The following is a 46875-nucleotide window of genomic DNA, read 5'->3' as shown; positions in this document are numbered from 1 at the left end:
CAATTTTCGAGCTCGACTATTAGCTGGCTTTTCTAATTAGTTTTTATTATCACCTCAAACCCAGAAGACCCAAAAACGGAGATATTAGAGAAAGAATTCTGATCTTATTATTGCTCAATGATGGGAAAACTCAAGCTAAAATTGCTGAATTTTTGGGTTGTTCAGTAAATAAGGTGTCTCATTGGTGTCTGAAGGGAGATCCCGATAATCTAGAAACTCTAACCGATGCAAGGATGAGTGGAAACCATAGAAAAGCCACAGATAAATATATAGAAATATTATTAGAAACTATAGACAAAGAACCTCAAGACTTAGGATACGAATTTGGAAGATGGACAGCACAAAGATTAGCAATATATTTAGAGGAGAGTACCGGAATAAAATTAAGTGGAGCGCAAGTTCGGAGGATATTAAAGCAAAAAAAGTACGTTTACCTTTGGGCAAAATATAGCTTAGAATCTAAAATAAATCCCGACAAAAGAACAGCATTTAAAGAAAAAATATCAAAGTTTTTAAAAATAAAAAAATCAACTCCAGAACGATTGCAGGTATGGTTTTGGGACGAGAGTGGATTCAGTTTGAGAGTAACTAGAAGAAAGAACTGGTGTAAAAAAGGAAGCCGAAAAAAAGTCAGGGGAGACAGAAGAAAAGGAAGAATTAATGTAATGGGAGGTCTGAGGTATTCAGACAAAAAAAGGTTTGTAGAATTTCTAAATAAAGGCAATTCATATAATTTTTATAGAGTGCTAAAAATCTTTTACCAAGAGCTAATTAATGAATGGGTATCAGCAGGTAATCAAGCATCAGAATTTGCTAAAAAGGGAGCAAAAATAGTAATCATCCTTGACAATGCTAGTTTTCACAAAAAAGAAGAGTACCTCGAAAAAATTGAGACAGAATTACCTAACATTCATTTAGAATTCCTCCCGGAATATAGCCCAGACTATAATTTGATTGAATTAGTCTGGCATTCGACAAAAAAATATATTGCAAATCGACTTTTTACATCAATTGAAGAGCTAGAGTATTTATTACATCGCCTCTTAAATGAAGGAGAGTTAATTATTAAATGGGGTCGAAAAATCAAAAACAAGGGGAATGGGTGTATCACAGTTTAAATGTGCAACAGCTTACAATTGGGCAAACGCATAACGGCGTTGCATATATTGATAATGATCGAGGAAAAACAGAGAAATATTTTTGATGCTGGTGCTTGAGATAAAAAACCAACAAACTAATTGAAAGTTGCAACATCTCTTGAGACTTGGAATAACATAAGGTCTTGCGATGTAACCCGCGCCAGATAATGTCTTAATCTCGTGTTGTCTCCTTCCACCCTTGTCATATAAGTCTTGCAAACAATATGGTCTTCAGAGTTGATATATTTTGGGTAAACACAATAGTCCTCAGTGACCCAGAAATAGCAAGACCAATTTTTACTCATCCTCCACAAAGCAACAAAAGTGTCACTGCTGCTATCCCCTAACGTCCAAGCAAGAATGCCTTCAGCAAAATGATTGACTGGTGTCTATACAAGGATCTTGTTGTTTTTGAGCCAACAAATGTCTGGATTTCGTCGATTTCTCCTACTTCTGGTATGGTTTCAACTGCCTCAGTTTCAGGTAATGGTTCCCCTGTTTCTTTGACCCAGTTGATGACACTATTGTGGCTGATAGCATTACAACGCTCAATTTGTCTCGCGCCCCATGCCATTACAGTATATGAGAGGAGCAAATTTGTTTGGCATCCTCGGAATATCCACGCTCACTATAGGTTTCGACAAACTGGCGATTGCATTGCTTACGTCGATAGCACTCTTTTCCGTATCGATGTCCATTTTTAACTACATCTTCACCGTTGCATTTGGGGCATTGCATTTTTTAAGTTTGAACAACTTTGCCTTTATTCTGCCACTTCCTATTTTTAAAGATCGTTATGAATATATGCAACGCCGCATATTTTTCGGTTTGACACTGTGTCCCGAACCAAGAGACAATTAATACCATTTGAGATTTGAGATTTGAGGTTTTAGATGGGAAAGGATTGATGACGGAGTTTAGAGCTGACCGGCAGTTGCATTCTGTTTATAAACTTTTACAAGATGCGCAGCAGTTTCTTCTCAGCTTTGACCCCGCCCAAAAACGGATACCAGTTTCCGACAGGAGTCGCCAGCAGCCCAAAATTTTAGATCTTTGTTCAACCTCCCAGATTCATCTGTGGAGTAAATCTAAAATCTAAAATCTCAAATTTAAAATCGACTGACAGTACCGTCACCACTCTACGGGCCTACCGTTCATCTCAACTTCCCAACACAAGCGCTGCATTGTCAGATTGTCGGGATGGATGTGGCTCATGGCTGTAATGAGCTATTTGGGTTGAAAAACCGGGTTTTTTAGCCAAAATCCTGGGTTGAGTGCGAGGGATTTCGGTGGAAAAATCAAGGTAATGAGCCTCAAGAGTCCGTCGGGGATTGTGTTGGGACGAACTTTTGATTGAATGCGGCCTCGAGCGTGCGCGGGCTTGCTTTGAAAGCTAGCTAAAAAATTTTGATTTCTGGGGAACTATTGACGAAAATCAAAAGTCTGGTCAACTACAGTGTACTGATAAAGTCGCAACTCAGTTCCAGCCCCATTGCGGGCGATCGAACTTCCCGGCGATCGACAGTGCCAAGAAGGGCCCGGTGCGATTTCTCGATCTTGAGAGCATACTCCGATTAAAAATGGTTTATGTGTATTTCCCGGCTATTGTTTTAAAAATGACTAGCCGCATCGAAGCTCAGTATGGTACACTCACAAACGTTTAGTTGAAATATTTTGGTGTTAGAGGAGGGAGGGAGTGGTGGAGTCGAGAGTCCACAGCAGGAAACAACCGATATTTGCTGCTCAAGGAATACAGGATTCAACTTGCGATCCCGACCTCCTTACGGACAATTTAAATTACATGACAACTTATGGCAGCCGGGTCAATTAGGGTCTCAACCAATGTCCGGTTTCGTTGGCTAAAAGCTTCAAAAAAAATAGTTGTACTCATTTGAAAAATAGGGTGCTGCTCCACCCAAATTTACGCCTGTGGACAAGTAGGAGCCGACTCCCTTGGTAGAAGCAGGAAGCAGACCCTCTAGAAACTACTTCTAGTTGAATGGTGGAGCTTAAATAAGCTTAGCCAGGTTTTGTATAGCAGAGAAAAGTGTATTGTAGAAAAATGATTCATCCTTTAGGAGGAGTGTAAATGACACAGGTAACTAATCCAACAACACCAGTATCTTCAAACCCGGGACCGGGCGGTGGCGCTAACATTATCGGCACCCAGGAGAGTAACAGGTTAAACGGCACCGCCCAAGGCGATATCATCCTGACTTTTGGGGCCAACGATGTGGTCGCTGGTGGCGGTGGCAACGACCTGATTATTACCGGCGGCGGCAATGACACTGTCGGCGGCGGCGACGGCAACGATACCATCCTTTCAGGCAGCGGCGCCGATGTGGTAGCTGGTGGCACCGGCGATGACGTGATCTTTGCCGGTAAAGGTGATGACCTCGTAGACGGCGGTGATGGCAATGACCTGGTTTCTGGCGACAGAGGCAACGACACCGTACTCGGCGGCTCTGGGAGCGATACAGTCTATGGCGGCCAAGGCAACGATGTTGTCAGCGGCGGCGACGGCAACGACAGCCTGTTCGGCGGTAAAGATAACGATACTGTCGATGGTGGCTCTGGCAATGACTTTATCTCTGGCGACAGAGGAAGTGATGTCCTGACGGGCGGTGCTGGCAGCGATACGTTCTACTTCTTCTCCAGCGGTGGCGATTATGGCGTAGACACGATCACTGACTTTACCCCAGGCGAAGATAAGATCCGCTTGAAGCAGGGCGGTGTGTTCTCTGGTTTGGGCAGCAGCTTCGATGCCACCGAGTTTGTAGTCGTTTCTGGTTTCAACGCAGCCAGCCCAGGAGCAGGCACGACGAACAAGTTGGTCTACGACCCAACAAGCGGTGCGTTGTACTTCAACGGCAGCAACGGAGTGCTAACTGTTGCTCAGTTGCAGACTGGTCTGACAATTACCTCGAACAGCTTCGAGTTGTTCTAAAACAAGTGGCAGTTGTGGGGCAGCACCAGATAAAATCTGGGGCTGTTCTCACACTACTGAAAGTCTTGGAAGCTTTCAACTTCATTCTGCCTGCGGCGGAGCGAAGTTGAAAGCTTTAATGTAGAGACAGGACTTAGGCACGCGGAATCACAAAGTCGGTTTCTTGGTAAATACTTCGCCCGGAAACCTAAGATACAGCAGCAGATTCCAGGTTAGTTCAGTACACCTCAGAAACCCGGAGGGCAGGCGCTCTTGGCACCGCCCCGGAGCGAAACCAGTTTTTTGTAATTCATTTGCCAGCAAAAGTGTCGTATCTCGTAGAAACGGCGTTTATAAGGCTTGAGTCTCAGAAGCAAAAGAAAGTAGGAAGTAAAACTCGGGGATTGGTGTCAACTTTAACGTCAAACGTAAAAATTTTAACAATTAATTAGTGAAATTAATCGATCGCCCGATCGGGCAAAATATAAATACAAAGTTTTTAAATCAGAATTTCTAAGTTTTACTGAAGCGGTAAAGTAACCGCAACTGCTGGCGATCAATGAACACTCAAGAATATATCCGGCAAGCCCAAGTTTATTTGAACAGGGGGAAGTTAACTGAGGCGATCGAGTTTTGCAAAAGGGCGATCGAACTTCAACCGTTTTCGCCCTCGGCTTACACCACTTTAGGCGAAATTCTGGAAGCTCAAGGCGATCCGACGGCGGCAAGAGACGCTTTTGTGCAAGCTTTGGAGATTTCGCCGCAGTTTTTTCTGGCTCATGCTTATTTGGGTCAACTTTACAGCGAGTATTGGTGGCTGGATGAGGCGGTTTTTCACTACCGGCAATCTCTGGATTTGAAACCAGACTGGCCGGAAGTTCATTATAACTTGGGAAATGTTTTTCACAATCAGGGTAATTTGTTGGGGGCGATCGACTGTTACCGAAAGGCGATCGCTCTTAACCCCAATTATCTACTTGCTTTCTACAATCTGGCTGTAGTTTTAGATGAAAATAATCAGCTCGAAGTGGCAATTGATACCTACCGACAGGTGATTGCTCTGAAGCCGGATTACGTGGAAGCTTACAGCAATTTGGGTGCGATTCTGCTGAAGGACGATCGCGCTGCTGAGGCGATCGAGGTTTTCCAACGGGCGATCGAGATTAAGCCAGATTGGGCGACACTGCACAATAATTTTGGTCAAGCGTTGCTGGACAAAAATCCCGATCGGGCGATCGCATCTTACCTCACAGCTATTGAGTTGGAGCCGGACATGGTTTTGGCTCACTACAATCTGGGGAAAGCTTGGCAAATACAGGGGGAACATTCGGCGGCGGTTGCTTGTTTCGATCGCGCGATCGAGCTGAATCCCGAACATATTTCGGGCTATACAGACGCCGGGTTTTCTTTGATGGTTTTGGGTAAAGTTCCGGAAGCCATGCCTTATTTTCAGCGGGCGATAGCTCTGAAGCCTAATTTTGTTGAGGCTTACTGCCGTTTGGCAAAAAGGCACAGAATAGCTGCTGTAGAAGATGATGAATTGTCAAGAGCGATCGCTGCGTGCGATCGATTTCTGACAGCATTGATGGGAAGTTCGGCAACGGATTGTATAACGGATGTTACGGATGTCACGGATGTCACGGATTTAAGGGATTTAAAAGTAAAGAAAAAAAAGGGTGCGGCTAAATATTTGTCAAGTGCAGAGCGCGAATTGCCTGTTGCTGAAATCTGCGATAATTTAGCCGAAATTTACTTGCATTTGGGAAATGCTTTAACAGAGTACGGCGGACACGAATCAGCCACCGCTTATTATCAAAAAGCTTTGCAAATTCAGCCACAAAATGCAGAGATTTACTGGCGGGTGGGAAATTCCTTAGCCCAGCAACAGCGGTTCAGTGCAGCAATTGCAGTTTACCGCATGGCTTTGACGATTCAACCTGCTTTACCGCAGGTTTATTTTGAGTTGGCAAAACTGCTGGAAAAACAGGGGCGCTGGGAACGGGCGATCGATTATTATCAAAAGGTTTTAGAGTTGCAATTGCACGGGTATGGGGAGCAAAAAGAGTGGACTAAAAAGAGTTTTATCTCGCCCGATAGCAATTCTTTAGAACCTCCTCACGCTATTTATTTATCGAGTTGGGATTGGCTGGTTAATGCTAAGTTGGAGGCGGGTAATTATGTGGAAATAGTTTGGAAATCTGCCCCAGAATCCTGTGCCGCAAGTATTCAAATATCCCAATTTTCGCTAAGAAATTCGCAATTGGGAAATACCGATTGTACAGGTTTAACTTGCGGGCTGTGTTTGCAGAGAATTTCTAAGTGGTTCGATCCGGTGCATTTGGGTTGGGGGGTTTGCCGTTTGTCCAACTTGCAACCGCTACCTGTGGAGTCGCCAAAGACTTTTGTGGCACAGATTCCTAACGGGCGAGTTTGGATTGTTCCGCAGGAAAATTATTGGCTGATTTGCAAAGCGATCGCTGTAATTACTCCAGACAATTATTTATTGGCTGATGTGTCGAGAGATTATCCGGGGTTTTTGCCGGGATGCGAAAAGCATGATGTTAGAAAACACAGCGTTTTTCAGTTAGAATCCTTTCCGCCTTTAAAGCAAATTGACGGTAGCGTGGCGGTGCTTTCTGGTTTGTCGGGAAATGTCTATTTTCACTGGATGGTTGATGTTTTGCCGAGGATAGAATTGCTGCGGCTCAGCGGTAGGGATTTGGCGGAAATTGATTGGTTTTTGGTGAATAGTTGTCAGCACCAATTTCAGCGGGAAAGTCTAAGAATTCTGGGCATTCCTGAAGAGAAAGTCTTGGAGGGCGATCGCTTGCCTCACATTCAAGCAACAGAGTTAATTGTGCCGTCTTTTGCGGGATATTTGGGCTGGCCTTCAGGGTGGGCGATGGATTTTTTGAGGCGCGAGTTTCTCAAGGGAATTATACCTAGTTCCAGCTATCCAAAACGCATTTATATCAGCCGCAGCAAAGCGAGATATCGGCGAGTTTTGAACGAGGAAGATGTGGTTGAGGTTTTGGAGCAATTTGGCTTTGTTTCTATTTTGCCGGAGTCGATGTCTTTGGCAGAGCAAATTGCTCATTTTTACCACGCTGAGGTGATAGTTGCTGCCCACGGCAGCGGCTTGACAAATACGATTTTTTGTCGCCAGGGAACTAAAGTAATTGAGTTGGTGTCGCCTCACTATATCAGCCATTATTACTGGGGAAGCAGTCAATATTTGCAGTTGGAACATTACTTTTTAGCGGGCGAGGCTTTTGAATGCTATCCTATTAGACAGTTGATGTATCAGAATTCGCTGACTGAGGATATTTTGGTGAACTTGAGTTCGCTGAAAAGGATGGTTGAAGTGGTGCGTTTGGGTTAGTTGGCATCTGGAGTAAGTTTAATTATGCCCTCGATTGAGAAGATGGAAAAAGCAGCGGTTGATTTGAGTCGGCAAGCAGAAGTTTATTTAGCCGAAGGAAGGTTAAATGAGGCAGTTGCTGCTTGCGAGTTAGCGTTGAAAATTGAACCGAATTTGTCTACAGCTTGCCAGACGCTGGGAAAGGTGATGCAGGTTCGAGGTGAAATCGAGCAAGCTAAGCAGTGGTATGAAAGGGCGATCGAGCGCAATCCAAATTTGCCGGAAGTTTATGCTAATCTCGGCAGTTTGTATTCTCAGGATAAACAGTGGGAAAAGGCGATCGCAAATTGTGAAAAAGCGATTTCGCTAGCGCCAAATTTTGCTGCGGCTTATCGGCAGTTGGCGAGAGTTTGGACGCAGTTAGAGAAGCGAGAAGAGGCGGCAGACTGTTGGTATCAAGCTTTTAATATCGAGCCGAATTGGGCAACTGCTGACGAGCACGTCACTCTGGGAAATAGTTTTGTTGAACTGGGAAAGTTCGATCGCGCTATTGAATATTATTCGCGGGCAATTGGGTTAAACCCGAAGCTGGCAACAGCTTATCACAATTTGGGGGAAATGCTGGTCCGGGAGAAACGGTGGGATGAGGCGATTGCCAATTACCGACAAGCCCTTGCGATCAATCCAAATTCTTTTGAATCTTACCACTGTTTGGGTAAAACTTGGGCGGAGCGAGGTGAATTAGATCGGGCGATCGCCTGTTACAACAAAAGCCTCGAAATCAATCCCAACTACGCTCGTGCTTACCTTGGTTTGGGCAATGTTTTGATGCAAAAGCGCGATTTTGATGCAGCAATTAAATGTTACCGTCAAACTCTTGAAATTAATGATAATTCCTACTGGGCATACAATTGTTTAGGGGAAGCTTTGGCTCAAAAACAACTGTGGCAGGAAGCTATTAGTTGCTACCGCAAAGCTATTAAAACAAATTCAAATATTCCTTGGTTTTATTGCAATTTGGGAATTGCCTTAACCTGTGAAAAATCCTGGGATGAAGCTGTTAGCGCTTACCTGCACGCGGTTCAGATCGATCCGAATTTGACGGGAATCAATCAGAGGTTGGGATATGTTTTGCGGAAGCGAAGCGAATCGGGTTTAGACAGCACAATCGAAACTTACTGTCAAGCTATTGAGGTACTTGCAAGCGGGAAAAATTACCACAACTTGCTGGGAATTGAGTTAGATGGAGCGGAGTTTTATATAAATTTAGGGAATAGTTTAGCGAAACAGAAGCAGTTGGAAGGTGCGATCGTATTTTATAACATGGCACTGCAAATTGAACCCAATGCTGAGGCAGTTGTCGCCCAACTGCATGATGTTCGGGCGAAACAACAGGAGTTATACGCACAAATTGCCACTTACCGTCGCCAAATTGAAATCGAGCCGAGCAATTCTCAGCCTTACAATGATTTAGGAAATATTTTACCGCAATTAGGGGAATTAGAAGAAGCAATTATTTGCCACCAAAAAGCGAGCGAATTGAGGGGTTGGCATGAGTGTGCAGCGAAAGATTATCAATTTACCCAAGATTGGTTTACCCACAATATTCCTATCTGGAAACGGCATTTGCAGGAATTTACCGGAATTGCGGATTTTCAAGTTGTGGAAATCGGCAGTTTTCAGGGAATGTCTGCTTGCTGGCTGCTGGATAATATTTTAACTCATCCGACGGCAAAGATTACTTGTATTGATTTGTATTTTCAAGAACATTTTAAGGGCAATATTGTAAAAACGGGAGTTGCCGAGAAGGTAATTGAATTGCAGGGTTATTCTCAGGAATTGTTAGTAACTCTGGCTTCTGAATATTACGATATTGCTTATATTGACGGCTGTCACAAACCCACCAGTGCTCTGCAAGATGCGATTTTATCTTGGAGGTTGGTGAAAGTTGGGGGGCTGATGATTTTTGATGATTACGAGTTTACGTTTCCCGACAGCCCGGAGCAAGATACTAAAATTGGGATAGATGTTTTTTGGGAGATGTTTGGAAGTCAGTTAGAAGTAGTACACAAAGGCTATCAACTGATTGTCAAAAAAATCGGCAATCAAAGTTTGGGCGAAGAGCAAACTCTGTTGTCTCTGGGTTGGGAAAAGTTGGGGGATATTGCGGCAAATGCGGGTTATTTGGATGAGGCGAGCGCCCGCTATCAAACAGCTATTAAAATTAAGTCTGGCAACTACTTAACTCACCACAAGTTGGGTAAAACTATGCAAGAGAAAGAAATGTTTGAGGAAGCTCGGGCCGCTTACCAAAAGGCGATCGCACTAAACCCTAATTTTAGTTGGTCTTACTACTTTTTGGGGGAAACTTTGCAGGCGATTGAGGAACAGGGCGAAGCCGCTGCTGCTTACCGCAAAGCTATTGAGTTAAATCCCGATTTTTGTTGGACTTACAACAATTTAGGCGATGTGCTGATGGAGCTTTCTGAGTGGGAGGAAGCTGCTGTTGCTTACCGCAAGTTAGTTGAACTAAATCCCGATTTTTGTTGGTCTTACGATAGATTAGGTAAGGCTTTGGTTGCACTGGAAAATTGGGAGGACGCGGCGGCGGCTTGCCGCAAAGCTATTGAATTAAATCCCGATGATTGTTGGCTATACAATAGTTTGGGAGAAGTTCTGGAATCACAAGAAAATTGGCCCGAAGCAGCAGTGGCTTTTGGTCGTGCTATTGAGCTAGAACCTGAGCATAGTTGGCTGTACAAAAAGTTGGGCGATGCACTGCGGAATCAAGGGGAATTGGAAAGGGCGATCGCAATTTATGAGCAAGGCATAAATCTCGATCCAAAATCCTGTTGGTGTTACGAAGGATTGGGTTTGAGTTTAATGGCTAAACAGCAGTGGGAACCTGCGATCGCTAATTTAGTTCAAGCATTGCAAATTCAACCCGATTTGTTTGAAGCTTACGATAATATAGGTTATGCTCTGGAACAACAAGGAGAAGTCGATGAGAGCGATCGGGCAAAATGCAGTAATCAAAATTTACCCTTAAGTATTCTCGAAAAATACTGTGGGTTTACAGAAGATTTGACCGTTCCTGCAGAATCCAATCCGCACCTCACCTGCATTGACATCCATCCTGCGAGTCAAATCAATTTATCTGATTCCAAAACAATCGACAGCAGCCGCAGATTTTGGGAAGATAAAAGTCATTCCAGAAAAGCTTTTGTTGCCGTATTGCCAAAGGGACGAGCTTGGGCAGATGTTGTGACTACCGCTGTTATTACTTCAGAAAATAAACTTGTTGCTGATATTTCAATGGGTTGTGCTGAATTGGTAATCACTTCCGACAAATTGCCTCCCGCGGAACACGTCGATGGAAATGTGGCTTTTTTATCTGCTCGCTGGGGTGGAGCCGCTTATTTTCATTGGATGTTTGATGTGATTACGCGATTTGACCTTTTACAGCGGAGCGGATTGATAGAAACTATAGATAAGTTTGTTGTCAATGCCAGGGATTCTTCCTATCAAGCAGAAACTTTAGAGACTTTAGGAATTCCTCAAGATAAACTTTTAGAAAGTCGCTGCAGTTTACACATTACAGCCGATAAACTAATAGTTCCGTCAATATCTTATAACGGGTCGGGAGCTGTTTCAAAATGGAAGTGTGAATATCTCAGAAAGACATTTTTAAATGAACAACAGCCACTAAACACAGACTCTTCAGAGCGAATTTATATCAGCCGCCAACAAGCATCCTATCGACGAATTGTCAACGATGAAGAGGTAATTAAATACTTAGAAAAATTGGGGTTCCGCAGTGTCAAGCTGGAAACGATGTCAATAGCGGAACAAGCCTCGTGTTTGGCTGCTGCTAAAGTAGTTGTCGCACCTCACGGAGGGGGATTGACTAATCTAGTTTTTTGCAGTCCAGAAACTAAGGTAATTGAGATTTTTTCTCCCCTTTACGTTCCCTATTGTTATTGGATGATTAGCAATTTGTGCGGTTTGGAACATTACTATTTAATTGGCGATTTGGTTGATGATGGAACTCCGACAAAACCCTTACATAAAGATATGCGGTTGGATTTGAAATCGCTGGAAAAATTAATGAGTCTTGCAGGAGTTTTGCATGGATAATGACTACCATAATTTGGGGAATTCTCTGCAAGAAAGCGGTCGGTTTGATGAGGCTGTTGCTGCGTACAAACAAGCTATTGAATTAAATCCCAAGTTTTCTTGGTCTTATCACAGTTTGGGCGATGTTTTGCTAAAACTTGAAAAATGGGAGGAAGCTGTTGCTGCTTACAAAAAAGCTGTTGAGTTAAATCCCGATTTTTCGTGGTCTTATCACAATCTGGGCGATGCTTTGCTGAAACTTCGGCGATGGGAAGAGGCTGCTGCTGCTTACCGCTGCGAGATTGCACTCAACTCGGATTTTGCTTGGTCTTTTTGCAATTTAGGCGACGCTTTAACTAAACTAAAACAGTGGGATGAAGCTATCGCCACCTATTTAAAAGCTGTTGAAATTGACGGAGATTTGCCGGCAATTTACGAGAAGTTGGGATACGCTCTCGGACAAACAGAGTCTGATTTGAAGTTGGTGTTAGAACAATTTAAATTGCAAATTACACCGGAAAATCGGGAATTTTATTGGCAGTTAGGAAAGAATTTAGCACAGTACGATCGCCCAAAAAGCGCAATTATTATTTACAAATTGCTATTGACAACTATGCCGAGTTGTGCAGAACAGTCAGCAGAATTAGAAGAGTTGTTGCAGCAGCAAGAAAAGTGCGTTAGCGAAGCCCTCGAAGAGGATCGCGCATTAGCCTCATCTCGCGCAACTGTCGCCCAAAAACCCGATGATTGCTGGTCTTATTACAATTTAGGTGCCGTTTTGAGCCACCAAAAATATTGGGAGGAAGCGGCGGAGGCATTTTGCCAAGCAATAAAAATAAATCCCGATCTTCCTTGGTGGTTTTATTACAATTTGTGGGAAGTTTTTGTTAGGCAAAACAAGCTAGATGAAGTTGAGAACTTGTGCCGCGAAGTTGTTGCAGCTAAACCGGAGGCTTTTTGGCCTTATCTGAATTTGGGGGAAGCTTTGACGAGGCAAGGTAAAATTGCCGAGGCGATTGATTTTTATCGAACTGTCAGTTACAAACAAAGTTTTGCATCTCTTATCAGTAAGAGAACAGGCAAGATGCCTGTTCCACAAGAAGAGACAGGCAAGATGCCTGTTCCACAAAATTGGAACTTAAAACCAGTCAAAGTTCCTAACTTTATAATTATTGGTTCTCAGCGGTGCGGCACAACTTCTCTGTATACTTATTTAGCCCAACACCCGCAAATTTTGACTCCCATTAAAAAGGAGATGGATTTTTTCTCGTGGCACTTTGACAGAGGCATTGATTGGTATTTGGCTCATTTTCCGCCCATGCCTCCGGGAGAGGAATTTGTAACTGGTGAAGCAAGTCCGAGCTATTTTGACTCTCGGGAAGCACCGGAACGTCTCTACAGCCTGTTTCCACAGGCGAAACTGATTGTACTTTTGCGAAATCCGGTCGATCGGGCGATTTCTCAATTTTACCGCTTGACTGGCTTAAATTGGGAAGCGCGATCGCTCGATCGAGTAATTAGCGATGAAATTGAACGGCTGAGTCAAAATCCAGAATACATCATCGGCGAGGAACCCGGGAATTATTTAGCTCGCGGTAGGTACATAGAATTTATCAAAAAATGGCGGGCTTTCTTTCCCCGAGAACAGTTGTTAATTTTGAAAAGCGAAGATTTTTATGCAGGTGCGGCGACAACACTCAAGCAAGTTTTAGAATTCTTAGATTTGCCGGAATATCAATTGTCTGAATACCAAAATGCTAATCCCGGTTCTTACCAGCGGGTAAATGAATCGGTTCGCGACAGGTTGAGCGATTATTTCCGACCTTACAATCAGGAATTAGAGGAATATTTGGGGAGGCAGTTTGATTGGGAATAAAGTTGAGCTAAGATTAGAACAACTTCTAAGGAGGTAATACCGATGCTGACGAGCGAGCTAGATACGCTACTTAAGGAACAAGCACTCCAACGCCAAGATCCTGAAGATCGCTACATTACCGATAGCGCCAACTGGGAACAATACGAGACACTGCTGAATCGGATTGGAGATACAGCGGGATATCGAGTTACTTATTTAGATGGAGTTTTGGAAATTATGTCGCCTTCTCGCCGCCATGAAAGTCGCAAAACTGGCATTGGAAATCTGCTAGAAATTTACTTTGTAGAATCTGAAATCGAATATTTTCCTTTTGGGTCTACAACCCTGCGACAAGAGGAAAAAAGTGGCGGTACGGAACCTGATGAAGCTTACTGTATTGGCACAGATAAAGAATTTCCCGATTTGGTAATTGAAGTGATTGTTACCAGTGGCAGCATCAATAAACTAGAACTGTATAGAAGGTTGAATGTGCGAGAGGTTTGGTTCTGGCGAAATGACCAATTTTCTATCTACCATTTGGGAGAAGAAATTCCGGTTGAATTCGTGTCCAACTGCGGTTATGAATTAATCACACAAAGCGAATTGCTACCGGGAATTGATATCGATATGTTGAGAGAATGTGTAAAAAATCCTCACCCGTTAGCAGCAGCCAAGGAATGGAGACAGAATTGCCGACCTACTTAAACAGCAAGTTTTAAATCTGCTAGCTGTCGCAAAGACAATGAACTGAGCTCGCGCGCGCCCAAGTCCGAGGAAAAGACCCGCCTCCTCTTGACAAGTCGTACTCGTTATGAGTACGCTAAAGTAAGCAATTGAACCTAAGTACCTAAGAATTTAAAATCATGCTGACGAACCAAGAAGGTCAAAGAGTACCCAAAGTCACCTTTCGCACTCGCAAAGACAACGAGTGGGTCGATGTCACCACCGATGATATATTTGCAGGTAAAACCGTAGTCGTCTTCTCGCTGCCTGGGGCTTTTACGCCCACTTGTTCGTCAACGCACCTCCCCGGTTACAACGAATGTGCCAAAGTTTTCACAGAAAATGGTGTAGATGAAATCGTTTGTATTTCCGTCAACGACGCTTTTGTGATGAACGAATGGGCAAAAGACCAAGAATCAGACAATGTGACGTTAATTCCCGACGGTAACGGCGAATTTACCGAAGGCATGGGAATGCTGGTAGACAAAACAGACTTAGGCTTTGGCAAGCGGTCTTGGCGTTATTCGATGCTGGTAAAAGATGGCTTGGTTGAAAAAATGTTTATTGAGCCTGATGAACCGGGAGACCCTTTCAAAGTGTCCGATGCCGAGACGATGCTCAACTACATCAACTCCGCAGCAGCCAAGCCGAAGGTCGTTTCGCTGTTTACAAAAATGGGCTGTCCCTTCTGCGCTAAGGCTAAGGCACTGCTGAGTAAAAATGGCTTCGATTATGAAGAAATCGTTTTGGGCCGGGAGATCACAACCCGATCGCTCCGGGCTATGACTGGGGCTACAACTGTGCCGCAAGTATTTATCGACGGCAAGTTGATCGGTGGTTCCGAAGACCTAGAGTCTTATTTGGCTGTTGCTTAGTTAAACACAAATACTTAACCTGCGGGTGCGAAGTGCACGCCTTACTGGTTGTAGGGCGTGCAGTGTGCGTCTTTGCCCTATTTGGCGGTATTTAGCCCCGTCGAGCTTTCGCTTCAAAAGTTCGATCGGTCTATCGATCCATTCTCGTGCCACAATTACTGGGGAAGTAATATTAAAAACGCAAAAAATGGGAGTGAACGATCGTGGATTTGAGTTTAGTCGCGTCAAATATCTTAAATCCACCCATATTAGCTTTTTTCATGGGAATGCTGGCAATTTTTCTCAAATCTGATTTAGAAATTCCAGCGCCCATCCCCAAACTGTTTTCGCTGTACCTGCTGTTTGCGATCGGATTTAAAGGCGGCGTCGAACTGTCCAAAAGCGGAATTGACCAGCAAGTTGCCCTGACAATTTTTGCAGCGATGCTGATGTCAATGCTAGTACCAATTTATACTTTTTTCATCCTGAGGATAAAACTCGACGCCTACAATGCAGCGGCGATCGCAGCCACCTACGGTTCCATCAGCGCCGTCACATTTATTACTGCAACCTCCTTCCTCACAGCACAGGGGATCGACTTTGACGGTTACATGGTAGCCGCGCTAGCATTAATGGAATCCCCGGCAATTATAGTCGGGCTAATCCTCGTGAGTGTATTCGGCGGGGAAGAAGGAAAACGCGAAATAGTTTGGCCAGAAGTGTTGCAAGAAGCATTCCTAAACAGTTCAGTTTTTCTACTGATTGGCAGCCTAATTATGGGCATAATGACAGGAGAACACGGTTGGCAAGTTATGAGTCCGTTTACTCAAGACTTATTTTACGGAGTTTTGACTTTTTTCTTGCTAGACATGGGGCTGGTTGCAGCCAGCAGAATTAAAGATTTGCAAGAAGCAGGAATTTTTCTGATCGGCTTTGCAATCCTAATTCCCATAGTTAACGCCGTAATTGCTTTGGTAATAGCGAAATTAATCGGAATGCCACAGGGAGACACTTTGCTGTTTGCAGTCTTGTGCGCTAGTGCTTCTTATATAGCAGTACCAGCCGCCATGCGCCTAACAGTTCCCGAAGCGAATCCAAGTCTTTACATTTCAACGGCCTTAGCAGTGACCTTTCCATTTAATATCATTGTAGGCATTCCCCTGTATCTATACGGAATCAATATGTTTTGGAGGTGAGATAATGGAGCCAGTCAAAAGGATAGAAATCATAGCCCACTCGGTGGAACTCGGCAAGATTTTAGACGGTTTAGACAAAGCTGGCGTACCCGGTTATTCGGTGATTCGTGATGTGGCGGGAAAAAGCACCAGGGATCACGTTTCCCGCAATTCATCAATGACGGCGCTGGATAACGTTTATGTGGTTGCTTTTTGTTCTCCCGCTCAAATATCAGCAGTTGCAGAAAACATTAGACCTGTGCTCAATAAATTTGGTGGGTCGTGTTTTATTTCAGATGCGGTGGAATTGCTAATTACTAGGTGCGTCGGGTAGTCATTAGTGATTGGTGATTATACCAATTCGGAAAACTAGAGCGACATATAGATTGTACGCCATAGGTGTAGGGACACGGCATTGCTGTGTCCTTGTGCGTATCTGTGACTTTAATGCTAGGCTTCGGACCCCGAAAGCCGCCACTGATGAGAATACCAATCCATTTGGGTTTTTTTATAAGTTTTTTGTTATTACTTTAGCATGATTTAAAAAAGGCTATTTTGAAAATAATTTCTGTCTATTGTAGCACTTTTACAAGTTTACAATCATCAGCCATTAACCATTAGCCAGCGGTAATTTCAGGGTTAATTACCCTTCGCCGCCCCCGAATTCAGAATTCTTAAGAGATAGAAAAGAATCAGTTAAAAAAATCCGTTAGCGTGGTAAATTCTAAGCCACAACAGGCGATCGCCCGATCGACTAGCGAGATTTTCAAGAGGAGTTTAAACATGGCTGCATTAAAAGTTGGCATCAACGGATTTGGTCGCATAGGACGGCTAGTCATGCGTGCCGGCATCAAAAACCCCAACATCGAATTTGTCGGCATTAACGACTTAGTTTCGCCAGAAAACCTGGCTTATCTTTTCAAATACGACTCCACCCACGGCATTTACGACGGCGAAGTTGAAAGCAAACCCGACGGGATTGTCGTTGACGGACTATTTATCCCCTGCACAGCGATTAGAAATCCTGCCGAATTGCCTTGGGGTAAATCCGGCGCAGATTATGTTGTAGAATCTACCGGATTGTTTACAGATTTTGAAGGCGCATCAAAACACTTGACTGCGGGAGCAAAACGAGTAATACTTTCAGCACCGACAAAAGATCCAGAAAAAGTACCAACATATCTAGTAGGCGTCAACCACCACAAATTTGACCAGGCAAAAGATACTGTTGTTTCCAATGCTAGCTGTACAACGAATTGTTTAGCACCAATTGCCAAAGTGATCGACGATAACTTCGGCTTGGAAGAAGGTTTAATGACTACAGTTCACGCCATGACATCTACTCAACCAACTGTAGACGGCCCCAGCCAAAAAGATTGGCGGGGAGGACGCGGTGCGGCTCAAAATATTATTCCATCTTCCACTGGTGCAGCAAAAGCTGTTACTTTGGTGTTGCCGAAATTGAAAGGAAAATTGACGGGAATGGCTTTGCGCGTGCCAACTCCCGACGTGTCTGTAGTTGACCTTACTTTTAAAACGGGGAAGGAAACTAGCTACAAAGAAATTTGTGAAGCCATGAAAAAAGCCTCGGAGGGCGAACTCAAAGGCATTCTCGGATATACTGAAGATGCGGTGGTTTCTACAGATTTTAAGGGCGACGAGCGATCGAGCATTTTCGATGCAGGTGCGGGAATTGAACTTAATTCTAAGTTTTTCAAAGTTGTTTCCTGGTACGACAACGAGTGGGGTTATTCTTGCCGCGTGATTGACTTGATGCTGTCGATGGCGGAGAAAGACGGAATTTTGAATAATTGATTTTTTGTGGGGTGGCATTTTGGGCGGGCTCACGTGCCCTCCCCACAAACAAATTCCTATGAATTTTTGTGGAACGGGCCCGAAAGCCTGTTCCTGAGAATATTACCTAATGTGAGTTAAACTTTTTGTGTTTCCGATTCGCTCGCGCTCATGTCTGAATTACCACCGCTGAATAACGAAACTATTTGGGCTATCCTCAACGAAGAAATCGACGATGCTGCCGTCAATCAGCTAGTTTGGCAGTATCTGGGCTACCGCTGCGATGCGGAGACTGGTAAGTGGAACAGTGCTGATGTTGCTACCGAGTGGCGCCAAGAATACCCGGAACCGCCGGATTTTATCGATTCTAGGCCGGCGACGGTGAAATTGACTCGATCGACTCCTCCAGAAAACAAGCAGTTGCTGAAGGAAAAATTGGGCTTTAAAGGCTATAAAATTGGGGAATTCGGGCCGAGACAAACTCGCAGGGCGACAATGGCTAATTGGTTGATGGGTTTTATGGAAGCTGGGGCTTAGGAGGTATTTGGGATTGCTGTGCGGTTGTTGCCCGCGTTACAGTACAAAGATATTAGATTTTTTGGCAGGAAAACCCCTAAATCCCTATTAAGGATTGAAACCTTATTCAACTGTTCCTTTCTTTCTCTGTGTCCTTTGCGTCCTCTGCGTTTAATTAACAAAAATTAAGCCTTTTGAAAGTCAAAAAACACTAAAATTCGATCGCCAATTCCAACATCCTCACCGCTAACCCTGACATCGGGCTGTTCCGTAAAGTATCCTAGAGTCGGCACAAAACCACTGTGAGGAAACCTTTATGAAAACAACCACCATATCTCGCTTAACCAGCATTTCCCTCGCTACCCTAATGCTAGCGGGCGTTTCAGTCAACGCGACCGCCACGCCAGCCACCACCCAACCCGCAACCCAAATCGCCCAAGCTACTGCCAAAAAACGCCTCGTCGTCATGGACTTCGACTACGGTACCACCAACAGCTATTACACTTCCTACAGGGGAGTCGGGGCCGCTAAAGGCATCAGCGAACTGCTAATCAACGAACTTGTCAACAATGGCACTTATACAGTAGTCGATCGTAGCAAACTCGAACAAGTGCTCAAACAGCAAAATCGCAGCGGTGCGATGGATGCCGGTACAGCAGCAGAAATTGGCAAGGAGTTAGGAGTTGACGCCGTACTCATCGGCACCATTACCAAGTTTAATATTGACAAACAATCAGGCGGCGGCAGTTTCATGGGAATCGGCGGCGGGTCGCAAAAAACCAAAGCTACCGTTCAAATAGACGTGCGGTTAATTGGTACAGCTTCAGGAGATATTCTTGCTACCGCCAAAGCAGTAGGAGAATCCGATCAAAGCGATTCTAGTATTTCTGTCCGAGGTATCAGCAGCAATTCTGGCAGCAGCAATGAAGACTCACTTTTGAGCGCGGCCGTTGACAAAGCTGTATCTCAGATGGTGACTAAACTTGCAGAAGTATCTAAGAAATTAGGTTAGAAATTTTGAAACCTTTTTAGATTTGAGATTGGGAATTATTAAATTCCCAATCTCAAATCTAAAATTATCAGTTCGCCATCGCACGCTACCCAAAGAAACCCGGTTGAGCGTTGTCGCGATCGAGCGTATATGACCAAATTTTGTGAATCAACCGGGTTTTTGCGTCTAGGACTGATTATGTCAGCTACTTGACCAGCGATGGTACCAGTTAATCTTAGTTTTGTTTAGAAATCTGCATTTTTCTTTCTACTAAATTAGAGCAAATTAGCTCAACATACTCAAGCATTAACAGTTTAATTAGCATTGGGATTTGAGTCAGAATTAACAACGCATTTCCCCTGTTGATTCGGGTTTGGAGTCGGGTTAGAGACTACTTTAGAAAGGGCAGCTTGTTCTTGAATCCATCCGATTTCTCCCGCTGGCAGCTTGGCGATTCCTACTTCAACTGTTGGCTTAACGGTCGGGGAAGGCGAGGAAGTTGCCACAGCGGGAGATCGATTCACTGCGGGTTTTGAAACAGTAGAAAAATCTTTATTAGAGTTGGGTTTGGGAGAGTTCGATCGCACAATTTCAGGAATCGAACAAACTTTCAATTCCAACCAATTGCCTTGAGGCGTAAGTTGTTTGTTTGTCACCTGCAAAACGCTGCCGGCAGGGACTGTTCCCTTGACAGTCAACTCACCAATTGCGACGCGCAAATCCAAGCGATCGCCCTCTTTTCCCAATTCCCCACCTGCAGAACTTTTAATCTCTATAAACGAGTCTTTTTCTAAAGATTTCACCGGAGGAGGTACAGATTCAACTATTTTCTGCGGCGTGCTTCCACGATTAATTAAACCGCCTTTCCCGAAAATCGACTCCCCGGCAGTATCGATCGCCCGACCCACCGGAGGAATGAAAAAATAAGCAAATACACCCCCCAACCCTAATAAAAATACAATTTTCAGGAGCAGAGAAAATGAACTTTTGCTTTTTTCCTGCTGTAACAACTGCGTTTTCGCTTGAGAATTACCATCGCCAAGGGTTGTGGAATCATTCAAATCCGTTGGCAACTCGTCGGTGTCGATAATTGGTTCCGCAGGCGTATCTAAAGGTGCGACCGACAATTCTGTCAAAGTATTGCCTTCGTCCCTCAAATGTGCCTGACAGTGAATTAAAGCTACAGTGACGTTATCGTGACCGTTTCTAGTATTAGCAATCTCAATCAGTCGATCGCGCGCCTTGGCCACATTAATGCTACCGTCGAGAATTGGCAAAATCTCCGTTTCCCAACATTCCTCAACCCGGTCTTTATCGCTCAAACCGTCGGAACACAGCAGCAAAACGCAGTCCTCATCCACCGGAAAACGCTGCACAGTTGGGTGCAGAGTGTTGGACGAACTAATGCCCAAAGCTTGAATCAGAGCGCCTGCGGCCACTTGTTCCAAAGCATCCCGGTAGAGGGAGTAGCCCAAACGCACCTCGCGGCAAGCTACATCGTCGTCGAGAGTAACTTGATAGCAGCCAGTGCGGGTAATCCAGTAAGCCCGACTGTCTCCGACGTGGGCGACGTAGAGTTCGTGAATGTGGGCTAAAGCCATAACTAGCGTAGTTCCCATCCGCTGGCGGCCTTGGCGGTGTTCGCTGTCGTTGCGACCGGCTATCTTGTCGTTAGCAGCACAAGCGGCCCGTTGCAGCTTGGAAGTCAGGCTCAGCGGGTCCCAATTAGCCTGATGCAGGGGCATTTGCTCCAACTTTTCCCGCAGCACAGCAATGGCTTCTTCCGAAGCGATTTCGCCGCCGTCTTGTCCGCCGATACCGTCGCAGACGATCGCGCAAGCGGACGATCCCGGTTTTCCGGAGAACACCGTACCGCTGGGCGGATAGCAAGCATCTTCGTTGTGAGCCCGTGCTCTGCCGACATCGGTGCCGGTGGCAATCTCAACGTGACGATCGTAAAATCGCCCGCACTTTGCCAGAGCTTTATCCAACTGGCCCATCAGTTGTTCGCCGTTGCGCACTTGACCGGCAACCATTTGCTGGCAAAGTTGCCTCAAAAAATTGGCGATCGCCGGGTGAGCATCTTCGAGCCACTGCTGCCACAATTTGCCCAACTGCGACAAATTAGGCGGTTTGCGATCGGGCTGCAATTCCAGAAACCGCACCAATTGTCCTTCCACCCGCAGCAGTTCCGGAGTCAGCAGCGTCGAAGCCACGCCCTGAGCGATACACGGCTGCCACAACTGGGCAATTTGCCACAGCCAATTAAGCTGGCGCATCGCTGCTGCTCCTTTCCAGGAGTCCGCCAATTCCGGCATTAAAGATTCCGTCACCTTCAAAATAGGCGCGTTTTCCAATAGCCAGATATCTCCCGAGAGCTTGCTCCTCTGGGACGATACCAGCCCGTATACTTGAGGTACGTGCAACTGATAGGTAAATAGTCTCAGATAAGGAGTGACAACACTCGGAATCTCTTCGGGCTGTTCCGGCAACTGTTCGGGTTGAGTATCGACAAGAAGTCGATCGCGCTTGACCAAGTAGCGACCAGCGATCAGATCGCCTGGCTTACACCCTTTGATCCCTTCACCTAAAGCCCATAAGTAGTGTTTTGCCACAGAGTTTTGCATAAGGGTTCCTGACGCCTTTGGGCAAGCGTGCTGATCTGAACTATTTTAGCGATTGAACCTCGACGGTTGATACGTGGCGATTATTCGACACCCCCGCTTTCTCAAAAGACGGGGATTCTTAAGACTTCGCAGTCCTAATATCCTGATTTTTCAGGTTCCTAGGCTGACCACGTTTGCACTCTTGTGCGCGTAGTTATATCTCCTGAGAATGTTTTAGGCGTGACTTTCCCCCAGTCCAGGGGTAGGTTTTAATGTCTTGTACTGACACGAATAGTCTACCATTTTGTTGACCCCCCGATGAATCTTGCTATGAGCTTTCAGGGTTAGACGCTGGCGCGACGCCGAAGTCCTCGGCTTGAAAGCAGGCTGTGTTCAGCATATTCCTGATAGTAGCCATTTCCGAAGAAATCGCGGTTCTCAAACGAATTGAAATTTTAGACTAACTATAATGGTATGATGCAGCTAGGTGAAAATCACCTGAGCCAACAGGTATAAATAAATATCAATTCTCGGTTTTCTCGCCCAGGGTGTTCCGTGCCTCGTACCAGAGTTTAGCAAGTAAAGTTAAATTCAACCTTACCCAAAGTAAGGATACAAGCCCACAGATAAATCTGTGGAGTCCATCTAAAGTCTAAAATCTAACATCTCACATCTACTGACGGATGCAAGCCCCCGACAGGAGTCGTGGAGAGCAAAAAAAATTAGATATTAGTTCAAGCCCGCAGATTCATCTGTGGAGTCAATCTAAAATCTAAAATCTAAAATCTAAAATCGACTGACCGGCCTCTGCAAGCTGTTGAGTATTTAACCATGCCCCTACATGAGTCCAGTGCCTTTCGCAAAAATTTGTCCGATCCGAAGCTGCTGCCTGCAGTTGAAATAGACGAAATACTGACTAGCATTCAACATTCTCACAGTTTTTATTACAAAGTGATGAATCTTGAGGTTTGGGCGCTGGTGGAAACCTTGGATGGGCTGTTTCCCGGCGCTTGGGGTCATTTTATGACCAACCGCCAAGTTGCAGTTAAACAGTTTTTGGAGCGCGATCGCCATCCTACTAATTTTGCGGTTGATGCTGGGGATGCGGGGGAGAAGAAAGAAGGAAAAAGGCCCTTTGACTCCGCTGAGGGTAAGAAGAAGGAAGAAGCCAGGAGTCAGGAGTCAGGAGTCAGAAAGAAGCAGGAAGAAGAATAAAAGCAGATTTTCCCAATTATCCCCATCTGAGCCTTTCCTTTGTATCGAAGTCTAGATCCGCCTCAATCCTCCTTAAGGCGGGACACGAAACAGAACCGTCTTGTCCCCCCCTACTGCCCCTGATTAAGGGCAGTAGAGGGGATGGAAACTCAGCTACAAGCGACATTTATGATGGCTTTCTATCTTAAGTTGACACAAATGCCGATCGCCCGATCGCCCTTACAGGTGAACTTTGGAATCAACTTGAGGCAATCCCATGCTGTAGTTAACAGCGCGGCCGTTGAGGTTGTAGCTGATTTGGCCTTTTTGGAGGAGCGATCGTACCAAGTGCTCCAACTCCGAACCGATGCGGCGGAGGTTGTACTCGGTCAAGTCTTCGCCCTCGTAAGCGTCTACGAGTTGGTCGAATTTGGCATTTACCTGTTTGATTGACTCGTCATTCCAGTTAAGTTCGTTATCTGGGTCAATGTCGAGGGTCAAAAGGTCGTTGCTGGGTACGAGTTCGTTATCTTCGAGGATAGCGGTGTATATGCGAATATGGCGGGTTGTTGACTTGAGCTGCATGAGTTCTTATGTGTAAAGATTTTTTGCTGAATTAATTGTAATGGCTGGGAGATGCGCGGGGAGGGCGGGCGATCGTCAATTTCTCGGAATCCCGAAATATTTTAGTTGTTCGGCCGTCCAATTTTTGTAATATTCAGTTTTCTCTAAAGAATCGGAAGCTGGCTTCAGCTTAGAATTTACTTGAACGGTGAAGCCCGGATACGGCATCCTCCTAGTATGAAGCCCGTCAATATTAAAATCTTCTTCGGGATGAGTGTGAAAAGCCAGCAAGCCCAACTCTGAAATCCGATTATTCAATTTGTCTATCAATTCTTTAGTTTCGGGCGCACTAATTGCAGTTTTTTCGGGATTAATTACTAGCATGATTTCAAATTCCTAATTGTAAAATTCATAAATTGATTTCATTATTGCAGAATCGCGATCGAACTCAGTCAGCGCTGAAAAACGCTCGATTTTGAATAAAATTTGATTAGCCAAGCGTGCCTTTTTACTGAAGGGACAAATCGGTAAATCGCTGAAAACAGGATGCGGCAATTCGACAAACTCCGTCATCCATCTGAGGGTAGATTCTATAATTTCCGTGTCATATTCATTCATCGAAAATCTATATATTTGATCTTTCACATTAATCATACTCTATTTTTTTGGTGGGCCATGCCAGCCATTGGTTGTCAACTTAAACCGAAAGGCCGGCAGGGAATTAATTCCCTGCCGGACTTCGGGGAAGAGCCTGGACAATTGGCACCAATACATTGCTCACCTTGCTCTTTAATATTGGCGATAGAATTCATTCGTGAGTTGTGCCATCTGGCATAATTGCACCTGCGAGTTTTGCCGTTTCCAGATTTATCACCCCACTTAGGTTCGCTCCCTTTAGGTTGGCTTTTTCTAGGTTTGTACAATTCAAATCAGCACCGCGCAAATCGGCTGAGCTAAGTGTGGCCCCACTCAAATCTACCTGCACTAAACTTGAGCCACAGAGATTAGCCTCTGTCAAGTTGGCCCCACTCAAGTTGACTGAGTAAAGTTGTACTCCCACCAGATTTACACCAGTCAGGTTAGCGCCGCTGAAGTTTGCACTGACTAATTTTGTATCTTTCAAATCCGTTTTGCTCAAGTCTGCCACAACTAAGTTAGCCGATTCTAAATCTGCCTGCTTCAGGTTGGCTCCACTTAAGTTTGCCACAGCTAGTTTCGCACCTCGAAGGTTTGCTTTGCTCAAGTTAGCTTCAATTAGGCTTGCCATAGTTAGGTCAGCTTGATTGAGATTTGTTTGACTCAAATTTGCTTTTCTCAGATTTGCTTGAAGCAGTTTTGCGGCCTGCAAATTAGCTCCCTTTAAGTTGGCACCGCTCAAGTTAGCTTCACTCAGGTTCACATAACTCAAATTAAAACCAGCTAGGTTTGCTGTTTGCAATGAAGCATTAGGAGCAATTAAGTAAGCACCTGCTTTAACAGGGTCAAAACCTGTGGGAAAGATCGTCTCTGCGTTGTAAAGCGCTTGTTGAAGTTTTGCTCCTTCAAGGTTTGCCCCTTCAAGGTTTGCATCGAATAGGTTTGTCTTACTTAGGTTGGCATTACTCAAATCAGCATTGATCAATCGCGATTGCTTCAAATTCAACCCAGTTAAGTTTGCTTTACTGAGGTTAGCTCTGCTGAAATTTACTGCAAAAGACAAATGAACCATGGTGAGATTTACCCCACTCAGATTAGCTTCAATTAGATTCGCCTCCAATAGATTTGCTGCACTTAAATTGGCATTAACGAATTTTGTTTTCCCTAAGTTTGCTGAGCTTAGATTTGCTTTGTAAAGGTTGGTATCACATAAATTTGCTTCACTCAGATTAGCACTAGATAAGTTTGTGTGAGAGAGTTCTGCACCGCTTAGATTAGCGCTACTCAGGTTGACCTTACCTAAAACTTTTTTGCTCAGATTGACTCCCGCTAAATTAACTCCCGTAAAATTTCGTTCTTTCTGATACCGTTCCAAAAATTCCTCCGCACTGATAGCTGGTTCCTGGAACTCTGAAACAGTATCATCAAGATCCTCCTCAGATTCCACCGTATCCGCATTTAGAGGAGTAGCAGCCGGCTGTTCTACCGCTTCGCTAGATACTGGAAGCGCTGTCTGATCGATCGCCTCTTCGCGCAATAGCTTGTCCACCCGATCGCTAAATCGCCTCACAACCTCAGCATCATCAACCCGATCACCAGCATTCGAGCTTTTCTCAACCGCATTCTCAACATAATACTTGTCTACAAAACTTTGCAACGCAGCATTATATCCCTGTCCTACCGGCTGAAACCTCCATTCGCCATTCTTCTTATACAACCGTCCAAATTCTAAAGCCGTTTCTTGAGAAAATATCTGATTTAAATTGTACCGAACCAATTCGCTAAGATTCTCTGAATTGTAAAGCCGGATAAAAGCATTTGTAACTTGACTAAAACTTTGATTCTTTTGCTGTCCCTCGTGAATAGTCACCACAAACACAATTTCCTGAATCGCCGAATTGATTTTACTCAAATCCAGATAAACCGTCTCATCATCTCCCTCAATTTGTCCATTCCTGCTGTCTCCCGAATGCCGCACCGAACCGTCCGGCGATGTCAGATTGTTGTAAAATACAAAATACTTTTCATCGGGAATCCGACCGTCCGCCGCTAACATAAAAACAGATGCGTCAATGTCGCAGTTTTGTGCTGTCTGGCTGACTTGCCAACCCAGGGCGATCGCAATTTTACTGAAATTAGGAGTTTCTTTAGAAAGATTGAACCTTTCACCCTTAGTTAATTCGATACTCATATGCGATAATTCCCTTACCTCATAAATGGTATTAGTTATCTCATCTATGTTAACCCGATCGCAAATTGGATTTTATCTCGAAGACATCGAAACCCCAATTGGCAGAACCGTCAATTTAACTCTTACCGGACTCATTCTTTTATCTTCCGCCAGCTTCATCGCCGAAACTTACCCGATTTCGGAATCTGTTAGAATTAATTTCCAAACTCTCGATACTGTTCTTTTAATCGTTTTTGCAGTTGAGTATTTATTGCGGCTGTGGTGTGCCGAAAATCGAGTTAAATTTATTTTTAGTTTTTTTTCAATTATTGATTTGCTGGCAATATTACCATTTTTGCTGGGATTTGTCAACGTTAGTTTTATCCGAATTTTTCGCTGGTTTAGAATTCTCCGACTCATCCGCTTTCTGGAATTAAAAATTTCTATTTTCCGCATCAGTAGCGAAGATGGAGTGATTTTTGCTCGGATTTTGTTTACTTTGCTGGCAATAATTTTTGTTTATTCGGGTTTGATTTATCAAGTCGAACATCCGACCAATCCCAAAGTTTTTAGGACTTTTTTGGATGCTGTTTATTTCTCCGTTGTCACCATGACGACGGTGGGATTTGGCGATGTTACTCCGATTTCGGAATCCGGTCGTTTTCTGACTATTTTGATGATTTTGACCGGAATTGCTCTGATTCCTTGGCAATTGGGAGATTTGATTAAACAATTAGTTAAAAGTGCTAATCAAGTAGAAGCTGTTTGTAAAGGTTGCGGTTGGTCTGTACACGATGCTAATGCCAAATATTGTAAAATGTGTGGCACTCAATTGGATAATGGTTGACTGCTGACTGTTGACTGTTGACTGTTACAGCAGTTTTCAGTTGAGTGCAGTACAGATAACCGGTAGGGACACCGCATTGCCGTGTCTTGTAGTTCATAAATCTGGAATACGCTGTAACTTCTTCCCTCTTCCTTCTTCCTTCTTCCCTCTTCCTTCTTCCCTCTTCCTTCTTTAAGCTAAGGGTAACAAAATTTCAAATTGGGTGCCGCTGCCTAATTCCGATCGCATTCTGAAGGCACCGCCGTGTTTGCCCGTCACGATTTGATAGCTAATTGCTAAACTGGTTTCTTTGAGGGCGCGTTTTTCGGTAGAGAATGATTCTATGATTTTTTTATACTTGCTAGGTGACATTCCTTGCCCGTTATCTGCAATGCAAATCGAAACCCAGCGAACATGAAGTTTGTCTAAATCGGGCGCAGGTTCGGGACAGCAGACTTGAGTTGTGATTTCAATTTGAGGCTGGCGATCGAAGTCTCTGAGTCCTCCACCTTTAAACTCTTTCGCCAATTCTTGACCGACTGCTTCGTTAATTAATGTATTAATAGCATTGGTCAAGATATTCATAAATACTTGGTTTAGCTGACCTGCATAGCACGGCACTGGCGGCAGGTAGCCGTAGTTTTTTACTACTTTGATTTCCCTGGTCAAACGACTTTTGAGCAGCAAAAGAATGCTGTCTATGTTGGCGTGCAAGTCGGTCGGTTTGGGATAAACATCATCTATGTGGCAGAAGTTTTGCAAACTGCTTGCCAGCTTGCTCAAACGTTCCGCTCCAGATTTGATGCTGGCAACAGTTCGGAGGAAATCGTTTTGCAAAAAGTCATAGTCTATCTCTTCCTTGAGCCGTGCTATTTCCGGGGAGGGTTCGGTACAGTGCGCATCGTAAACTGAGAGCAACTCCATCAAGTTTTTGCTGTAGTCGCTGACGTAGGTTAAATTGCCCCAAATAAAGCCTACCGGATCTAAAATTTCGTGGGCTACTCCGTTGACTAAACGCCCTAAACTCGCCATTTTTTCGCTTTGAATCATTTGAGTTTGGGCTCTTTCGTAGCGGACTTGAGTTTCTATGCCGCGAATTTGCCAGTAGGCGATGTTTAGCGCGTGAGGGTCTAAGAGGCGATAAGATTGGGAGTCTATTTGGACGACGATTGGTTCTGACTGCAATTCGGGCGATCGGCGCAGAGCTTGTGGGGCTGCTGCCAAAATGGTTGTACTCTCTGCAAGCAATAATATTTCGAGGCGAGCGTAACTGTAGAGAACTTTCAGCGGCAGGTGCAAAAATAGCTCGGGGCCTTGGGGTTTGAGTAAATATTCCAGCAGTTGTCTGCGGGATATCATGCCAGCAAACTCTCCTGCTTCTACTAATACGACACCCGGCACTAGGGGATGCTGTTCAAAAATTTCGGCAACTGCGATCGCCAAGCAGCTCGATTTAACCTGAAAATCATACAGGGGCAAATCCCAGAGGGTAGACTCTAGGGAAAGGTCTTGATGGCTGCCTTCGGAGAGGGAAGGGCTAAGGAGTTTGGAACTGAATTTATTTGCCACTGGAACTTTTAGTTGCCGAAACACGCTGAGAAAGTGAAATTAGAACCTACTACTAAGCTAGCCTATAATTTCACCGCAGGAGCGACCCTGGAGACTGTTCCTGAGTTAATCATATTTTGCCAATTATGGGCAGGAGAATTTCAAATTCGGTGTTCTGGCCCGGCTGCGATCGCATTTTCAGTTGGCCCCCATGCTTTTCTGTAACGATTTGATGGGAGATAGCCAGCCCCATACCGGTGCCTTTGCCTGCAGGTTTAGTGGTAAAAAAGGTCTCAAATATCTGCTGGTGATTTTCTGGGGGAATGCCGGGGCCGTTATCGGCAATGCAAATTGCGACCCGCTTGCCGTGTTCGGTTTCTATGACTTTAGTGGTAATTTCGATTTGGGGCTGCCAGTTGTCCAGGCACTCGGTCTGTATTTCTCGATCGGCTGCGTACTCTGTCAGGGCGTCTAGAGCATTAACTAACAAATTCAAAAACACCTGACTCAACTGACCGGAGTAGCCAGTAACTAGCGGCACTTCACCGTAATTTTTTACAACTTCTATGCTGTTTTTAAAGCGGTTTTTCAGAATTAACAGCGTCATGTCCACGCATTCGTGAATGTCTGTCTCCACTGGCTTTGTCTCGTCCATGTGAGAGAAGTGGTGCAGCCCGTTAACTATTTTTAGCAATTGCGAGGCTCCCAGTTCCATACCTTCTAAGGTGACTGGCAAATCTTCTTTTAAAAAATCAAATTCAATTTCTTCTTTGAGGGCATCAATTCGGGGACACGGTTCAGAATATTCTTCTTCATAAACCGAAATGAGCTGAAGCAAGTGTTCAAAATAGGACAGCAGAAAAGTCAAATTTCCCCAAATACAGTTTAGCGGATTTCTGATTTCGTGAGCTACTTCTGCTACAATTCTCCCCAAACTCGCCATTTTTTCTGTTTGGATTAGTTTGGCTTGGGTTTGTTTGTGGAGCAACTTATTTGTTAATTCGTGAATTCTTGATTGAGCGATTATTAATTGGTGTACGTCTAACAGTTTGTAGATCTGAGGTGCTATTTCCACTACTACAGGTTCGTAAATTAATTCTCCCGATCGGTAAAGCGATTCCTGGGCGGCTTCTACTATTAATTTACTGCCTGGAAGTACCAGCGGATCTGGCTTAGAAAACTTGTATAATACTTCTATCGGTCGCTTAAAAAACATTTCTAATCCGTAGCGGCGGTTAATTTTTTCATAAAATAGACGCCTGGATATTATGCCTACAAAATTACCCCCCTCTGTCAAAATGACGCCGGGAAGCATGGAATTTTTTTCAAAAGCCTGGGCTACTTCTTTTGCCTGTTGAGTTAATTCAATTTGGCAGTTGTAGAGTGGCAGGTCTAGGAGAGTTGATTCTGAGGATATGTTCCAAGTACAAATTTCAGGTATATGCAACACTGATAACTCCGAGCTAGTCTCACGCACAGCAAACATAGATGAAACCCCTGTTAAATGTTGTATTGATGGATAACTTAAGTTGCTATTAATTGGTAACGGGTAATTGGGAGGGGGTAGTTGCTAATTTGTTAAATTAGAACAGCATCCGATGGGAAAACCCGATCGCACTAGCATTGTGTGCTAAAGATTTTGTTTCTAAATCAATGTTAAACGATCGAAGCTTTTGTGGAACTTACGGAGTTCTGCTGTAAACTTTTTACCATCATATACCTGCGATCGCCTGTTTTCAGAAAATTTTTAATGTTTATCAGGGATTTTTGTTACCTACTATACCATTTTTTCGGTGCTAGTAGGGAATTGGAGAACAGCTTGCGGGTTATCAGTGAATATACGGGCCTGCTTCGAGGGTTCGATGGCCCGGATTGGCAATCGTGGAAGTGACTTGAGGCCCCAACGGTCAAGACTGGGGCCCAGGCCAAAATCCGCATATTGTACAGCAGAAGGAAGTTCGGCAACGGATTCGCTTTCTTCGGATGTAACGGATGGAAGGCTTTAGTTATCTAGCAGAGAAGGAAGAAGCAATCTTCGGCAAGGGTTTGTGCAATTGAGGACGTTCTAACCATCTTGGCGGTTGCTATACCACTCAAAAGAAATGCAACTTTAGGCAACTTCCAACCTCGATGGCAGTCAGTTTTTTGCAACCTGCAATCTGGAATCTGCAATCTGGAATCTGCAATCTCAAATCTCAAATCGTCTTAGGGTTCCACATCCGGCCAAAGGCGTTCTAGCTGATACCGCCAAGCCGCGAGAGTATTTTCGCGAGACTCTCGTCCTAGTTCCATTTCACCCATCAATCCCTCTGCGTAGAAACGGTCTAAAGTCTGAAGGGTAGTTTCGACAGACTGTCCCTGCATCTTCGCAGCTTTGATGATTTGACGGATGCGGCTTTCTATCAAACCGCCGAAAAAGTCGGACAAACCTCGCTCTTGCAAAGCCAGCAGTCTGGCGACGGCGGCCGAGAAATCTGCGGCGGCGAGTGTGGCACAACTGTGCTGAAATACTCCCCACACAACGTTTTGATGTATGGCGTAGCGAGTTTCGAGGGTGGTGTCAAAGTTAGCTTCTAGCAGTTTATCAAAAAATGGTTGAGCTTCCTGGGCGTCGGCGATCGGCAGCAAAATCCGCAGCCAACTCTCCTCTTCTGAAAGGAGGACTAACAGGCGAAATTTGGGAGTTTCTACTTGCCAAGAAGTAGCAGCAGGCGTCTCAACACTGTCACCAAATAAGTCTTTAAGGGTATTGCTAATTTCTTCGGGAGTCATGCGAATTTGAGATTTTTGGTTTGAGGTTTTAGATGTGAAATTGCAGGCTGGTGAGTTGGTTTCAAAGTTTGTAATATTTACCAGTATCGCCTAGTATCAACTCAATTTCAAATCTCAAATCTCAAATCTCAAATCAATTTAGTAAAAGTAGAGTGCGCCTCGGCGCACATTTCAACGCCCGGTGCGCACGGATCGCCTTACCCTCTTGATATTTACCAATATCGGTCAATCTAAAATCTCAAATCTCAAATCGATTTAGGGGAGCCAGCGGGGGTGATAGCCGGCAAAGGGCAGTTCTTCTGGCTGTAGTTTTGCGGGAGAACCGTCTGCGGGTGTTTCTACTAAGGGTAGCAGCCAGAGGCGGCTGGTGGCGATCGACTGCCCGCTATCGTTGCGGGGACTATCTGCTGCTGAGGGCTTTGCTGCTGTGACTGATTGGTCGAAAATTAATGCCAGCCCGTCGGGAGATAAACTGATTTGGGTATCTAATTGGTTGGGCAAAACCAGCAGCGGTTTGATGGTTCCTACCAAACGAGTGCCCTCTTTTTTAAGGTCGATGGCGGCGATGAAAGGCTGTTCTTTGTAGCTTTCTGTTGTGAGGCGTTGGGTTAAAAAACAGTAGAGACGCTGAAATTGGTTGTCTTTGTCTTTGCGGGGATCGAAATAAACGCCGATAATGCTGCCGGGAATTCGCAATATTTCTTGTTCTGCACCTTGGTTGTCTAAGATGAAAAGCGATCGAGTAAAGTCGCTGTTGTATTTAACATATGCGGCGACGGAGTTGTCGCGGGCCATGCCCAATACTTGTTCGTATTTTGGCAAAAATTCTACTGGGTCTGCTTCCGGTTTGAGGGGGACGATCGCTAATCCTTGTTTTTGAGATATTACCATCGATTTGCTGTCGGGGCGAATCAGAAAATCTCCACCTTGTTGATTTTCCAAGGGTCGGGGAGGCACTTTTTCTTCCAAAATCCAAGGACTGAAATCGCCGGGATTGCGGCGGTTGACGCGCTGGATAACTATGATTTTTCCGTCGGCTGAGAGGTCGAATTTGAGGTTTTGGTAATCTTTGGCATCTAATACTTTGTCAAGTCTACCTGCTGGCTGCGGCTGAGATTCTACTCCTGGAGATTGAGGGTTGAGACCGGTTGTAACTGTAAATAGTTCTTGATTTAGGGTGCCGCCACTACGGGCGATCGATCGATCTGTAGCTGAGAATAAAATGCGATCGCTGTCAGGATACGGTTTAAAATCAGTTACTACTAAATCTTTGGGAGTCAGCGTTATCGGTTTTGAGTCGCTGCTGGTGAGATTGACTAGCATTAATCTGCTTTCTGTTTCGCCTTGGACGCCGATGTAAGCAAAAGCTCGATCGCGGCTGCGAAAGGAACTGCTAAACGGTTGAATTGGCGTTCCTTTATTTTGGTTGTTTTCTCCGAAATACTTGTCCGTTGCTCCGGCGAGTTTTACTGTGTAGGTAACGCCGTAGGGTGCTGGATCTTTGAGGGTGTAAGCCATGCGCCTTCCAGCCCAACTAAATTTACCGGGGAGGGGGGGTTCTAGCTTTAAGTTTTCCTCGACGCTGGAGTGGTTCATCGGTCGAAAGAAGGTGAGGATAAAGCCGGTATCTTCAGCGCCGATTTGTTTGTTTTCCCAGCTAAATTCTCGCACTCTGGGTGCTGTGCGATCGCCGCTCAGCAGCAGCAGTCCCATTAAGAGGCTCAGCACTAGCATGAGGGCGATCGCCGTGCGGTCGATCGGCTGTTTGAATGGCAGAATAGCTAAGGGTGAAGGATTAATTTTTTTGTTAAAAATACTCACAAATCTTTCTCTCCTATTTCTGCTGAAAATTAACTACCAAATTTTCCCTCTTAAATTTTACAGTCCTAGATGCACTCCCTACCCTCAGAAACCCGTTTTTTTTACCAGCGAAAAGGACTGCAACGAAGTATGTTGGTAAAAAACTCGGTTTCTGAAAGTTTTGCTGCCTCCTGGACTGAATTAAACTCACGATCTAAAATCGGTGGAGTCTGCTGCACTTCCAACAGCCTCCACCGATTTTAGATGTGAAATTTTAGATTTTAGCTTGTAGGGCGTCTCAGAGCTAAAATTGGCTCGATCGAGAGAGGTTTTGACGACCGTATCGCGCCCTACCATTGTTCCAGTTGCATCCAGGACTGTTTGAGCTTTAAGATTTTTAATCCCATCTCAAATCGCCAATTCTTTAACAGGTTGAGGGGTAACACTGGCGCTCTACCCCTCCTACTAATAATCATGACGACTACTTAGCTGAGATCCCTTTCACGAATCCTTGACAATGGGTATCTTGGAACTATTATTAACGGCTGACAGTGTATACGGCGATTCAGGTTCGGGATATAGCTTAGAATATTTGCTATCGTAATGCCTGACCTCAAAATAGTTTAAGTTTGACGGGTGAGGCTTATATATGGTGAAACATTCCAACAGACAAAAAGTTGCGGCACTCTCTAAAAGCCCGACATTCACTACTTGATTTTTGAATATGCGACCTGATTTTATCCACTGTTTCATCTGGTTTCTTGACAAACAGTAAAATGCTGAATGAGGATTGTTAAACTCCGCAAATTTTACACCTTCTATCTCTACACTAGATAGCTGATTCCACAATAGCGGCTGCTGTATTGTCAAATCAATATATCTCTTGGTTCCTTGATCCATTTCATAACGGTTTGGGTAAAGAATAGCATTCTCATACCCGCTTTGTCGGTTAAAATTTTCTAATTTTTCTAGAATGAAAGCATCGTACAAAACAGTGTCATCTTCTATGAATAAAAACCAGTCAATTTTTTCTACTCTTTCGACAAATTCTTCCTGAAGTCTAAACCCTACCAACATGGGGTCGCATTCAGGGCCTTCTTGTATCTGAATGCACTTAATTTGATATTCAGGTAAGTACGCTGTAACGTGCCTGTTTGGTAGAGTTTGGATCGCAATAGTCAGGTCGCAATGAGCAAAACTCGTCAACAGTCCATCTATTGTGTGCCTGAGTCTCTCTATTTTTTTTGTGGCTTTTTCTGGATTGTTAGATTCTTCAACGGATGTAATGTGTGCGACAGCCGCAAAGACTTTGGGCCGTTCTTTTTCGGGCTGTTCGTTTTCTTTGAATAAATCTATAATGCGATTTTTTTGATAAAAAAACATCAGTTTAGTATACCTCATGGCAACTCGCGATATTTCTTGTAACAGAGCCATTTGTAAAAAGATAAAGTGCATTACTTTTCTTCTGGTATTTTTTTCGCTTGACATATAGACAATCTCCTTTTTGTTTACTGAAATAGGGTATTGATTGGAATTAAATCCATCGGTGATATGTGATCGATTGGCAGACCCAAACCAAAAGCAACTCTACACCAAAGTAGAGTTGCCAGCACCCCTACAAACAGCCCTGTTAATTGAATATCCTGCCAAAAACAAGTTAGTCCTTCCCGCCACAAACCGTAGTTAGTTACTATATAGGTAGGAAGGTCGCCGAGAGCTACAGCAATCACGGCACCTAAATTACCTTTTAAGTGATATCCCAGCGGTATACTTATACATAGATTCACAAAAGTCAGCAGATTGCCCATAGCTGCGTACTGAGACTTTCCTACGGCTAACAGACAAGAAGCCATCATATTGTGGATGGTGGTGTGCCAGATACCTAAAGCCAAGATTGGCATCATCCAAGATGCAGCCCAATACTCTTTCCTGTACAGTATTAAAATTAACTGGTCTCCAAAAGTCACAAAAATTGCTAAACCTACGGCTAACGGTATTAGAATTAGCTTGCGGTTCTTGAGTATCTTCGCACGCAACTCCTGTCGCGGCAAATCTGCCAGCATAGAAATCGAGGGAAAAATCACCCTGCCGCTAATGGCGATGATGACTTGGCGCGGCATATCGCCGAGAGTAAAAGCGATGCCGTAAATGCCCAACATTGTTAAAGTAAATATTTTCCCGAGGATGAGTCTATCGGCTTGAGAACACAAGAAAAACAAAGCCGTAGACACAAATATCCATTTGCCATAAGAAAATATTTCTTTAGCTGCTTCTTTATCCCAAGCAAAGCGGTTTGACTTGCCGGGAATCAAAAAATGGCTCCACACTAACTCCATTACAGCTCCAGTCAAGCCGCCTGCAACGATCGCCCAGATGCTGCGATCGAACCAGGCCCAGACAATCATTACTATAGTAGAAACAATCTGTATGCCCAACTCAAAAATTACTACTTCCTTCACTGCCATTTTGCGTTCTAGGCTGGATGTGGATGTGGATTTAAACCCTCCTATTACGGAATTTATACCTATTATTGGAATCAACCACAGGAGACGGGGATCTCCATAAAAACTAGCAACAGGGTGGGTAATTATAACCAAAAAAATCCAAATGAAAAAGCTGCGAATAACTTGCAGCGTCCAAGCGGTATTGAGAAATGCAGGATCTTCGCCGCGTTTGTTCTGGATGATGCTTGGGCCTAGACCGATGTCTGTAAATAAGTTGATCCCTGTTATAAAAACGTAGGTTAGACCTACTAGACCAAATAGTTCGGGCAAAAGCAGGCGCGTCAGGATTAAGTTGCTACCGAATCGGATAATTTGACTGCTTCCATAGCTGGCGATCGTCCAGATAGCACCTTTGATAGCTAATTTTTTTTCTGATGACATATACTTAGAATTTATTTCCTAATTACGAGTGTAGTGGCTGAATTTGCTATTTGCAACTCCTACAGGATGCTGCTGCCACTTTTGTAGCTGACTGTACAGTATCTTTATTTGTATACGGAGGACGGGTCTTGAGTGTCCATGTCACAATAAAGGTAAAAATTTAATCTCATACTTACTCCATACCTAATAATCATAAGGATTTTTTGGTTCGGGAATTGGTTTGAGGGAGGATGCTTGAATGATTAATTTGCGCTTGCCTTGCAGTTCTTCTACGATCGTTTCTCCTTCTATTTCTAGCCAACTGTCTGGGGCAAAGGTGGCCCGGCTTTGACCGATCAGTAATTTTACCGGCAACCCGATCGGATAGGCATCTGCCGCGCAGCAGGTAATGATAAAACGCCCGATCCACATATATTGTTCTGCTATGTTGGGGGGGTGAATTACAAATCCTTGAACTTTGACTTTTTGACCTCTGTATGTATCGGGTTCGGGATTGAAATTCAACAGTCGCACCCATTCGACGAGCGATCGCAGTTCGGGTTTTGTAGTATTGCGAAATTCTTGGGGTTGCAGTCTGGTGATTGGCAGAGATTCGGTGAGGCCTCGTTCTAATGCTGTCTGGCTGGTAAAAGTGCGTGGCGTTGTTAGTAAACCTATTAATGCGACGCTCAACATTAAGGTGCTGCCAATACTGGGGGGAAACAAAGTAACGTGTTCAACTTCTGTGATTCTGAGAGAGTTATTTGCTGCTGATGTCCGCGATTGCTTTGTGGTGCGATCGAGCTTTATGAGTTCCCAAGTTTTTAACCCGCCAATCACCATTAAGCCGATTCCTCCCGCTAGAGTCAAGCCAAAGTAATTGGGGTGAATGAGAATGCTTAATTTGCCGGTGATCCAATATTTGAGGAGCAGTATTCCCCACGCTAAGATAGCTAGGGCGTCCAGCCAGGGGCTAATTTTTTTAAGATTCATTTTGTAAGAGTCATGGGGAAGGAAGAAGCAAGAGAAAAGAGGGAAGAGGGAAGAGAAAAAACACCTATCCGTAGCTCGGTGACTTCCTTGTCGTGAATCAAGGTAATTGAAAAGGGAAAAGCGAAAATAGTATTAGTTGTCTGTTTGAGCTAATTTATTAACCTAAATGCAAGTTAACAGCGAGGGTCATTAAAAAGGTTAACTGAGCTGCCAAGACAATTATGTAAACTACGGCTCGACTTTTAAAAATTGACAGCATTAAACCGATGCCTTTGAGGTCTATCATCGGGCCGAAAACGAGAAAGGCTAACAGCGAACCGCTGGTAAATGTGGAAGCAAAAGACAGGGCAAAAAAGGCATCTACTGTAGAACAAATCGATACGACTGCAGCTAATAGCAGCATGGCGAGAATTGAGGAAACGGGGCCTTGACCGAGGTTGAGAATTAGTTCGCGGGGTGCGCCAACTTGAATGATGGCTGCGATCGCACTTCCGATTACCAACACTCCTCCCAATTCGCGCAACTCCTGTACCATCGTGTTTAAAAGCAGGCGCAGACGCTCTTTAGAAACGCGGTGGAACATAGACGAACGTTTCGAGGTTTTTTCTGTTTTGCCTGTTGGTAATGGCTTCCAGTCGTCTTGTAGCAAAGATTCGATCGGCACTGCCCCCCCCGGCTGACCGAGCATAAATGTTCCCGACTGCAACAGCAGCGAAGTGTTGGCTTGGACGAGTTCTTTTTCGGAAAACTCTGGTTTTGGCAAGGGGATGGCGCGGGCTACAGAAGCTTGCAGCAGAGGCCGCAAGTCTTTTTGGGCGCTGAACACCCAGCCGATAATTGTGGCTGTGACTAGGGAAAATACCACCCGCAAAACTACAATTTCTGGCTGATCGCGAAATGCCGTCCAAGTCGCCCAAATTACCACGGGGTTGATGGTGGGGGCCGCGAGCAAAAAGCCGATCGCGGCTGGTGCGGGCACTCCCTGCATCAGTAACCTGCGGGCTACGGGCACGTTACCGCACTCGCACACGGGAAACAAAAAGCCGATCGAACTGCCCATCAAAGCCCCCAGCAGCGGGTTTCGCGGGATGCGCGATACGAGTTTGCGTTCGTCTACAAACCCCAGCAGCAAACCTGAGAATAAAACTCCGAGCAGCAGAAAAGGTATTGCCTCTACTAACAAGCTGAGAAAAAGGGTAAAAGCATTGTTTAACTGATTTGTTAAGCCCGGTTGCATCGATCACCTACTGGTAGATTGCTATTTAGTTATACGTCTTTGGTAGAACTACTTGTAGATCATACCAAAGCATAGCACTAAGTTAAGATCCAGTTCATTTTTTTTCCTTTTTTTTGCGGCAATTTGTAGACATTCTAATTTAATCAAGGCTGATGCCTTGAATGATTTAGAAGGGTTAAATTTGTTTGAATTCGACTGAATTTTTATTCATATCCGCCTCGTACAGCCAATCAATAATTGACTCTGCCAACCGTCGCCGATTTGATGGATATTTCGGTTAACAATGGTTGATTGTAGAACAACTGCCAAGGCTGATTTTGGAGATTGCGGGCGAGGTTGACTGTTTTATATTATGTGCGATCGAAGAATTGCTATAAAATTGGTTTGTAGTGAGGACTTTAGTCCTAGCTACAAACCGATAGAGGACTCACAGGCGGGTGTGACTGGCATACCTACCGTTACGGGGGGTTGCGAGTACCGGATCGGGGAGATGGGATGAAATCGCCTCAAATGCCTTAGCTTGCGGGACTCCCAGCTATCGCGCTTAGCGAGCTAAAACTCAGGGACGCGATCGCCCTGGCTTTGTGCTTTTAACTTGTTTAATTTCGCTGTATCGTAGGGGCGATCGGGCAATTCCAATTTTCTTCTATTGTCAATCAATTATATTTCTCTGTATAATTTGTTATTAACAAAAGGTTAAGACGATAACTTAAGGTTAATGAATAGTTAAATAGTCGAACCAAGCGTTAATACCGCTCAAGTCAGTATAAAATAAAGTCAGGTATAATTACCAGGGCGCATTTATCTCGGTTATACTCAATCTTGCCTAATACTTTAAGTGGTAAAATTTCATTTACTACAGTCAGTTTTTTGTGTAATTTAAAATGCAGTTTGCTAGGCGAATGCCGATCGAAGCAGTCAGCAACTCACTTGCTGACCTTTGGTAGCTGAAGGTCTGCTGGCAAATAGAACCCTAAAAAAGCGTGCTGATGAATTTATGTTGAATACCTCCTGCGTAGAAAGACCAGTCCAAACCACGTCCCAGGCTTCCATCAGAGAACTTTGTTTAGACTCTACTCTCCAAGAATTGTCGCTTTACGATTTTCAGGTAGAAGCTACGGATTGGGGAATGCAAATTTCCCAGATGTTAGAATCTAATCCGCTGTTACCGGGAGTCATTGTGACCCATCAAGGTGAATTTGCCGGTATGATTTCCCGGCGGAGATTTTTAGAATTTATCAGCCGTCCTTTTGGGCGAGAATTATTTTTAAAGCGGCCTGTTAGCGCTTTGTATCGGTTTGCCGAAACTGAGAATTTAATTTTTCCCAGCAATACTTTAATCGTGGATGCAGCTAGGAAGTCGCTGTTGCGATCGAAAGAACTGCTTTACGAACCGATTGTAGTTCAAGTGTCGCCTCAAACTTATACTTTGCTAGACGTACACGAACTGTTAGTAGCCCAATCCAACATTCACGAACTAGCGACAAAATTGCTGAGGCAGCAAACTCAATCTCAACTAATTCAAACCGAAAAACTAGCCAGTTTGGGGCAGATGGTAGCTGGAGTCGCCCACGAAATTAGAAATCCCGTCACCTGCATCAGGGGAAATATCGGCTTTTTGTCCAACTACTCGAAAGACATCATGGATTTGCTGTCTGCTTACGAACACATTGTCGGTGACAGCGAAAAAATTGACGGATTCAAAAAAAACATAGACTTCGATTTTTTGCAAAAAGATTGGGTGGAAATTCTCAAAAGTATGAAAGTTTCATCCGAGAGGCTGACCGAACTCGTCACCAGCTTGCACACTTTTTCTCACATGGACGAAGCCCGCTTGAAACAAGCTAACATCCACGAATGTATTGACAGTACGCTGCTAATTATGAAAAACCGTCTTAAGTACGAGATTGAAGTAGTTAAAAGCTATGGTGATTTGCCTTTATTCAAGTGTTACTCTGGTCAGTTGAGCCAGGTATTTATGAATATTATCAGCAATGCGATCGACGCTTTGGAAGAGGTAAAAGGAGAAAAAGGTTTTGTGCCTGCAATTACTATTGAAACCGAGGTAATAGACAGTTCTGACGGAGACTTCGTGAATTCGGAATTAATTCAAAATTATGTGATGGGCGATCGACAAAATTCAAAACAGCTATCCTGCACCAGCCAAAACTGCGATTTCAGCCCAGAAGCAAGCGAAACAAATCAAAATAACGCTTGGATAGCCATCCGAATTGCCGATAACGGGCCGGGAATTCCGCCAGAAATTCAGCGGCGGATTTTTGAGACATTTTTCACCACTAAACCCGCCGGGAAAGGTACCGGTTTGGGGTTGGCAATTACCCATCAAATTGTTACGGAAAAGCATAAAGGCAAGTTAAATTTGCATTCTACGCCCGGTACAGGTACTGAATTTGAAATTTTGTTGCCATTGATTTGAAGCAATAAGTCATATCAAATCTATTAGCATCGCAATTATTCCTATCTCTCTTCTCGACCTCTGCGTTAATCAGCGTCAATCCATTGTCATCTGCGGTTAATAAATTTTCTTGTTTTCACCGCAGATACAGGCAGATTAACACTGATTAACGCAGATGAATTAGATCGATTCCGGTTGCACCATCCGTGATTGTTGACTGTTGACTCGACTTTACAATTCCGATGCTACCGGAATTGATATCAGTTGTTATTAATTATTAGTAATTGGTAATTAGTTATTTGTTACCAATTACCAATGACTAATGACTAATGACTAATGACTAATGACTCTTTTTAAGCTCTTAGCTGAACAGGCATCACCAAGAATGTAGCATTGACTCCGCCCAAAGGCTGGAAAATTACGGGGGCCAAAGCACCGTTTAATTGCAGTTGAATTTCTGGGGATTGAGCCGTTTTTAAGATATCAACTAAGTATTTCACGTTGAAAGCAATATCTATGCTGTCTCCTGAAATCTGGGCCGGCATTGACTCTTTGCCGGAGCCGACATCTTTAGCATCTACCGACAAAGTGATTTCCTGATTCTCCTCGTCGATGCTGCATTTGAGAATATTATTTTTTTGGTCTGCAAACACGGCAATTCTTTCTACTGCTGCTAAGAGCGATCGCCTTTCTAAGGTAATTTGCCGCTCAAAGGAGGGCGGAATCAACTGCCTGTATGCGGGATATTGCCCTTCCAAGGTACGAGTTGTCAGCCGCTGGTCTGCCCATTCAAACACTACTTGACCGTGTTCAAAATGCAGGGTGACAGGTTCAGTCCACTGCCGCATCACCAGCATTCTTTCTACTTCGCGCAATGCTTTAGCGGGGACTGTTACCTCAAATTCTTCTTGGGTTTCTTCGCCTTCAGCTTTTTCATTGGCAGTTTGAACTACTGCCAATCTGTGGCCGTCTGTAGCTGCAAATTCCAAGCAATCTTGCAATACCTTTAAATGCACGCCTGCAAGTACCTGTTTTGCCTCGTCGGGGCTAGTAGCAAATAAAGTTCCTTTGAGTCCTTCTATCAAGGCTTCCGGCGGCAATTTGAGGATTGTTCCTGCTTCAATTGCTGGCAATTCTGGGAATTCTTCCGGGCCCATGCCTCTAACTTGGTAGCTGCCAGAACTGCAAGTGAGATATGCTACGGTGTCCCCCGCTTCGTCTTCTAAAGTAATCTCTCCATCTGGGAGTCTCGAAACAATATCGTTAAGTAATTTAGCGGGTATTGTAAAACTTCCGCCGCCAGTAACTTCTGCTGCGAAGCTGGTACGAATGCCCAAACTGAGATCGAAAGCTGTCAAGCTAACCCGCTGATTTTCCTCATCCGCTACTAAGAGCACGTTGGCGAGTACCGGATGTGTCGGGCGGGAGGGAACGGCCCGACTCACCAACGAGAGGTTGGCGTTGAGGTCACTTTGGGTGCAAACCAATTTCATGGTAGGAAGGTTAATTAACCGGATTTGAAACAGAAACAAATCGTATCACAGAAAGCCGGCGGGTCAGTTTTTCTGTGTGTAGGGCTTAAGCATGGGGCTAGAAACCGGGTTTCTAAGCAAAATTTTGCCTGTAAAAACGAGAAATCTTCCTAGAAACCGGGTTTCTGAGGTCAGCCCGCGTCGCGAACTATTTGTGTAGGGTGCGCAGGGATCGCCTGTTTTTTTTATTTATTGAATTATTTTTGTGTCGATCGCCCTGTGGAAACTGTGGAAAAAAAAGCTAACTGCTTGCTGGGAATGACTTGTAGGTAATAAATACCTGTGGAAAACTTGTGGAAAAGCTGTTGAGGTCGATCGCCCATTTTTGTGCAAAAACTGTTTCGGGCGATCGAGTAAAGTTTTCCACAAACGAAGGGCAACTTTTCCACAGGTTTTTCCACAGGTAAGCTGCTACGCATAGAGATTGTCTGTTATCGGAGAGTTACCCCTTCGATGATGGGGATCTTGAAATCGCTGCATAGAGTCATTGGTGTGACAAATGACAAATGACAAATAACAACTGACAACTGACTAATGACTTTTTCTCAAGTTTTGCGACTGACAACATTAATTCGATCGCTCAACTGACGCAAAGTTTGGGCCAAATTCGGGTCAGTGTTCCGCAACTGAGCAATTTTGTCACAACTGTAAAGCACAGTCGTGTGATCTTTTCCGCCGAACACTTCGCCAACTTTCGGCAAACTCAAACCAGTATGCTGCCGAATTAAATACATCCCTATTTGACGGGCGAGACTAATTTCTCGCCTGCGGGAAATACCTTTCAAATCTTCAACAGAAACATCAAAAGCCTCGGCCACAACTGCAATTACTGCATCGGGAGTCGCCTCTACGCTTTCAGTTTGCGGGTTCAAAACCGGGGTGATATTCTCCACAGTCATCGGCAAACCGGTAATTGAAAGATATGCTACCGCCCGAATCAAAGCACCTTCTAATTCCCGAACGTTGGAAGTGTAACTAGAAGCAATGTATTCAATCACATCTCGCGGCAGCCGCATATTTTCATACTCGGCTTTTTTTTGCAAAATTGCCATCCTAGTTTCCAAGTCTGGCAATTGAATGTCGGCAATTAATCCCATCGAAAATCGGGAACACAAACGCTCTTGCAGGCGGGGGATTTGCTGCGGCGGACGGTCAGAAGCTAAAACTACTTGGTTTCCGGATTCGTGCAAAGTATTAAAAGTGTGGAAAAATTCTTCTTGAGTGTATTCTTTGCCTTCAAGAAATTGGATGTCATCTATTAATAAAACATCGGCTGCTCGATAATGATCGCGGAAAGTTTGCATACTATCTTTCCTAATTGCGGCGATTAAATCGTTAGTAAATTTCTCAGTAGAAACGTAAAAAATCTTGGCGTTGGGGTCAATTTCCAAGCGATAATGACCGATCGCCTGCATCAAATGAGTTTTGCCCAAACCGACGCCACCGCACAAAAATAGGGGATTGAATTCTCGGCCCGGAGACTCGGCTACCGCGAGGGAAGCTGCGTGAGCCATGCGGTTGTTGGAACCGACGACAAAGCGGGAAAATAGGTATTTGGGGTTTAAATTGGCGGGTTTGGGGGGGTGAAGCGAGTGGCTTTCGGGGACATCGGCGGCGATGGGGGACGGCCAAATCATGGCGGAGTCGCTGCTGCCGCCTGTTTCGTTTCCTCCGGCAATTGTCAAGTAAATGTCTACGGGATAGCCGAGAATTTCGTAGACTGCATCGGCAATGGTTTTGACGTAATATTTTTGCAACCAATTGCGAGCAAAGGGGTTGGGGGCGCTGACGATCAAACAGTTATTTTCGAGTTGTTCGGCCCTGGCAGTTTTGATCCACGTCTCAAAGCTAGGTCTGCTCAGTTGTACCTGGAGACGTTCAAGTATCTGATTCCACAGACTTTCGAGGGGAATGTCCACTGCTCACCTCTGCCGATCGGCATTCAAGATATTAATTCTACTCTAGAGAGTTTAGTCCTCAGATGCTAAAGTTTAAGGGAGTCTGCCGATCGCCCACAAATTTGGCGGCTCTGCAGTCCAAACCAGGTATCGGGGAGCTGCTCAGCAAATATTTAGATTTGGCAGGAAAGCCTTAAAACATGGCCATGAAGAGTTCTACTGGCAAATTTTGGAAGCAACCGGCAATTTACATATTGCTGCTGGTAACGGGAGCCGGGGCCGCCATGTTGGGCGATCGTCTGACGGTTTCTCAATTTCGTGCAAATTCTGGCGATTCGGGACAAAAGGCGCTGGAACCGAAATTGCAACTGCCTCCTAATACAAAGGATCGAGTTAGCAAAGTCTTGCCGCCGGCTTCGTTGTCGGGCGACGCGGCTAATGTGAATTTTATTGTGGCTGCGGTGGCAAAAGTTGGCCCGGCAGTGGTTCGGATCGATGCTTCGCGCCGGGTGAAACCGGGAAATAGAGGGCTGTCGCCGGAAGATTTTTTTGGCATAGAACCGAATTCGGGCGGCCGGGGCGGGATCGAACGGGGCACTGGTTCGGGTTTTGTCATCGGTGCCGACGGCGTGATTCTCACTAACGCTCACGTTGTAGAGGGAGCCGATACGGTAAATGTAACTCTCAAGGACGGCCGGAGCTTTCAGGGGCAGGTGTTGGGGGCGGATAAGGTGACGGATGTCGCTGTGGTGAAGATTGAGGCGAACGCTCTGCCTGTGGTGCCGATCGGCAATTCGGATAAGCTGTTGTCTGGGGAATGGGCGATCGCGATCGGCAATCCTTTGGGTTTGGACAATTCCGTAACTGCGGGGATTATTAGCGCTACGGGGCGATCGAGCTCGGATGTGGGCGTGCCCGACAAGCGGATCGGTTTTATTCAAACAGACGCTGCAATTAATCCGGGGAATTCCGGCGGCCCGCTGCTGAATGCTTCGGGCCAAGTTATTGGCATGAATACGGCGATTATTCAAGGTGCTCAAGGATTGGGGTTTGCGATTCCCATTCAGGCGGCCCAACAGGTGGCGAAGGAACTGATTACGACGGGGAAAGTCGAACACGCTTATTTAGGCCTTGAAATGGCGACGCTGAATCCAGAGGTTAAGCAGCAAATTAACAGCAATGCTAACAGCAGTCTGCGAGTTGCAGTCGATCGGGGTGTGGCTATTGTTAGTGTTGTTCCTAATTCTCCCGCAGCAGCAGCCGGTTTGCGCGCTGGAGATGTGATTCAAAAAATTAATAATCAGCCGATTATTCAGTCGGAAGCAGTTCAGGATTTCGTGCAAAATGCTAAGGTTGGCGGTCTTTTGCAAATGGAAATCAACCGCAACGGGCAAATAGTTAAATTGACTGTAAAACCGGGGAGTTTGCCACTTCAAAAAGTTGGATAAGAAGGAAGAAGGAAGAAGGAAGAAGGAAGAAGGAAGAAGGAAGGAGGAAGAAGGAAGAAGGAAGAAGGAAGAAGGAAGAAGGAAGAAAAAAATGGTTATCTGTCAGTAGTTAACCACTAACAAATAACCACTAGCCAATAACGACTAACCAATAACTATGGCAGAAATATTACAAATCTCACAATTAGGAAATCCTGTACTGCGCCGCCCGTCGCAAGTTGTCGAGAATATTCAGGACGATCGCATTCAACAGTTGATTGACAGCTTAATATTTACAGTACAGCAGGCAAACGGAGTGGGGATTGCCGCCCCTCAAGTGGCTCAGTCCGATCGCCTGTTCATCGTCGCATCGCGCCCCAACCTGCGCTATCCCCAAGCACCGAACATGGAGCCCACAGCGATGATTAATCCCCGGATTGTGGCTGCATCAACAGAGAAAGTCAAAGACTGGGAAGGCTGTTTGAGCATTCCGGGGATTCGGGGCTTGGTGCCGAGAAGTAGGGCGATCGAGATAGAATACACCAGTAGAGACGGCAAACTCCACCGACAAGAATTGACAGACTTTGTGGCCCGTATTTTTCAACACGAGCACGACCATTTAGATGGAATCGTGTTTTTAGACAGGGTGGAAAATACCCACGAACTGATGACAGAGGACGAGTACCAGCAGCAATTTGTCAAGCTACTGTAGCCGCAAGCATTCAGGGTACAAAGCCCCCGGATTCATCCGCAGGGTCAATTCTTCAATTATCCAATCTAAAATCCAAAATCTCAAATCTCAAATCGATAGATGAGTACCAGCAGCAATTTGTCAAGCTACTTTAACCAAAAGCATCCAGCGTACAAGCCCCCGGATTCATCCGCAGGGTCAATTCTTCAATTATCCAATCTAAAATCCAAAATCTCAAATCTCAAATCGAT

33 protein-coding genes and 1 pseudogene are annotated in these 46875 nt (G+C 44.8%); 17 read left to right on the top strand and 17 right to left on the bottom strand.

Going from position 1 to position 46875, the window contains the following annotated elements; all coding sequences use genetic code 11:
- The first annotated feature begins 23 nt into the window (after positions 1-23).
- Positions 24-1118 (top strand): IS630 family transposase, encoded by a 1095-nt coding sequence (locus QUA54_RS19590; RefSeq protein ID WP_445301568.1) that lies wholly within the window; start codon positions 24-26, stop codon positions 1116-1118.
- On the opposite strand, the pseudogene QUA54_RS19585 reads toward QUA54_RS19590, so the two are convergent.
- Positions 1108-1877 (bottom strand): annotated as a pseudogene (locus QUA54_RS19585) (IS1 family transposase). The gene QUA54_RS19590 and the pseudogene QUA54_RS19585 overlap by 11 nt on opposite strands.
- Positions 1878-3228: 1351 nt before the next feature.
- Between QUA54_RS19585 and QUA54_RS19580 the strand changes: the two are divergent.
- From QUA54_RS19580 to QUA54_RS19530, 11 genes are all read left to right on the top strand, one after another.
- Positions 3229-4086, top strand: coding sequence for a calcium-binding protein (locus QUA54_RS19580; protein ID WP_333415932.1), 858 nt, complete (start codon positions 3229-3231; stop codon positions 4084-4086).
- A 538-nt stretch (positions 4087-4624) separates the two neighbouring features.
- On the top strand, positions 4625-7447 hold the full coding sequence (locus QUA54_RS19575; protein WP_333415931.1) for a tetratricopeptide repeat protein: 2823 nt from the start codon (positions 4625-4627) through the stop codon (positions 7445-7447).
- Positions 7448-7471: 24 nt separating this feature from the next.
- Entirely contained in the window at positions 7472-11563 is a 4092-nt protein-coding gene (locus QUA54_RS19570; RefSeq protein ID WP_333415930.1) for a tetratricopeptide repeat protein, read from the top strand.
- Positions 11556-13418, top strand: a complete 1863-nt coding sequence (locus tag QUA54_RS19565) for a tetratricopeptide repeat protein (protein ID WP_333415929.1) — start codon at positions 11556-11558, stop codon at positions 13416-13418. The genes QUA54_RS19570 and QUA54_RS19565 overlap by 8 nt, the downstream gene beginning before the upstream one ends.
- Positions 13419-13460: 42 nt before the next feature.
- Entirely contained in the window at positions 13461-14102 is a 642-nt protein-coding gene (locus tag QUA54_RS19560) for a Uma2 family endonuclease (RefSeq protein WP_333415928.1), read from the top strand.
- A gap of 158 nt (positions 14103-14260) precedes the next feature.
- Positions 14261-14995 carry a glutathione peroxidase gene (locus QUA54_RS19555; protein WP_333415927.1) on the top strand — a complete coding sequence of 245 codons (735 nt, stop codon included), beginning with the start codon at positions 14261-14263 and terminating at the stop codon, positions 14993-14995.
- Positions 14996-15198: 203 nt separating this feature from the next.
- On the top strand, positions 15199-16170 hold the full coding sequence (locus tag QUA54_RS19550) for a sodium-dependent bicarbonate transport family permease (protein ID WP_333415926.1): 972 nt from the start codon (positions 15199-15201) through the stop codon (positions 16168-16170).
- 4 nt (positions 16171-16174) lie between these two features.
- Positions 16175-16483, top strand: a complete 309-nt coding sequence (locus QUA54_RS19545; RefSeq protein ID WP_172186349.1) for a P-II family nitrogen regulator — start codon at positions 16175-16177, stop codon at positions 16481-16483.
- A gap of 449 nt (positions 16484-16932) precedes the next feature.
- Positions 16933-17964 carry a type I glyceraldehyde-3-phosphate dehydrogenase gene (gene gap / locus QUA54_RS19540; RefSeq protein WP_333415936.1) on the top strand — a complete coding sequence of 344 codons (1032 nt, stop codon included), beginning with the start codon at positions 16933-16935 and terminating at the stop codon, positions 17962-17964.
- Positions 17965-18114: 150 nt separating this feature from the next.
- Complete coding sequence (locus QUA54_RS19535; protein ID WP_333415925.1) at positions 18115-18480, top strand: DUF1823 family protein; 366 nt, start codon at positions 18115-18117, stop codon at positions 18478-18480.
- Between the two features lie 295 nt (positions 18481-18775).
- The gene (locus QUA54_RS19530; protein ID WP_333415924.1) at positions 18776-19471 is read left to right on the top strand and encodes an LPS assembly lipoprotein LptE; all 696 of its coding nucleotides are present in this window, start codon (positions 18776-18778) and stop codon (positions 19469-19471) included.
- Between the two features lie 293 nt (positions 19472-19764).
- On the opposite strand, the gene QUA54_RS19525 is transcribed toward QUA54_RS19530, so the two are convergent.
- Positions 19765-22077 carry a protein phosphatase 2C domain-containing protein gene (locus QUA54_RS19525; protein ID WP_333415923.1) on the bottom strand — a complete coding sequence of 771 codons (2313 nt, stop codon included), beginning with the start codon at positions 22075-22077 and terminating at the stop codon, positions 19765-19767.
- A gap of 810 nt (positions 22078-22887) precedes the next feature.
- Between QUA54_RS19525 and QUA54_RS19520 the strand changes: the two genes are divergently transcribed.
- Positions 22888-23271 carry a hypothetical protein gene (locus QUA54_RS19520; protein WP_333193544.1) on the top strand — a complete coding sequence of 128 codons (384 nt, stop codon included), beginning with the start codon at positions 22888-22890 and terminating at the stop codon, positions 23269-23271.
- A gap of 219 nt (positions 23272-23490) precedes the next feature.
- Here the strand turns inward: QUA54_RS19520 and QUA54_RS19515 are convergent, their stop codons facing one another.
- The 4 genes from QUA54_RS19515 to QUA54_RS19500 form a co-directional block, all read right to left on the bottom strand.
- Entirely contained in the window at positions 23491-23835 is a 345-nt protein-coding gene (locus tag QUA54_RS19515; RefSeq protein ID WP_333415922.1) for an NAD(P)H-quinone oxidoreductase subunit M, read from the bottom strand.
- Between the two features lie 75 nt (positions 23836-23910).
- Positions 23911-24198, bottom strand: a complete 288-nt coding sequence (locus QUA54_RS19510) for a hypothetical protein (RefSeq protein WP_333415921.1) — start codon at positions 24196-24198, stop codon at positions 23911-23913.
- Between the two features lie 12 nt (positions 24199-24210).
- Positions 24211-24432, bottom strand: coding sequence for a hypothetical protein (locus tag QUA54_RS19505; RefSeq protein WP_333415920.1), 222 nt, complete (start codon positions 24430-24432; stop codon positions 24211-24213).
- 190 nt (positions 24433-24622) lie between these two features.
- A complete protein-coding gene (locus QUA54_RS19500; protein WP_333415919.1) occupies positions 24623-26641 on the bottom strand; it encodes a pentapeptide repeat-containing protein in 2019 nt (672 codons plus the stop codon).
- A 25-nt stretch (positions 26642-26666) separates the two neighbouring features.
- Between QUA54_RS19500 and QUA54_RS19495 the strand changes: the two genes are divergently transcribed.
- The gene (locus QUA54_RS19495) at positions 26667-27467 is read left to right on the top strand and encodes an ion transporter (protein ID WP_333193817.1); all 801 of its coding nucleotides are present in this window, start codon (positions 26667-26669) and stop codon (positions 27465-27467) included.
- Positions 27468-27638: 171 nt separating this feature from the next.
- Here QUA54_RS19495 and QUA54_RS19490 read toward each other — a convergent pair whose 3' ends face one another.
- The 8 genes from QUA54_RS19490 to QUA54_RS19455 all read right to left on the bottom strand — a co-directional run bounded on the left by QUA54_RS19490 (position 27639) and on the right by QUA54_RS19455 (position 38660).
- Positions 27639-29015: an ATP-binding protein gene (locus QUA54_RS19490; RefSeq protein ID WP_333415935.1), complete on the bottom strand. Its 1377-nt coding sequence runs from the start codon at positions 29013-29015 to the stop codon at positions 27639-27641.
- 109 nt (positions 29016-29124) lie between these two features.
- Positions 29125-30480, bottom strand: a complete 1356-nt coding sequence (locus QUA54_RS19485) for an ATP-binding protein (protein WP_333415918.1) — start codon at positions 30478-30480, stop codon at positions 29125-29127.
- A gap of 719 nt (positions 30481-31199) precedes the next feature.
- On the bottom strand, positions 31200-31766 hold the full coding sequence (locus QUA54_RS19480) for a hypothetical protein (protein ID WP_333415917.1): 567 nt from the start codon (positions 31764-31766) through the stop codon (positions 31200-31202).
- A 255-nt stretch (positions 31767-32021) separates the two neighbouring features.
- A complete protein-coding gene (locus QUA54_RS19475) occupies positions 32022-33587 on the bottom strand; it encodes a hypothetical protein (RefSeq protein ID WP_333415916.1) in 1566 nt (521 codons plus the stop codon).
- 480 nt (positions 33588-34067) lie between these two features.
- Positions 34068-35054, bottom strand: a complete 987-nt coding sequence (locus QUA54_RS19470) for a hypothetical protein (protein ID WP_333415915.1) — start codon at positions 35052-35054, stop codon at positions 34068-34070.
- A 20-nt stretch (positions 35055-35074) separates the two neighbouring features.
- On the bottom strand, positions 35075-36451 hold the full coding sequence (locus QUA54_RS19465; protein ID WP_333415914.1) for an oligosaccharide flippase family protein: 1377 nt from the start codon (positions 36449-36451) through the stop codon (positions 35075-35077).
- Between the two features lie 183 nt (positions 36452-36634).
- A complete protein-coding gene (locus QUA54_RS19460; RefSeq protein WP_333415913.1) occupies positions 36635-37423 on the bottom strand; it encodes a TIGR03943 family putative permease subunit in 789 nt (262 codons plus the stop codon).
- Positions 37424-37580: 157 nt separating this feature from the next.
- Positions 37581-38660, bottom strand: a complete 1080-nt coding sequence (locus QUA54_RS19455; protein WP_333415912.1) for a permease — start codon at positions 38658-38660, stop codon at positions 37581-37583.
- 997 nt (positions 38661-39657) lie between these two features.
- On the opposite strand from QUA54_RS19455, the gene QUA54_RS19450 reads away from it, so the two are divergent.
- A complete protein-coding gene (locus QUA54_RS19450) occupies positions 39658-41097 on the top strand; it encodes an ATP-binding protein (RefSeq protein WP_333415934.1) in 1440 nt (479 codons plus the stop codon).
- 332 nt (positions 41098-41429) lie between these two features.
- Here QUA54_RS19450 and dnaN read toward each other — a convergent pair whose 3' ends face one another.
- The 3 genes from dnaN to dnaA form a co-directional block, all read right to left on the bottom strand.
- Positions 41430-42569 carry a DNA polymerase III subunit beta gene (gene dnaN, locus QUA54_RS19445; protein ID WP_172186367.1) on the bottom strand — a complete coding sequence of 380 codons (1140 nt, stop codon included), beginning with the start codon at positions 42567-42569 and terminating at the stop codon, positions 41430-41432.
- A gap of 236 nt (positions 42570-42805) precedes the next feature.
- A complete protein-coding gene (locus QUA54_RS19440) occupies positions 42806-43027 on the bottom strand; it encodes a hypothetical protein (RefSeq protein ID WP_333415911.1) in 222 nt (73 codons plus the stop codon).
- 126 nt (positions 43028-43153) lie between these two features.
- Positions 43154-44527: a chromosomal replication initiator protein DnaA gene (gene dnaA, locus QUA54_RS19435; RefSeq protein WP_172186369.1), complete on the bottom strand. Its 1374-nt coding sequence runs from the start codon at positions 44525-44527 to the stop codon at positions 43154-43156.
- Between the two features lie 185 nt (positions 44528-44712).
- On the opposite strand from dnaA, the gene QUA54_RS19430 reads away from it, so the two are divergent.
- Together QUA54_RS19430 and def are read left to right on the top strand one after the other, a co-directional pair.
- Positions 44713-45954 (top strand): HhoA/HhoB/HtrA family serine endopeptidase, encoded by a 1242-nt coding sequence (locus QUA54_RS19430; protein WP_333415910.1) that lies wholly within the window; start codon positions 44713-44715, stop codon positions 45952-45954.
- Between the two features lie 157 nt (positions 45955-46111).
- Positions 46112-46645, top strand: a complete 534-nt coding sequence (def, locus tag QUA54_RS19425) for a peptide deformylase (RefSeq protein WP_333415909.1) — start codon at positions 46112-46114, stop codon at positions 46643-46645.
- The last annotated feature ends 230 nt before the right edge of the window (positions 46646-46875 follow it).

Origin of the sequence: Microcoleus sp. MOSTC5, from assembly GCF_036701825.1 — a bacterium.
In the GTDB taxonomy this organism is placed as follows: Bacteria; Cyanobacteriota; Cyanobacteriia; order Cyanobacteriales; family Microcoleaceae; genus Microcoleus; species Microcoleus asticus.
Note: the sequence above shows the minus strand (reverse complement) of the source record. Positions and strands in the feature narration are given on the sequence as shown.

What these genes read in the sequence shown, in the direction of transcription:
- QUA54_RS19515 (WP_333415922.1), bottom strand. Translation starts at nt 23,835, where the DNA reads ATGCAGCTCAAGTCAACAACCCGCCATATTCGCATATACACCGCTATC.
- QUA54_RS19555 (WP_333415927.1), top strand. Translation starts at nt 14,261, where the DNA reads ATGCTGACGAACCAAGAAGGTCAAAGAGTACCCAAAGTCACCTTTCGC.
- QUA54_RS19470 (WP_333415915.1), bottom strand. Translation starts at nt 35,054, where the DNA reads ATGTCAAGCGAAAAAAATACCAGAAGAAAAGTAATGCACTTTATCTTT.
- QUA54_RS19485 (WP_333415918.1), bottom strand. Translation starts at nt 30,480, where the DNA reads ATGTTTGCTGTGCGTGAGACTAGCTCGGAGTTATCAGTGTTGCATATA.
- QUA54_RS19525 (WP_333415923.1), bottom strand. Translation starts at nt 22,077, where the DNA reads ATGCAAAACTCTGTGGCAAAACACTACTTATGGGCTTTAGGTGAAGGG.
- QUA54_RS19520 (WP_333193544.1), top strand. Translation starts at nt 22,888, where the DNA reads ATGCCCCTACATGAGTCCAGTGCCTTTCGCAAAAATTTGTCCGATCCG.
- QUA54_RS19535 (WP_333415925.1), top strand. Translation starts at nt 18,115, where the DNA reads ATGTCTGAATTACCACCGCTGAATAACGAAACTATTTGGGCTATCCTC.
- QUA54_RS19440 (WP_333415911.1), bottom strand. Translation starts at nt 43,027, where the DNA reads ATGCGTAGCAGCTTACCTGTGGAAAAACCTGTGGAAAAGTTGCCCTTC.
- QUA54_RS19495 (WP_333193817.1), top strand. Translation starts at nt 26,667, where the DNA reads ATGGTATTAGTTATCTCATCTATGTTAACCCGATCGCAAATTGGATTT.
- def (WP_333415909.1), top strand. Translation starts at nt 46,112, where the DNA reads ATGGCAGAAATATTACAAATCTCACAATTAGGAAATCCTGTACTGCGC.
- QUA54_RS19500 (WP_333415919.1), bottom strand. Translation starts at nt 26,641, where the DNA reads ATGAGTATCGAATTAACTAAGGGTGAAAGGTTCAATCTTTCTAAAGAA.
- QUA54_RS19510 (WP_333415921.1), bottom strand. Translation starts at nt 24,198, where the DNA reads ATGCTAGTAATTAATCCCGAAAAAACTGCAATTAGTGCGCCCGAAACT.
- QUA54_RS19430 (WP_333415910.1), top strand. Translation starts at nt 44,713, where the DNA reads ATGAAGAGTTCTACTGGCAAATTTTGGAAGCAACCGGCAATTTACATA.
- QUA54_RS19570 (WP_333415930.1), top strand. Translation starts at nt 7,472, where the DNA reads ATGCCCTCGATTGAGAAGATGGAAAAAGCAGCGGTTGATTTGAGTCGG.
- QUA54_RS19480 (WP_333415917.1), bottom strand. Translation starts at nt 31,766, where the DNA reads ATGACTCCCGAAGAAATTAGCAATACCCTTAAAGACTTATTTGGTGAC.
- dnaN (WP_172186367.1), bottom strand. Translation starts at nt 42,569, where the DNA reads ATGAAATTGGTTTGCACCCAAAGTGACCTCAACGCCAACCTCTCGTTG.
- QUA54_RS19450 (WP_333415934.1), top strand. Translation starts at nt 39,658, where the DNA reads ATGTTGAATACCTCCTGCGTAGAAAGACCAGTCCAAACCACGTCCCAG.
- QUA54_RS19530 (WP_333415924.1), top strand. Translation starts at nt 18,776, where the DNA reads ATGAAAACAACCACCATATCTCGCTTAACCAGCATTTCCCTCGCTACC.
- QUA54_RS19580 (WP_333415932.1), top strand. Translation starts at nt 3,229, where the DNA reads ATGACACAGGTAACTAATCCAACAACACCAGTATCTTCAAACCCGGGA.
- QUA54_RS19560 (WP_333415928.1), top strand. Translation starts at nt 13,461, where the DNA reads ATGCTGACGAGCGAGCTAGATACGCTACTTAAGGAACAAGCACTCCAA.
- QUA54_RS19565 (WP_333415929.1), top strand. Translation starts at nt 11,556, where the DNA reads ATGGATAATGACTACCATAATTTGGGGAATTCTCTGCAAGAAAGCGGT.
- QUA54_RS19505 (WP_333415920.1), bottom strand. Translation starts at nt 24,432, where the DNA reads ATGAATGAATATGACACGGAAATTATAGAATCTACCCTCAGATGGATG.
- QUA54_RS19460 (WP_333415913.1), bottom strand. Translation starts at nt 37,423, where the DNA reads ATGAATCTTAAAAAAATTAGCCCCTGGCTGGACGCCCTAGCTATCTTA.
- gap (WP_333415936.1), top strand. Translation starts at nt 16,933, where the DNA reads ATGGCTGCATTAAAAGTTGGCATCAACGGATTTGGTCGCATAGGACGG.
- QUA54_RS19455 (WP_333415912.1), bottom strand. Translation starts at nt 38,660, where the DNA reads ATGCAACCGGGCTTAACAAATCAGTTAAACAATGCTTTTACCCTTTTT.
- QUA54_RS19575 (WP_333415931.1), top strand. Translation starts at nt 4,625, where the DNA reads ATGAACACTCAAGAATATATCCGGCAAGCCCAAGTTTATTTGAACAGG.
- QUA54_RS19545 (WP_172186349.1), top strand. Translation starts at nt 16,175, where the DNA reads ATGGAGCCAGTCAAAAGGATAGAAATCATAGCCCACTCGGTGGAACTC.
- QUA54_RS19465 (WP_333415914.1), bottom strand. Translation starts at nt 36,451, where the DNA reads ATGTCATCAGAAAAAAAATTAGCTATCAAAGGTGCTATCTGGACGATC.